The 57,671-nt window shown below is 44.4% G+C and carries 55 protein-coding genes (1 of these 55 running past the window's edge); 31 read left to right on the top strand and 24 right to left on the bottom strand.

The features are described 5' to 3' along the window. Both ABIO93_RS15825 and ABIO93_RS15820 read left to right on the top strand, forming a co-directional pair. Window positions 1-212, top strand: partial view of a hypothetical protein gene (locus ABIO93_RS15825; RefSeq protein WP_348069326.1) — the final stretch only. The gene continues 400 nt to the left of window position 1, outside the view; only the last 212 of its 612 coding nucleotides appear in the window; its start codon lies beyond the left edge, outside the window; it ends in the stop codon at window positions 210-212. Between the two features lie 324 nt (window positions 213-536). Continuing rightward, complete coding sequence (locus ABIO93_RS15820) at window positions 537-1,490, top strand: hypothetical protein (protein ID WP_348069324.1); 954 nt, start codon at window positions 537-539, stop codon at window positions 1,488-1,490. 71 nt (window positions 1,491-1,561) lie between these two features. Here the strand turns inward: ABIO93_RS15820 and ABIO93_RS15815 are convergent, their stop codons facing one another. The 4 genes from ABIO93_RS15815 to ABIO93_RS15800 form a co-directional block, all read right to left on the bottom strand. After that, window positions 1,562-2,452, bottom strand: coding sequence for a polyphosphate kinase 2 family protein (locus ABIO93_RS15815; protein WP_348069323.1), 891 nt, complete (start codon window positions 2,450-2,452; stop codon window positions 1,562-1,564). A 37-nt stretch (window positions 2,453-2,489) separates the two neighbouring features. Beyond that, window positions 2,490-3,077: an RdgB/HAM1 family non-canonical purine NTP pyrophosphatase gene (rdgB, locus tag ABIO93_RS15810; protein ID WP_348069321.1), complete on the bottom strand. Its 588-nt coding sequence runs from the start codon at window positions 3,075-3,077 to the stop codon at window positions 2,490-2,492. 86 nt (window positions 3,078-3,163) lie between these two features. Next, window positions 3,164-4,069 carry an FKBP-type peptidyl-prolyl cis-trans isomerase gene (locus tag ABIO93_RS15805; RefSeq protein ID WP_348069320.1) on the bottom strand — a complete coding sequence of 302 codons (906 nt, stop codon included), beginning with the start codon at window positions 4,067-4,069 and terminating at the stop codon, window positions 3,164-3,166. A 54-nt stretch (window positions 4,070-4,123) separates the two neighbouring features. Beyond that, a complete protein-coding gene (locus tag ABIO93_RS15800; protein ID WP_348069318.1) occupies window positions 4,124-5,158 on the bottom strand; it encodes a DHH family phosphoesterase in 1,035 nt (344 codons plus the stop codon). Window positions 5,159-5,360: 202 nt separating this feature from the next. Here ABIO93_RS15800 and ABIO93_RS15795 point away from each other — a divergent pair, with 202 nt between their 5' ends. Continuing rightward, complete coding sequence (locus tag ABIO93_RS15795) at window positions 5,361-5,780, top strand: nucleoside-diphosphate kinase (protein WP_348069316.1); 420 nt, start codon at window positions 5,361-5,363, stop codon at window positions 5,778-5,780. Window positions 5,781-5,850: 70 nt separating this feature from the next. Here ABIO93_RS15795 and ABIO93_RS15790 read toward each other — a convergent pair whose 3' ends face one another. After that, window positions 5,851-6,354: a fasciclin domain-containing protein gene (locus ABIO93_RS15790; protein ID WP_348069315.1), complete on the bottom strand. Its 504-nt coding sequence runs from the start codon at window positions 6,352-6,354 to the stop codon at window positions 5,851-5,853. Between the two features lie 95 nt (window positions 6,355-6,449). On the opposite strand from ABIO93_RS15790, the gene ABIO93_RS15785 reads away from it, so the two are divergent. The 10 genes from ABIO93_RS15785 (at window position 6,450) to ABIO93_RS15740 (ending at window position 19,228) form a co-directional block, all read left to right on the top strand. Then, the gene (locus tag ABIO93_RS15785; RefSeq protein ID WP_348069338.1) at window positions 6,450-7,085 is read left to right on the top strand and encodes a DUF1080 domain-containing protein; all 636 of its coding nucleotides are present in this window, start codon (window positions 6,450-6,452) and stop codon (window positions 7,083-7,085) included. A gap of 130 nt (window positions 7,086-7,215) precedes the next feature. Then, complete coding sequence (locus ABIO93_RS15780; protein WP_348069313.1) at window positions 7,216-9,375, top strand: TonB-dependent receptor; 2,160 nt, start codon at window positions 7,216-7,218, stop codon at window positions 9,373-9,375. 36 nt (window positions 9,376-9,411) lie between these two features. Further along, a complete protein-coding gene (locus ABIO93_RS15775; RefSeq protein ID WP_348069312.1) occupies window positions 9,412-10,068 on the top strand; it encodes a hypothetical protein in 657 nt (218 codons plus the stop codon). Window positions 10,069-10,090: 22 nt separating this feature from the next. Further along, window positions 10,091-11,539, top strand: a complete 1,449-nt coding sequence (locus ABIO93_RS15770; RefSeq protein ID WP_348069310.1) for a histidine kinase — start codon at window positions 10,091-10,093, stop codon at window positions 11,537-11,539. Continuing rightward, window positions 11,523-12,302 carry a response regulator gene (locus ABIO93_RS15765; protein WP_348069308.1) on the top strand — a complete coding sequence of 260 codons (780 nt, stop codon included), beginning with the start codon at window positions 11,523-11,525 and terminating at the stop codon, window positions 12,300-12,302. Before ABIO93_RS15770 ends, ABIO93_RS15765 begins: the two co-directional genes overlap by 17 nt. A gap of 318 nt (window positions 12,303-12,620) precedes the next feature. Beyond that, a complete protein-coding gene (locus tag ABIO93_RS15760; RefSeq protein ID WP_348069306.1) occupies window positions 12,621-13,373 on the top strand; it encodes an isoprenyl transferase in 753 nt (250 codons plus the stop codon). A gap of 6 nt (window positions 13,374-13,379) precedes the next feature. After that, a complete protein-coding gene (gene bamA / locus ABIO93_RS15755; protein ID WP_348069304.1) occupies window positions 13,380-15,977 on the top strand; it encodes an outer membrane protein assembly factor BamA in 2,598 nt (865 codons plus the stop codon). Window positions 15,978-16,029: 52 nt separating this feature from the next. Then, a complete protein-coding gene (locus tag ABIO93_RS15750; RefSeq protein ID WP_348069302.1) occupies window positions 16,030-16,653 on the top strand; it encodes an OmpH family outer membrane protein in 624 nt (207 codons plus the stop codon). An 11-nt stretch (window positions 16,654-16,664) separates the two neighbouring features. After that, a complete protein-coding gene (locus ABIO93_RS15745; RefSeq protein WP_348069300.1) occupies window positions 16,665-17,342 on the top strand; it encodes an OmpH family outer membrane protein in 678 nt (225 codons plus the stop codon). A gap of 287 nt (window positions 17,343-17,629) precedes the next feature. Further along, a complete protein-coding gene (locus tag ABIO93_RS15740; protein ID WP_348069298.1) occupies window positions 17,630-19,228 on the top strand; it encodes a hypothetical protein in 1,599 nt (532 codons plus the stop codon). 37 nt (window positions 19,229-19,265) lie between these two features. Here the strand turns inward: ABIO93_RS15740 and ABIO93_RS15735 are convergent, their stop codons facing one another. Then, window positions 19,266-20,009, bottom strand: coding sequence for a lipoprotein signal peptidase (locus tag ABIO93_RS15735; protein ID WP_348069296.1), 744 nt, complete (start codon window positions 20,007-20,009; stop codon window positions 19,266-19,268). A gap of 51 nt (window positions 20,010-20,060) precedes the next feature. Next, window positions 20,061-21,263 carry a proline dehydrogenase family protein gene (locus ABIO93_RS15730; protein ID WP_348069294.1) on the bottom strand — a complete coding sequence of 401 codons (1,203 nt, stop codon included), beginning with the start codon at window positions 21,261-21,263 and terminating at the stop codon, window positions 20,061-20,063. Window positions 21,264-21,450: 187 nt separating this feature from the next. Here ABIO93_RS15730 and ABIO93_RS15725 point away from each other — a divergent pair, with 187 nt between their 5' ends. Next, complete coding sequence (locus tag ABIO93_RS15725; RefSeq protein WP_348069292.1) at window positions 21,451-22,545, top strand: chorismate mutase; 1,095 nt, start codon at window positions 21,451-21,453, stop codon at window positions 22,543-22,545. 52 nt (window positions 22,546-22,597) lie between these two features. Here ABIO93_RS15725 and ABIO93_RS15720 read toward each other — a convergent pair whose 3' ends face one another. Continuing rightward, window positions 22,598-23,239 carry a GDSL-type esterase/lipase family protein gene (locus tag ABIO93_RS15720; RefSeq protein WP_348069290.1) on the bottom strand — a complete coding sequence of 214 codons (642 nt, stop codon included), beginning with the start codon at window positions 23,237-23,239 and terminating at the stop codon, window positions 22,598-22,600. A 12-nt stretch (window positions 23,240-23,251) separates the two neighbouring features. Next, window positions 23,252-23,839 carry a thymidine kinase gene (locus tag ABIO93_RS15715; RefSeq protein WP_348069289.1) on the bottom strand — a complete coding sequence of 196 codons (588 nt, stop codon included), beginning with the start codon at window positions 23,837-23,839 and terminating at the stop codon, window positions 23,252-23,254. A 102-nt stretch (window positions 23,840-23,941) separates the two neighbouring features. Between ABIO93_RS15715 and ABIO93_RS15710 the strand changes: the two genes are divergently transcribed. After that, window positions 23,942-25,048, top strand: coding sequence for a hypothetical protein (locus tag ABIO93_RS15710; protein ID WP_348069287.1), 1,107 nt, complete (start codon window positions 23,942-23,944; stop codon window positions 25,046-25,048). 228 nt (window positions 25,049-25,276) lie between these two features. Here ABIO93_RS15710 and ABIO93_RS15705 read toward each other — a convergent pair whose 3' ends face one another. Together ABIO93_RS15705 and ABIO93_RS15700 are read right to left on the bottom strand one after the other, a co-directional pair. Further along, window positions 25,277-26,122 (bottom strand): hydroxymethylglutaryl-CoA lyase, encoded by an 846-nt coding sequence (locus tag ABIO93_RS15705; RefSeq protein WP_348069285.1) that lies wholly within the window; start codon window positions 26,120-26,122, stop codon window positions 25,277-25,279. Between the two features lie 136 nt (window positions 26,123-26,258). After that, entirely contained in the window at window positions 26,259-27,320 is a 1,062-nt protein-coding gene (locus ABIO93_RS15700) for an NAD-dependent epimerase/dehydratase family protein (RefSeq protein ID WP_348069283.1), read from the bottom strand. A 176-nt stretch (window positions 27,321-27,496) separates the two neighbouring features. Here ABIO93_RS15700 and ABIO93_RS15695 point away from each other — a divergent pair, with 176 nt between their 5' ends. From ABIO93_RS15695 to ABIO93_RS15670, 6 genes are all read left to right on the top strand, one after another. Further along, a complete protein-coding gene (locus ABIO93_RS15695) occupies window positions 27,497-28,225 on the top strand; it encodes a hypothetical protein (RefSeq protein WP_348069281.1) in 729 nt (242 codons plus the stop codon). After that, window positions 28,222-30,993: a TonB-dependent receptor gene (locus ABIO93_RS15690; RefSeq protein ID WP_348069279.1), complete on the top strand. Its 2,772-nt coding sequence runs from the start codon at window positions 28,222-28,224 to the stop codon at window positions 30,991-30,993. Before ABIO93_RS15695 ends, ABIO93_RS15690 begins: the two co-directional genes overlap by 4 nt. A 7-nt stretch (window positions 30,994-31,000) precedes the next feature. Continuing rightward, window positions 31,001-32,134, top strand: coding sequence for a DUF4249 domain-containing protein (locus tag ABIO93_RS15685; protein ID WP_348069277.1), 1,134 nt, complete (start codon window positions 31,001-31,003; stop codon window positions 32,132-32,134). A gap of 72 nt (window positions 32,135-32,206) precedes the next feature. Next, window positions 32,207-33,283 carry a DUF4249 domain-containing protein gene (locus ABIO93_RS15680; protein ID WP_348069275.1) on the top strand — a complete coding sequence of 359 codons (1,077 nt, stop codon included), beginning with the start codon at window positions 32,207-32,209 and terminating at the stop codon, window positions 33,281-33,283. Between the two features lie 18 nt (window positions 33,284-33,301). Beyond that, complete coding sequence (locus ABIO93_RS15675) at window positions 33,302-34,423, top strand: DUF4249 domain-containing protein (protein WP_348069273.1); 1,122 nt, start codon at window positions 33,302-33,304, stop codon at window positions 34,421-34,423. A gap of 25 nt (window positions 34,424-34,448) precedes the next feature. Further along, entirely contained in the window at window positions 34,449-36,851 is a 2,403-nt protein-coding gene (locus ABIO93_RS15670; RefSeq protein WP_348069271.1) for a hypothetical protein, read from the top strand. Here the strand turns inward: ABIO93_RS15670 and ABIO93_RS15665 are convergent. Beyond that, on the bottom strand, window positions 36,848-37,309 hold the full coding sequence (locus ABIO93_RS15665) for an Lrp/AsnC family transcriptional regulator (protein ID WP_348069269.1): 462 nt from the start codon (window positions 37,307-37,309) through the stop codon (window positions 36,848-36,850). The genes ABIO93_RS15670 and ABIO93_RS15665 overlap by 4 nt on opposite strands. A gap of 171 nt (window positions 37,310-37,480) precedes the next feature. Here ABIO93_RS15665 and ABIO93_RS15660 point away from each other — a divergent pair, with 171 nt between their 5' ends. Both ABIO93_RS15660 and kbl read left to right on the top strand, forming a co-directional pair. Further along, the gene (locus tag ABIO93_RS15660; protein WP_348069268.1) at window positions 37,481-38,440 is read left to right on the top strand and encodes an NAD-dependent epimerase/dehydratase family protein; all 960 of its coding nucleotides are present in this window, start codon (window positions 37,481-37,483) and stop codon (window positions 38,438-38,440) included. 101 nt (window positions 38,441-38,541) lie between these two features. Continuing rightward, a complete protein-coding gene (gene kbl, locus ABIO93_RS15655) occupies window positions 38,542-39,729 on the top strand; it encodes a glycine C-acetyltransferase (protein ID WP_348069266.1) in 1,188 nt (395 codons plus the stop codon). Window positions 39,730-39,899: 170 nt separating this feature from the next. On the opposite strand, the gene ABIO93_RS15650 is transcribed toward kbl, so the two are convergent. Beyond that, window positions 39,900-40,700 (bottom strand): transglutaminase family protein, encoded by an 801-nt coding sequence (locus tag ABIO93_RS15650; RefSeq protein ID WP_348069264.1) that lies wholly within the window; start codon window positions 40,698-40,700, stop codon window positions 39,900-39,902. Window positions 40,701-40,881: 181 nt separating this feature from the next. Between ABIO93_RS15650 and ABIO93_RS15645 the strand changes: the two genes are divergently transcribed. The 4 genes from ABIO93_RS15645 to ABIO93_RS15630 all read left to right on the top strand — a co-directional run bounded on the left by ABIO93_RS15645 (window position 40,882) and on the right by ABIO93_RS15630 (window position 44,595). Then, the gene (locus tag ABIO93_RS15645; RefSeq protein WP_348069262.1) at window positions 40,882-41,415 is read left to right on the top strand and encodes a YceI family protein; all 534 of its coding nucleotides are present in this window, start codon (window positions 40,882-40,884) and stop codon (window positions 41,413-41,415) included. Between the two features lie 142 nt (window positions 41,416-41,557). After that, a complete protein-coding gene (locus ABIO93_RS15640; protein WP_348069260.1) occupies window positions 41,558-42,910 on the top strand; it encodes a neutral/alkaline non-lysosomal ceramidase N-terminal domain-containing protein in 1,353 nt (450 codons plus the stop codon). A gap of 12 nt (window positions 42,911-42,922) precedes the next feature. Next, window positions 42,923-44,005: a Gfo/Idh/MocA family oxidoreductase gene (locus ABIO93_RS15635; protein WP_348069258.1), complete on the top strand. Its 1,083-nt coding sequence runs from the start codon at window positions 42,923-42,925 to the stop codon at window positions 44,003-44,005. 23 nt (window positions 44,006-44,028) lie between these two features. Then, window positions 44,029-44,595, top strand: coding sequence for an acyl-CoA thioesterase (locus tag ABIO93_RS15630; RefSeq protein ID WP_348069256.1), 567 nt, complete (start codon window positions 44,029-44,031; stop codon window positions 44,593-44,595). Here ABIO93_RS15630 and ABIO93_RS15625 read toward each other — a convergent pair. Beyond that, window positions 44,592-46,145, bottom strand: coding sequence for a helicase HerA-like domain-containing protein (locus ABIO93_RS15625; RefSeq protein WP_348069254.1), 1,554 nt, complete (start codon window positions 46,143-46,145; stop codon window positions 44,592-44,594). The two genes, ABIO93_RS15630 and ABIO93_RS15625, sit on opposite strands and share 4 nt — an antisense overlap. A gap of 219 nt (window positions 46,146-46,364) precedes the next feature. Between ABIO93_RS15625 and ABIO93_RS15620 the strand changes: the two genes are divergently transcribed. The 4 genes from ABIO93_RS15620 (at window position 46,365) to ABIO93_RS15605 (ending at window position 50,516) form a co-directional block, all read left to right on the top strand. Next, window positions 46,365-47,381: an alpha-E domain-containing protein gene (locus ABIO93_RS15620; RefSeq protein WP_348069252.1), complete on the top strand. Its 1,017-nt coding sequence runs from the start codon at window positions 46,365-46,367 to the stop codon at window positions 47,379-47,381. A gap of 103 nt (window positions 47,382-47,484) precedes the next feature. Continuing rightward, window positions 47,485-47,739, top strand: coding sequence for a hypothetical protein (locus tag ABIO93_RS15615; protein ID WP_348069250.1), 255 nt, complete (start codon window positions 47,485-47,487; stop codon window positions 47,737-47,739). A 180-nt stretch (window positions 47,740-47,919) separates the two neighbouring features. Then, entirely contained in the window at window positions 47,920-49,323 is a 1,404-nt protein-coding gene (gene glmM, locus ABIO93_RS15610) for a phosphoglucosamine mutase (protein ID WP_348069249.1), read from the top strand. Window positions 49,324-49,367: 44 nt separating this feature from the next. Further along, a complete protein-coding gene (locus ABIO93_RS15605; protein ID WP_348069247.1) occupies window positions 49,368-50,516 on the top strand; it encodes a cysteine desulfurase family protein in 1,149 nt (382 codons plus the stop codon). 22 nt (window positions 50,517-50,538) lie between these two features. Here ABIO93_RS15605 and hemH read toward each other — a convergent pair whose 3' ends face one another. The 10 genes from hemH to ABIO93_RS15555 all read right to left on the bottom strand — a co-directional run. Further along, complete coding sequence (gene hemH, locus ABIO93_RS15600; protein WP_348069245.1) at window positions 50,539-51,612, bottom strand: ferrochelatase; 1,074 nt, start codon at window positions 51,610-51,612, stop codon at window positions 50,539-50,541. Between the two features lie 67 nt (window positions 51,613-51,679). Further along, window positions 51,680-52,633: an N-acetylornithine carbamoyltransferase gene (locus ABIO93_RS15595; RefSeq protein WP_348069243.1), complete on the bottom strand. Its 954-nt coding sequence runs from the start codon at window positions 52,631-52,633 to the stop codon at window positions 51,680-51,682. A gap of 76 nt (window positions 52,634-52,709) precedes the next feature. Then, window positions 52,710-53,846: an aminotransferase class III-fold pyridoxal phosphate-dependent enzyme gene (locus ABIO93_RS15590; protein WP_348069241.1), complete on the bottom strand. Its 1,137-nt coding sequence runs from the start codon at window positions 53,844-53,846 to the stop codon at window positions 52,710-52,712. Window positions 53,847-53,862: 16 nt separating this feature from the next. Further along, complete coding sequence (locus ABIO93_RS15585; RefSeq protein ID WP_348069239.1) at window positions 53,863-54,249, bottom strand: type II toxin-antitoxin system VapC family toxin; 387 nt, start codon at window positions 54,247-54,249, stop codon at window positions 53,863-53,865. Continuing rightward, entirely contained in the window at window positions 54,228-54,455 is a 228-nt protein-coding gene (locus ABIO93_RS15580; RefSeq protein ID WP_348069237.1) for a hypothetical protein, read from the bottom strand. The genes ABIO93_RS15585 and ABIO93_RS15580 overlap by 22 nt, the downstream gene beginning before the upstream one ends. Window positions 54,456-54,505: 50 nt before the next feature. Continuing rightward, on the bottom strand, window positions 54,506-55,489 hold the full coding sequence (gene argC / locus ABIO93_RS15575) for an N-acetyl-gamma-glutamyl-phosphate reductase (RefSeq protein WP_348069235.1): 984 nt from the start codon (window positions 55,487-55,489) through the stop codon (window positions 54,506-54,508). A gap of 100 nt (window positions 55,490-55,589) precedes the next feature. Then, entirely contained in the window at window positions 55,590-55,805 is a 216-nt protein-coding gene (locus ABIO93_RS15570; protein ID WP_348069233.1) for a DUF2281 domain-containing protein, read from the bottom strand. A 28-nt stretch (window positions 55,806-55,833) separates the two neighbouring features. Continuing rightward, a complete protein-coding gene (locus ABIO93_RS15565) occupies window positions 55,834-57,039 on the bottom strand; it encodes an argininosuccinate synthase domain-containing protein (protein WP_348069231.1) in 1,206 nt (401 codons plus the stop codon). A 53-nt stretch (window positions 57,040-57,092) separates the two neighbouring features. Next, entirely contained in the window at window positions 57,093-57,497 is a 405-nt protein-coding gene (locus tag ABIO93_RS15560; RefSeq protein ID WP_348069230.1) for a helix-turn-helix domain-containing protein, read from the bottom strand. Between the two features lie 7 nt (window positions 57,498-57,504). After that, a partial coding sequence (locus ABIO93_RS15555) for a type II toxin-antitoxin system HigB family toxin (protein WP_348069337.1) occupies window positions 57,505-57,671 on the bottom strand: 167 nt, incomplete at its 5' end.

Here is a 57,671-nt window from a genome sequence, read left to right as displayed (position 1 = left end):
TCGTTACGGATACCAATCTTCACCAACCAATCTATGTCAAAGCCCGGTTTCAATCGGTTAACAAGATATATAAATCTGAAAAGACCATTGAACTAGCCTGTTCAAAGAAAAATAATCTGCTGGAATTGACTTCCTATGCAGTAAACGGATATCAGAAGCTGATCTTTATGGATCGCAAAGCTTTCGATATTAAAGCAAATATTGGATTTTAGAGGGTTTTTGATTGAGTTTGGGTTGTACTCTTACACCATATTTTGGGTAAACATTACCCAAATTTTCAAAACATGATTCTGCTTTTTCAGGTAATACCCGAAAATTCACACCTTCCCAGTTTCGACTAAAAAAGAGGCAAAATGACCACATTTTGCCTCTTTTTTGCGGTTTAAGGCTATTCTATCGATCGGGGAGAAAGTCATTATAATGATGTCAAATGCTAATTCGGCACAGAATTGGTTGTACTGAACGCAATACCATGTAGACCCGGACAATTTAACCTGTCAACATGTAAACTAAATCACAAAACAAATCTAATTTCAATGCAACCAGAACAGAAAAATAAGCAAAGCATAGCGTGGGCGATGGTAGTTGTCCTTGGGCTAGCAACAGCCATGTTTGGCTACCTGTTTACAACTCAGAAGCAAGAGTTGACTACTCAGGAATCGATGGTAGTTGAGAAAGCGAGAGAATTAGCTGTTACGAAAACTAAACTGGATTCGATATCGACAGTACTTGACGCTAAAATTGCAGAAGTTGAAAGATTAGGTGGAGACATCACAGAATTGACAAAAGTAAAGGAGAAACTGGAAGCTGATAAACTGGCATTTAGCCGCAGCAAAAAAGTTGAAACCAACAAGTATCTTGGAAAGATCAAGGAATACGAAAAATTCCTGACAGAGAAAGACGAAATGATCGCTCAGTTGAAAGCTGAAAACGAACATTTGGTAGCATCTAACGACTCGTTGAGCACACACGTAGGATCACTTACAAGCGAGCGTGAGAGGCTGGTACAACGCCAGGCAGAATTATCTGACTCAGTAGTGACCTTTACGGCTGCTAATAAAGAGTTGAGCGACAAAGTAACAAAGGCTGCTTCGCTAAAAGCTCAGAACCTGAAAATCCTGACTGTTAACTCAAGAGGAAAAGTAAAAGATAAAGAAGAGTACAAAGCAAGCCGTGTTGACAAACTGAAATTGGTTTTCAACCTGCCTGAAAATGAGCTAACTGCTCAGGAATCGAAAGATATTTATGTACGGGTATTGGATCCGGAAGGAGCAGTTTTAGCTGACAATGCTACTGGCTCAGGAGAATTTGAAGTTGATGGAGCGCCGTCTAAATTTACGACACGTGAATCAATAGCATATCAAAACAACAATCAGAAAGTTGAAATGTTGTACGATAACACTTCTCAGTTCCGTCCGGGAAAATACAATGTGGAGCTGTATGCAGAAGGTTATAAAATTGGAGGTGGAAATTTCACCATCAAGAAATAAGGCTTAACTTCACACCATGCATAGCTATAATGCGGCTGATTAATCAGCCGCATTTTTTGCGTTTAAGGCGGTTAGACTTTGTTTTGATTATTAATGACCTCAATAAAACTTTTCAATTCTTCCGTTCTCTCAGGGCCCGAATCTGGATAAGACATCTTCATATTTTTTAACTCCTCGGTAATGATCCGGCTTACCGTCAGCCGGAGATTTTTTTTGTCATCTGCTGGAACAACGTACCAGGGAGCTTTTTTGGATGCGGTTTCATTAATGCACGTTTCATAAGCAGCCATATACTCGTTCCACTTATCGCGCACCTTCACATCCTGCTCTTCAAATTTCCAATTTTTAGAAGGATCTTCAATGCGTTCGATGAGGCGGGCGGCTTGTTCTTCTTTTGATACATTCAAGAAAAATTTAATGACCCGGATCCCATTGCGATACAGGTACTTTTCGAGGCTGCGAATATCTGAGTACCGGTGCTTCCACACCTTATCAAGATCCTCGGTGAGTTCGAGGGGCAGGCGTTGGGATTTGGTCAGGATATCCGGTTCTACTTTCACCACCAGTACCTCCTCGTAATAGCTCCTGTTAAAGATCGTGATGGTGCCGCGCTGCGGTAATACCTGATTGGTCCGCCAAAGGAAATCATGCTCTAGTTCAGTCTCAGTGGGGCGTTTGAATGAATGGATTTTAACCCCCACCGGATTTACACCTGAAAGAACATGTTTGATCGTCCCATCCTTTCCCGCAGCATCCATTGCCTGGAAAATGACGAGTAAGCCGTATCGGTTATGTGCATACATCATACTTTGCAGTTCATCCAGCTCCTTCGCCGATTCACTTTGCATCGTTTCGTACTCCTCTTTAGTATCGTAAATGTCCTTGAATTTGGTCTTGGCTTTTTTGATGTCAAATTTCGACGTGCCGTCAATACGGTAATCTTCTATTTTAAAGTCCGACATAGTGTTGATTTTTAAGAATGACAGAAAGAAACGTTGTTTATTGTAAGTCCTGCGATGTTTTGAGGAAATCTACCAGTTTGGCAAATGCACGTGCACGGTGACTGAGCGAGGACTTTTCTGCCAAAGTCATTTCCGCAAATGTCCGGTCGTGGCCTTCCGGAAGGAACACGGGATCGTACCCAAAACCATTGCTACCCCGTTTTTCGAAGATAATTGTACCTTCCACGCTTCCGTCAAACTGATGGTAATAGCCATTTACTACCAAAGTGATCACAGTAATAAACCTGGCTGCAGGATCAGGTAGTCCAGCCAGATTTTTAAGTAATAATGCAATGTTATCGCCGGCGTCGCGCTGCGGGCCGGCATACCGAGCCGATTTGACTCCCGGTTCACCATTCAGTGCGTCTACAACCAGGCCGGTATCATCAGCAAAACAACTGATACCAAAGTTGTCCCAAACGTATTCCGCCTTTCCTTTTGAGTTTTCAGCAATGGTATTATAAGGTTCAGGAATGTCGACATCACATCCAATATCTTTTAATGTAACCAATTCAAAATGGGTGCCTAGTAATGCTTGTATTTCCTCTAATTTGTGCAGATTATTAGTTGCGAAGCAAAGTTTCATAGAAAGAATGTATGGTAATCGAACTGCATTTTACATAAAAAAACGGCTACTCTTGTGAAGCAGCCGTTTTAAAAATTCTGTTAAGATTATTTTGTCGGAGGAGCCACCGGAGGGCCAGCAGGTGCAGGCTGTCCTTTTGAGAAATCAATCAGTTCCATTTCAAATTGAAGTACTGAGTTTCCAGGGATCGGGCCGTATGCTTCCGGGCCATAAGCAAGTCCTGATGGAATAAGCAACAATCCTTTTTCTCCTTTTTTCATCAACATAATACCTTCTTCCCATCCTGGGATCACCATTCCGGCGCCTACTTGCAGATCAAGAGGCTTGCCCTGGTTTTTAGAGCTGTCAAATTCTTTTCCGTCAAGGAATTTCCCAGTGTAATGCACTTTTACATTATCTCCGGCTGCAGGACTAGCTCCTGCACCTTCAACCTGAGGTACATAATATAGGCCAGAAGCAGTTTTACGTGCTTTCGCTTTCAGATTATTTTTAGCAAGGAATGCTTCGATCGTTTTTGCGTCAACTGCTTTTTGCTTCACAGCAGACTCCGACTGTTTCTTCTGGAATTCCTCCGAAGTAAGCACACTCACAACCTTCACGGTAAATGTTAGCTCCGATCCTTTTTTGATCATCGGAGGCATCGGCTGACCGATTTTAGCAAACATGGTATCCGCATTGATCATAAATTTGGCACTGTCGCCGGTAGCCAGCAATGTCAAACCTTCTTCAAAGCTTCCTTTATACTGAGGAGCTTGCAATACCATTTTATAAGGATTACCCTCTTTGTAAGTATCGCGAAGCGTGGAGTCGGCGCCGTTTTTCAAAACCATGTGGAAAGACATAATATCTCCTAATTTGGCTTTTCTTGCATCATCATCATGATCAAAAATCTGATATTTTAAGCCTGATTCCGTAACCTGCGTCTTGTATTTGTTGCAAGCGGCTGCGAGAATAGTTATGCCCATCGCATAACCGATTGTTTTAAGATTCATTGGATTGTGTTAATTAAAAAAATATTTGGTAAATTTTAAGATAAGAATTTAAGTTTAGTCAACGTTTAAAAGTTCCTGTTGGTATGCCGGAAGAACACTTAAAAAATAGGCAACCGTTTCATTTACTGATTGTTCTGAACGTCCGCCCGATGCATTTTTGTGTCCGCCACCGCTAAAATGGGTACTGGCCAGGTCTCTCACTGAAAATGTTCCTACCGACCGGAAAGAAATTTTTACTTCTCCTTTTCTTTCAATGAACATGGCCGACATCACCACATTTTCAACCTGCAATCCATAATTCACAATACCTTCTGTTTCACCGGTACTCGAATGAAATTTGAGTAACTCAGCTTCCGTCAGTACCATATAAGCAGTCCGATATTCGGGTAATACTACCAGTTTTTGCGAAAGCACGTAACCCAGGAATTGCAACCTCGATAATGGTGCATTGTCGTAGATCATTCTGTGAACACGGCTAGAATCAAAACCCGTCAGCATCAGATCCGCTACTGCCAAATGTACTTCCGGAGTAACATTCCCATGCCTGAATGAACCTGTATCCGTCATGATACCTGCGTACAGGTTTTCGGCGGTAGGAACATCAAAAAGCTGATCAGCGGGTAAGCCTCCTTCCAATTCCTTGACCAGGGAATAAACCAGCTGAGCGGTAGCGGCTGCGTGTGTATCCCAGATCATCCATTTTGCAAAATGCTCAGGTTCAAGGTGATGGTCGATCATTAACTTCGGGGCAGCAGCATCCTGAACTACTTTTCCAAGGTCTTTCAAACGTGAAAGTGCCGAAAAATCCAAACAGCAAATCAATGTAGCCTGCTCTATTTTCCTCTTGCATTTACCCTGATCTGCCGACTTTTCATACACCAGCACATCCGCTATACCCGACATCCATTTAAGGTTCGCCGTGTACTCCGTCGGACTGATTACTGTAACATCATGGCCTTTTTTGATCAGATAACTGGCCCATCCAAGTGATGATCCCAAAGCGTCAGCATCAGGGTCACGGTGCATCGTAATGATGATTTTTTGGGGATGGGATAAGAAAGAGCTTAGCTCTTCAATGGTTTGATTCACAGTTATTTAATTCAAAAGGGGAGACTTCAGTATTGCTTTGAGCCCACAAAATTAATAAAACTGTTGGGATTTGCTCAATCCTCGGCACTAAAGGCTGGCTATCAGGCGATGTTTTATCAATCAGACGTGGTAACCCGGCTGGTAAGGGAAATTTAAAGTGAAAAAGAGTAGTTTTGCACCAAAATAAAATTTAGCCAATAGTATGCCAACGAATAAAACATTCACAATGATCAAGCCGGATGCCGTACAGGACGGTAATACGGGTTCTATTATTAAGATGATCGAAGCAGCGGGTTTTCGTGTAGTAGCTTTGAAAAAGACGCAGCTTACGCCGGAACGTGCCGGACAATTCTATGCAGTTCACAGTGAGCGCCCTTTCTATAATGATCTTTGCCAATATATGTCTTCCGGTCCTATTGTTCCGATGATTTTGGAAAAAGAGAACGCGGTAGCTGATTTCCGTACATTGATCGGTGCGACTAATCCTGCCAATGCAGACGAAGGCACTATCCGTAAACTGTTTGCCAAATCCATTGAAGCAAATGCAATCCACGGATCTGATTCAGATGAAAATGCAGATATAGAAGGCAATTTCTTCTTCGCACATCTTGAACAGTTTTAATAGCTGAAAAACAAATTAAAAGGCCCGGATGATCAGATCATCCGGGCCTTTTAATTTGGTATAATGTCAATTACTTTACTACCAGGCTATCTATCACCTGAATGATCCCATTGTCTGCATGGACGTCCCTAATCACAATGTCAGATTTATTAATTGCTACTATGCTATCGATTTTTGTAATGCTGAGGTCCTTTTTGTTCTTCGATTTTTCAACACTGGCTTTAAAATCAACATACTTGATAACTTTCTTTACAATGATATGATTTTCAATGAAAGCCTGGGCAGTATCTTTATTAGTGTACTTGCTCGAACTGAAAATGTTGGCTTTGCCAAATGCGTTGTTATCGGGAGCAAATAGCGTGAGTTCCTCAGTTCTCAAAGCATCGTTCATTTTAGCGTACGAGACAATTTCTCTTAGTATACTGAACTGTTCGTTTTCAATGATAACATCAGTGATGGTTTTAGGCTTCAATAAATCATCAGCGCTTTCTTTACATGAAAAAACTGCAGTTGAAAACACTACTACACCTAAAAAAAATCTCACACAACGCCCTGCAAAACGGTTTTTTTTCATAGCTTTCCCATTGGTTAATTTCTGTAAAACTAATGGAAAATGTATTTTCACAGAATTCCTGACCGATTTTTTTTAATCCTAACCCAAAAACCATGATGCTAAAACCTAGACAATTGCTTGTCGTCTGTGCCACCATTTTGCTTGTTAACTCCGCTTTCTTAGTCACCAAACTACCTTCGCTGGCGCCGGAAAAGAAACCCGTCAAACTATTTAACGGAAAAGACCTTACTGGCTGGAAAATCAATGGTACCGAAAAATGGTATGTTGAAAATGGCGAGCTGATCTGCGAAAGCGGCCCCGATAAAAAGTACGGCTACCTCACTACCGACAAGTTTTACAAGAATTTCGATCTGTCTCTTCAGTTCAAACAAGAGTCAAATGGTAACAGCGGGGTATTCTTCCGCTCTACTGTGGATGGTACCAAAGTTTCAGGCTGGCAGGTAGAAGTAGCACCGCCAAACCACGATACCGGTGGAATTTATGAATCTTATGGCCGTAACTGGCTGGTTCAAATACCTGACGAAAAAGAGGGTTTCTTGAAAATGGGAGAATGGAATACGCTACGTATCCGCGCAGTAGGTGACAAAACGCAGACCTGGCTGAATGGCAATGCTATGGTGGATTTCGATGATGCCAAAATCGGTGCGGCAAATGGTTCTATTGCATTACAGATTCACGACGGCGGCGGCATTAAAGTACGCTGGAAAAATATCTTGTTAGAGGAGCTTTAAGTTACCCGGTTCTTCATTCCGGTGCCGGGTAAATTCATACCATTGAAAACGGTAGTTCGTCGGAATTAACTAACGCTCAGGCTTCATGGCCGATAGCTTTGTGTCAACAATAACACAAATGCTATTAGCCATGAAGCTTTTTTATTATTTACTGTTATTCATTTCACCCATTGCCTACTCCCAAAAAGTAGTTCAAGGGAAGGTTACCGATAAAAAAGGCAATCCATTACCCGGCGCAAATGTGTTTCTGAAAGGTACTTACGACGGTACAACCACAGATGCGAACGGAACTTTCAATTTCAAGACTTCCGAAAAAGATACCGCCACACTTGCCGCCAGCTACGTTGGTTATGAAATTTATGAAAGCAAAATTGGTTTAAAGGACGATGCTGCTGGCCTATCGATCAAGCTGGAAGAACTGGCCAACGAACTGAATACCGTGGTGATCACCGCCGGTGCATTTGAGGCTTCCGATGAAAAACGAATGGCCATGCTGAAACCATTGGACATTGTTACTACGGCTGGTGCAGCCGCGGACATTACCGGTGCCATGCAGTTTTTGCCTGGCGCGCAGCGGGTAGGAGAGCAGGAAGGCCTTTTTGTACGGGGAGGCTCGGGGCAGGAAACGAAGGTGGTGATCGACGGGATGATCGTCCAGAATCCCTTTTTCAGCTCACTACCGGATGTGCAGCAGCGGGGAAGGTTCAATCCTTTTATGTTTAAAGGAACATCATTCAGCACGGGCGGCTATTCGGCACAATATGGACAGGCACTTTCGTCGGTATTACTGCTCAACACTACCGACAAAGCGAGTAATAATGGCCTTGGTATTAGTCTCAATATGGCCAATGCGGGCCTCAATTATGATTATGCGACTAAAAACCAATCCATATCTGCGGTTGCTTACTACGGGAACCTCAAACCACTTTTTAAACTGGTCAAACAAAATGTAGAATGGCTCCACGAGCCTGAATTCAAAGGCTCCTCGCTGACTTACCGTCTCAGACCCACCAAAAACGGCGTGCTTAAAGTGTACGGAATGTATTCCGACAGCGATTTAAGCATGAATTCCAAAGACCCTTCCAGCGACACAGGCAAAATGAAGCTGAACCTCCGCAATCAGAATGCATTTACCACCAGTACTTATACCGATTCATGGAAAGATGGACAGTGGTCATTGAACTCGGGATTTTCGTACAGTAAGAACAAGGATAAGATGACATTTGATGGTGTCAATTTTGACCGGTACGATGAAAGAACGCAGGCCAGAGTAGTGCTAAGCAGGCTGCTTACTGGAAACAATACTATTCTGTTCGGTGGCGAGGCGCACGCCATTAACCTGACCAATGGCTACGATGAGAAGCTTTATAAACTGCATGACCGCTACGGCGCTGCATTCGTTGAATCAGAAATTTACATTACCCGCGAGCTGGCCGGACGAATCGGTATCCGCAGCGAATATTCCTCTCTCATTGGCCGGGCGAACATTGCCCCAAGGTTATCATTCGCATACAAAACCGGAAGGTACAGCCAGGTATCACTCGCAGCAGGACAATTTTACCAAAATCCGGACTACCGTTATTTGTATACCAACAAAAAACTCAACTACGAACGTGCCGATCACCTGATCATCAATTACCAGATCATTAAAAATCAAAGGACTTTCAGATTTGAGACATTCTACAAAAACTACGACCAGCTTGTACGGGAATTCACCGGCCAGAGCTATGACGCCAATCCGTACCGTTTTCCAATGGGGCAAACCAATAATGGCGGAGACGGCTATGCACGCGGTTTTGACTTTTTCTGGCGGGATCAGAAGACCATTAAGAATTTCGACTACTGGATCACATACAGCTTCGTGGATTCAAAAAGGCTTTTCCAACAATTTGAGGAATCTGCGACGCCTACCTTCATTTCCAATCACAATGTCAGCCTGATCACCAAAAAGTGGTTTGAGAAAATCCAGACCAATCTAAGCATGACTTATGCATTCACCAGCGGAAGACCTTATTACAATCCTAATAATGATGATTTCCTGGCGGACAGGACCCCGGCGGTTCACAATGTAAGCATTCAGGCCAGTAAGCTGCAAAGCATTAAGGGTAACCTGGTGATATTTTATGCCTCGATTGAAAATATATTAAACACCAAAAATGTATTCACGTACCGCTACACGCCGGATGGAAAAACCCGGTATGCGGTAGGGCCACAAAGTTACCGGAGCTTCTTTGTCGGTATGCAGATCATGCTTTCCAAAAAGGCCAAAGTTTCCAAAGACGATCTTTAAATTTTAATCACAATCAAACTTAAATCAGAATACCAAATGAAAAATCTATTGACCACTGCTTTTGCCATTATCTTTTCCGCCTGCATGGTGTGGGCACAGAATGAAAAGTATACCCAGGCCATGACCGACGGGATCCAAGCATTGAATGGTATCGACCGCGCCAAACCTGACGCCAAAGTTTTGCAGGACATAGCCAATCGTTTCGAAAGAATAGCGGCGGCTGAGCCAAAAGAATGGCTGCCGAAGTATTACGCGGCATACAGCAATGTGATCCTGGGTTTTGTAGGGACCAGTATTAGTGAAAAAGATCAGTATCTGGACAAAGCCAATGTCTTATTGAAAGAGGCAGAGGCGTTAGTGGGAAAACCCAATGACGAATTACAGGTATTGAATGCCTATCGTTCGCAAATCCACCTGGCAGCGGACCCGATGAATCGCTGGGAAGCTGACGGGGCCAAGTTTACCGAGTACCTGGAATCAGCGAAGTCGATCAATGCGGAAAATCCGCGGATCTACTATCTGGAGGGATCAAGTTTATTTTTTACACCGGAAGAGTACGGCGGAGGCAAAAAAGCGGCCAAGCCATTGTTAGAAAAAGCGACACAGAAATTCACAGCATTCAAGCCTGAAAGTTCGATCCATCCGGCCTGGGGCAAGATGGAAACGGAATGGATGCTGTCTCAAAGCAATTGATTAACTCGCCATATAGAAGCAAATGGAGGATAAAGAAAAGAAGCCATTGCGTATGACGGCTTCGTCGCTGGACGGGAGGGATTTTAGTAATATGGATCTGGAAAACGCAGATTTCAGCTTTTCGAGTTTGAAAGACATCAATTTCGATGGCGCCAATCTCCGGAATGCCAAGCTGCGTTTTTCAGCACTCGACCGCACCACATTCAGGAATTCAGATCTCAGGAATGCAGATCTGAGTTTCAGCAGCCTGTCCAATGTTGATTTGTCCGGGGCGAAGGTGGAGGGGGCGAATTTCAGTTTTACATCTCAGGAAAAGCCGTTCAACTGGCAGGATTTCAGTTTGATCGGCCTCATTAAAAATCAGGGCTGGCTCGGTACTACGGTTGCGATTATTTTGGGCGCGGTGATATTGTACGGGATCAATGCGATTTCGTACTTCACTGCCGAGATTGTTTATACCGACGAACCTGTCAGGATCAAGTTGTATCAGTACTTGGTTTTCCAGAACATCATTGCCGGTGTCTTTACCATTCTGCTCACGCAGGGGCTCACGGTCCTGCTGGATATGATTGTGAAGAGGACGACGATTAAACATTTGATTTTGACGATAGTCATTTTTGTCGCCAATACTTTACTTAGCATTGCCATTTATTATGTTCTTGGAATAGAGACCGTATTGAAATACAAGCAAATGTATCCCACCGAAACGGCTCAGTCAGCTCCCTGGTACTGGTACATGTGGGGGCCTATTATTGTTGCCAATGTTTTTTACTATCTCAGCAGGGAGGGAAAGCAGATTTCAAGAAAAATATCAGATCAGGAATACCAACTGCTTAATCTTGAAAAACTGAAAACCCGCGCCGAGCTGGATGCATTGCAGGCCCGTATCAACCCACATTTTCTTTACAATTCCTTAAATAGCATTGCCAGCCTTGTGCACGAAGATCCGGACAAAGCGGAGGAAATGACCCTGCTGCTTTCTAAGCTTTTCAGATACACAACAGGTCGCAAAACCGATGACTATTTTGACACCATTGAAAATGAACTGGAAATGGTAGCAACTTACTTGCAGGTAGAAAAAGTGAGATTTGGGGACCGTTTGAGGTTTACTGTGGAGGTAAAGGACGAAGCATTAAGGGATTTACAGGTTCCTAAATTTATCCTCCAGCCCATTGTGGAGAACGCGATCAAGCACGGCATTTCTAAAATGGCAGAACAGGGTAACATTGTGGTCAGTATTTATGAAGAAGACAAATGGCTCCATCTGTGTGTGCATGACAGCGGCCCTGCATTTCCCGATTCCATGGGTGCGGGCTACGGAATTCGCAGCATTCAGGATAAGCTGAAACTACTTTACGGAGAAAACGCGAGGCTGGAACTTCATAATAAACCGACAAAATCTGTCAACATTGCCATTCAAAAATCAGCTATCGAACAACATCAGCAAGCGAATCATGCAGTTTCCTCTTAAAACAATACTGATAGACGACGAACCATTGGCTTTAAGCCGTTTGAGAAGGCTATTGGACAAGCACCAGGACGTTTTTTCAATTGTTTCCGAAGCCCGGAACGGAGCGGAAGGATTGGTTGAGATCGATAAGCATCACCCGGATATTATTTTTCTCGACATTGAAATGCCACTGTTGAATGGTTTCGAGATGCTCTCCAAATTGACAAAAATGCCCCTGGTTGTTTTTTCAACTGCTTATGATCAATATGCGATCCGGGCTTTTGAAGAGAATTCAGTGGATTATCTTTTAAAACCAGTCGAGAACGATCGTCTGATCAAAACCATCGATAAAATCCGGAACATGACCAGCGCGGGTTCCAATGTTTCCGGAAGTAATCCCTATTCCGACAACCTGCTGAGGCTGCTCGAAGAAATGAAGCCTAAAAAGGAGATATTTTCATTGTCGGTCAAATCCGGAGACCGTATTTTGCTCATTCCGCTGACAGAAATAACGCATTTTGAAGCAGAGGAAAAGTATGTTTTCCTGAATACGCTGGATGGACAAAAATATCTGCTGAACTACACATTAACCTCTCTGGAAGAAAAGCTTCCCCGACATTACCTCCGCATTAGCCGGGCAGGAATTGTTAACTCCCACCACATCAAAGAAATCCAGAAACATTTCAATGGAAAGTATGTCGTATTGATGCGCGACCGCAAGGCTTCACAAGTTACAAGCGGGAGCACATACACGGATGTGATCCGCCATCTTCTTGATAATTAATTGGGTTACCTTCTCATCCGCACGGGAATATTGATTTTGAACAGGGCATACTTATTCCTAAATTGCGCCCCTATTTAAAATCCCAATACAATTTTGAAGGGCTAATCTGCTGTTCATCAGAATGTTCGCGGTTATTCAGGAAAATTTAATAATCGAAATTTTCAAACTTTCGACACACAATAACCTGATAAAGCGTATCTGTTGATGAGCAAAGTGATTCCTAAAAACCAAGGAGGCTAAAAAATTCAGCGCGAATTGATAAGATCCTTATTTATTGTTCATTTGTTTAGTTAAAAAAGGTTAAAGGGATCAGGAATAATGAAGGAGCTCATTGATACGGGCAATCTGCCAAAGCACATAGCCGTTATCATGGACGGTAACGGAAGATGGGCCCAAAACCAGGGAGCAGCACGTGTATTCGGCCATCGTAATGCGATTAAAGCCGTGAGGGAAGTAACTGAGGGGTGTGCGGATTTAGGAGTTTCATACTTAACGCTCTATGCATTTTCTACTGAAAACTGGGCTCGTCCCGAGTTCGAAGTGAGGGCACTGATGGAGTTGCTCGTACAGTCAATCCGGAATGAATTGCCAACAATGCTCAAAAACAATGTGCGGCTGGACACGATCGGCAATACGGAAAGTTTGCCGAAGAGCTGTCGGAACCAACTTGCAGAGGCGATAGATGCGACAAGGGATAATACAGGCCTGAACCTCATTCTGGCGTTGGGATACAGCGGGAAATGGGACATTACGCAGGCTGCAAAAAAGATAGCGGAAGATGTAAGGCAAGGAGTTTTAATGCCCGAGGATATTAGTGAAGACCTGCTTTCCAGCCATCTTTCAACAAAGGATCGTCCCGAAGTTGACCTGATGTTGAGGACGGGCGGAGATCATAGGATCAGCAATTTTCTTTTATGGCAACTGGCTTATGCCGAATTGTATTTTTATGAAGATCTTTTCTGGCCTGATTTCCGTCGGGAGCATCTTCACGAGGCGATTTTGTCTTTTCAAAACAGAGAGAGGCGTTTCGGTAAAACGGGTGAACAAATAAAAGCGAATAGTGCTAAGTAGAATAATATGAACCTTGTGAAAAATTTGAATAAATCATTAGCACATCTGAAAGGTATTCTGGCATTCATGCTAATATGCTGTTGCTTATCAGCAACAGCGCAACGCATTGGGCTGGGTGCCACCAGCAAACCGGCCGCTCCTGCTGCCAATATGGGTATTGATCCAGCCAATCCAAAAGAATATACCATTTCCGAAGTAACTGTTTCAGGAACGCAGTTTCTGGATCCGAACTCGATGATTTCCATTTCAGGTTTAAAGCCAGGAGACAAGATCAGGATACCGGGCCCGGCCGTCACATCATCTATTAAGCGCATGATGGACTTCGGTACGCTGGATGATGTGGAGATTTTGGCAACCAAAATTCAGGACGACAAGGTTTGGTTAAACATTCATATCAAGGAAAGACCAAGACTTTACAAAGTGTCATTCTCAGGGATCCGTAAAGGAGAACGGGAGACGTTGAACGATAAAGTGAAGCTGATCAAGGGACGCGTAATCACACCGACGATCATTAAAAACACTCAGCTGATCATCAAGAAATATTATATGGACAAAGGTTTTTACAACACCAAAGTGAAGGTGTTGCAAATCCCCGATTCCACGCGCGGCCAGGCTACTTTGAACTTCACCATTACCAAAAATAAGAAGGTCAAGATTGAGCAGATCAACATTGAAGGAAATACGGCCGTCAGTGACAAAACACTGAAACGCAAGATGAAAGGTACCAAGCAAAAAAGGATTGGCAGACTTTTTAACCCTTCGAAATACATTCCTAAAAAATACGACGAGGATAAAGAAAAGCTCATCACTTACTACCGCAAAAACGGTTACCGTGACGCTACGATCACGTTTGATACCATCAAAAATGGTAACGAAACGATCAGTATCGACATGAAGATCGATGAAGGAACGAAGTACTATTATCGTAATATCTCCTGGTCGGGGAACTACCTGTACAATTCGCAGTTCCTGAGCGATCGTTTGGGTGTAAAGAAAGGCGATGTGTACAATCCTGAAGAGCTGGATAAAAAAATCAATGGTATCCCGGGCGCCGATGTTAGCTCCATTTACATGGACGACGGTTACCTGTACTTCCGTATTGAACCTACTGAAAAAGCAGTGGACGGAGATTCTATTGACGTTGAATTGAGAATGTTCGAAGGCAAGCAGGCTACGATTAACCGTATCCTTCTGAATGGAAATACCAAAACAAGTGACCGTGTAGTTCTTCGCGAACTATTTACGTTGCCAGGGCAAAAATTCAGCAAAACCGAGATCATCAATACCCAGCGTCAGTTATCGCAAATGGGATACTTTGACCCTGAAAAAATCCAGATCACTCCGATACCTAACCAGTCGGACGGAACGGTGGATATCGAATATAACGTGGAAGAAAAACCTTCCGATCAGATTGAATTGTCAGGTGGTTGGGGTGGATACATTGGTTTTGTAGGAACATTAGGTTTGGTATTCAATAACTTCTCATTGAAAAACATTCCTAACCGTGAAACGTGGCGTCCATTGCCTTCGGGAGACGGACAGAAATTGTCGCTTCGTTTCCAGGCAAACGGAAAGCAGTACCAGACTTACTCCCTGTCTTTCAGTGAGCCATGGCTTGGAGGGAAGAAACCGATCAACTTCGGTGTTTCTCTTCAAAGAACCGTTTATAGAATGACAGATTACAGCTCAATCTACGGCTTGGGTGCAGGTGGTTCTCGGAATATCAGTTATCGGGGTGGGTACTATAACAATGGTATTACATTCTCACTCGGCCGTCGTTTGAAGGAGCCGGATCGTAACTTGGTGATGACGCACTCATTGTCATATCAGAGATATCGTCTGGACAGTCTTGACATTTTCCGTATCGGCTATAGCACAGGTAGTTCCAACAACATTTCTTTTAATACAACCATTTCAAGAAATACATTAAGTGATTTCCAATTCCCTAGAAGCGGTAGCAATATCTCTTTGAGCGGCACATTCACTCCTCCGTATTCTTTATTCAGAAAGAAAGCATTCACGGATAAAACCGATACATACCGCTGGGTTGAATACCACAAATGGATGTTCGATGCGAGTTATTATGCAACCATCACAGGTAAGCTTGTATTAAGTGCACGTACGCACATGGGTTACCTGGGAGCATACGGGGATAAAGTAGGATACAGCCCGTTTGGTCGTTTCATCGTGGGTGGATCAGGTCTGGCCGGTCAGGGATCATTCTCGCTGGCTGATCAGGACATCATCGGTTTGCGTGGTTACCAGGACCAGAAAGTAGGGCCATTGGCACAGAATGGTTATCCGGCATCAGGTGGCGGAATTGTTTACAATAAGTATGTAATGGAGCTTCGTTATCCGGTTTCATTGAATCCACAGGCTACGATCTTCATCCTGGGATTTGCTGAGGGCGGTAATAACTGGGGTACTTACAAAGAGTTTAATCCTTTTGATTTGAAAAGATCAGCGGGGGTAGGAGCCAGGATATTTATGCCAGCGTTCGGACTTTTGGGTATCGACTGGGGGTATGGATTTGATAAAATCCAGGGCGAACCTAAGCGAAGCGGCCCTCAGTTCCATTTTACGATCGGGCAGCAAATAAGATAATATTCTCAACAGGTGTTTCGTTAAGAAGTTTGCAAATTATTAGCGCCTTGGCATGAAGAAGATTTTTATTTTACTAGTTTTGTCAATTCTATGTAGATCAGCGGTATGGGCCCAGAAGATTGGGTACACCGATATGGAATTTATTACGAGTAAAATGCCCGAATACCAACTGGCGCAAACAGAGATGAAGAAGTTCTCTGAAAAGTGGGCCAAAGAGATTTCGGATAAATTCTCCGAGATTGATCGCATGCAGCGCGCATACATGGCTGAAGAGATCTTGCTGACCGACGATTTGAAAAGAAAACGGCAGACCGAGATTAAGGAGAAAGAGCTGGAAGCCGGGGAGTACAATAGTAAGATATTCGGCATGGAAGGGCTTCTTTTTCAGAAGAAGAAAGAGCTGATGAAGCCCGTAATGGAAAAAGTACAAAGGGCCGTTACAAAAGTATGCAGTCAGCGTCGGCTCGATTTTATGTTTGATAAATCAAGTGACATCGGGATGCTTTATACCAATCCTAAGCATGACTATTCAGATTATGTCATGGAAGAACTGGGAATTGATACAAAAGCGCTCAAGGCTGCTCCAAACGATAAATCCGGTAAAGTAGAGCAACCTGCTCAGGTACCGGCACAGAACTCACCAAAACAAAAAAGTACAACTAGTAAACTTAAATAAGTAACAAAGCAATGAAACAAAAATTGATGGCTTTTTTGGTCCTGATGACCATTATCACCACCCCTCTGTTAGCTCAAACAACCCCTGCAAGCGGACTTACCAAGATAGGTTATACCAACGTCGATTATGTAATCGGCAAATTACCTGAGAGCAAAGTAATGCAGAATCAGCTTGAAGTAACGAAGGCCCAGTTGGATAAAGCGTTGGGAGAAACTTACAAAGAAGCACAGGAAAAGTATGAAGCTTATCAGAAAAACGGAGCTAACATGACTGATGTGATCCGTGCAGATAAAGAAAAAGAATTGCAAAACCTGCAGACGCGTATTGAAGAAATGCGTAACAATGCACAGACTTCTTTGCAAACCAAGCAGCAACAACTGCTGGAACCAATCCTGACCAAAGTGAACAATGCAATTCAGGAAGTGGGTAAAGAAGCAGGTTTCCTTTTCATTCTGAACATGGATGCGGGTGCTGGAACAACTCCAATTATCTTGTTTGCAGCTTCTGAGGAAAACAATGCAACCAATCTGATCCTTAGAAAACTAGGAGTAGATCCTGACAAAATAGAAGCAGCACCAGCGGCTGGGACGGCAACGAAGCCAGCAGCTACTACCCCTGCGGCTGGAACACCTAAGCCAGCAGCCACTTCCCCTGCAACCGCTCCGGCGACAACGCCTAAGAAAAAATAATAAGTAGTTATTGAACTTAAAAAACCGGAGAGCAGTCTTTTAAATGGCTGTTCTCCGGTTTTTGCTTTTGGCTGGCCGGGCTATCACATCCGGCCTACTTGCTTTTATTATAATCTGTTGAAGAAGGGCAATATTTAAAAAATGCAAACGCTGCTTCATGCGATCGAAGGCAATCTGTGAAATCCATTTTTATAACTATTCACGGGGCATTCTATACAGGATTTGTTAGTTTTGCGTTAAAATCTAAGTGCCCTTTCAACAATAGAATTAATTATATTTTCGATATTATGATTAAAAGACATATTCATAAAATACTGATACTTCTGACAACCGTTTTTTTCTTTTCCGCGGCTCAGGGACAGGATAATATGAAAAGTACCTCGTCCGGCCCCTTACAAATCGTATTTCCGGTTGAGCCTGAATGGAATATTTTACAGGAAGGAAAGGAGATCAACTTTCATGTTCAGGTCAAAGGCGGAAAAAGTGATTCGATACGATATAGCATTTCCAGCGGATGGATCAAAGAGATGAAATTTGACTCTTCTGGCCACTTCATATGGACTCCGGGCTACGATGTCGCCGATAGGATCAACACTACCAAATCATTTCCAGTGATATTCGAAGCCCAGACCGCTTCCGGAGAAAGTGCCTCACGTGAAATTGTTTTTAAGGTTAATCACGTCAACCGCCCGCCGCAGGTTGATGAGCTTCAACCATTTTATGTGCAGTATAAAACACAGAACGTCTATAAAATTGACATGGGCTCAGTTCGTGATCAGGATGGAGACCCGATCGTGTTTGTGCCAATATTAGATGAAATGCCGGAAGGCATGAAACTGACTGCTGCTGGTGAGATTACATGGGAACCTTCGATAAACCAGTTTACCATTCTTAAAAAAGGAACCCGGTATATGGAGTTTTATGTAGAAGACCAGCCTGCCAAGTCTAGAACAAAAGGACGTCTTAAATTAGATGTGACCCAAATGGATCTCGCGCCGGACTTTACTATTATTCCACAGAACTCAGTGGTGAGGAGCCCGGAAAACAACCGCATTAACCTAAGATTTACATTGTCGGACCCCAATGGCGAGGACGATATCTCGACATTTAATTTTATCTCTGAAAACAAGAGGGTACCCGCCGAAGCTTTGATTAAAAATACACCTACCAGCTATGAATTTATCTGGGAGCCAGGGTTTGAGTTTGTAAAGGATCCTTTTGATACGCTGGCTTTCAACATCACATTTTATGTGCTGGACAAAGCCCAAAATAAGAAAGAGAAGACGGTTAAGTTTGTCATCAAAAATACGGTGGATGAAAGTCTTCGTGACAACTACGTTTTTAATCTTTACCGCGGTGCGTTGGTTAATGCCTGGGGTCTTTTGGAGCAAATGACAGAGCGGGAAGGGCAATTGAAAAGGGCATACTCGCGTGCTAAAAAGGGCAAACGGAGCAGGTCTTTGCTTAACGCGTCGCTAGGTGCCACAACGGGACTCGCGCCGGTGATTGCGACAAAAGATCAGCAGACCCGTGGCTACATTACTACCATAGGTGGAACAACCGTAGCGACTGTGGGAACATTGGAAGCGACTGAGGTCATTGGAAAATCCGTTAATGGCTTGCTGGACCGGTTCAACTACGTGATGCAGAAAAAGAATGAGTTGCAGAACAAAGGAGATGTTTTCGCAAGAGAATACGGTCAGAAATCTGCCAGAAGACAACCTGAATTTATCAGAAAATTAGATGAGTTTAAGTCGCTTATGAACCTGAGTGGTCTGGTAGCATTGGAATTGGACGCGAACTGGGAGAGTAAAAAGGAGGCAACCGACAATGCCCTGAAAAAAGCATTCAAAGATTTCGTGCCTCTAACAAAAGACGAAAACTAGAAATTAAGATCATAGAGATTGGGGAAGAGAGCTAATTTTAGCTCTCTTTTTTATTTTCATCGTCTTCCAATTCTTCTGCAGCTGGAAGTGTCGATATTTCGGTATCGCGATGTGGTTCAGCGCTGAATTCGTTCAGTGGCAGTTCCGCGTGAGTTAGCGAAGACTCGGTAGTATCTGTTGTTTCGACTTCCGGATGCGTAGCCGAATGAAAGCTTCCCTGAAACACCAGAATGCTGCATACGCCTATGAAAATACAAGAATCAGCAATGTTGAAAATAGGTGTAGAGTAATACTGACCACCCCATACCGGAACCCATTCCGGAATAAAACCTTCCCAGAAATCAACAAAGATCATATCAATAACCTGACCGTGAAACCAAGGCGTAGGCGATCCGTAAGGTGCATTGTGCAATAACACGCCGTAGAATGTACTGTCTATCACATTACCTACCGCACCGGCAAGTATCATGGCCAATGCCCATAGCAAACCTTTGGAAGCTCCTGCACGTGCGAGATGTATCATGTAGCCGCCGATGGCTACCATAGCAACCAACCGGAACAATGTCAGGAATAGCTTGCCATACTCGTGCCCAAGCTGCATACCAAAAGCCATACCGGGATTAAGTACATAATGGAGCTTGAACCAATTTCCAATGAGCCCTATCTGGCCTGAAAAACCAGGTTCCATGTATTTATAGACCAAAAGTTTGGAGACCTGATCAATACCTATGAGCAGTAAACTGAAAAGTAAATAAGGTGTTGGATTTTTGGATTGGTTCATTCCTTTTTAAAAACAATTGACAATTTTGAGAATGCGAAAGTAATAACTTACTTATAAAGAACCGATTCCTCTTCTCTTCAATTCACTTTTGACTAACAAAAACTCCCGGCTACTTTGACCGGCAATAGAGGTGTTTTCTTCCGCTCTGCGGATGAGGTAAGGCAGAACAGCATTAATAGGGCCGTAGGGTACGTATTTGGCAACATTGTAACCGGCTTTCGCCAAGTTGAATGAAATGTTATCGCTCATACCGAGAAGCTGAGCGAACCAGATCCGGTCATCATTCTGACCGATACACAACTTTTTCATCTTGGCCGCACAGTACTGAGAGCTGTACTCGTTGTGCGTACCAAGGCAAATCGAAATGTATTCGACATGTTCAAGACAGAAATCCACTGCCAGGTTGTAGTCCGTATCAGTGGCGTCTTTTGAAACATGAATTGGATTGAAGTATTCATTTTCACGCGCCCGCAGCCGCTCCTTTTCCATGTAGGCGCCCCGTACCAGTTTTCCACCCAGGAAATAACCCTTTTGGCGGGCAGTCAGGTAGGCTGTTTTGAGTGCTTCCAGCGTCTCGTGGCGGTACAACTGATAAGTATTGTAAACGATCGCCTTCTCCTTATTGAATTTTTGCATCATATCGTATGTGAGCTCATCAATAATTCCCTGTATCCAGCTTTCCTCGGCATCCACGAAAATCCTTACGCTTTTGTCGTGGGCATGACTGCATAGGCGTTCGACACGTTCCTTTACACGGTCATAAGAGGCCTTATCGTCTTCGGAAAGCGGGTCTTTTCGCTGGATTTTTTCCAAAAGATCGGCAGAAGCGACACCCGTAACTTTAAATACAGAAAAAGGAATAGTCTTAGAGCTTGCTGCTTTGTCGATTGTTTTCAGGATTTCGGCTGCTGTTGCTTCAAAGCTGCTTTCTTTGTCTTCGCCTTCTACGGAGTAATCGAGTATGGTGCCAATGCCCGATTGACCGAGCAGTGTAATAGTTGCATTGCAGTCGTTAATTGTCTCACCTCCACAGAATTGTTCAAAAATGGTGAGGCGAATGAGATTTTTTATAGGTAAGTTCAATTTTAGTGCAAGCTTTATAAAAAAAGTGCCTAAATTTACCACTCGAGCCTGATTCATGAGGCTGAATAACCAGTAGGTCTTGCGCAGTTTAGCATCAGATTTAGAAGCAAAAGCAACGGAAGTATCTTCAAAAAATACAGGTATTTGGTCTTTTGGTGAGGGATATGCCATTTTTATTGCACGTTTTTCCTGAGTGAGTTTTTGACATTTTTATTGAATATCACAAGAGGAAGCTAGTACGCATTAAGAAGTTGATTGACTTTTATGGCATCAAATGTACGTCAATCCCAGAAATACGCATAATACCGGATCAAAATATTACAGTTATCTATTTTTTATTAAGGACAAGTTTTTGAATATGAATGCTTCTTTAGATATCCTTCCTTTAAGCAGTTGGATCAATACCGAAGGAAAGCCTTTGGTAATCGCCGGGCCTTGCAGCGCAGAGACCGAGGAACAAATGTTAGAAACCGCAACCCAGATCAAAGAAGAAGGATTTGCGCACGTTATCCGTGCGGGAATTTGGAAACCGAGGACTCGTCCAGGAAGTTTTGAAGGTATGGGAGAAGCTGCTTTACCCTGGTTACAGGAAGTAAAGAAACAAACCGGAATGCCTGTTGCTGTTGAGGTAGCTAATCCTCAGCACATTGAATTAGCATTGAAATATGGAGTTGATATACTTTGGATAGGAGCACGTACAACCGTTAATCCATTCAACGTACAGGAACTTGCGGACGCTTTGAAAGGAATTGACGTACCGGTTTTGGTTAAAAACCCGGTTAACCCTGACCTGCAGCTTTGGATTGGCGCTCTTGAGCGTCTGAACCAGGCTGGCGTTAAGAAATTGGGTGCTATTCACCGAGGTTTCTCTAATGCTCAGGAAACAAAATTCCGTAATTCTCCAATGTGGGACATTGCTATCGAATTAAAAACATTGTTCCCTCAGCTTCCTGTAATCGGTGACCCAAGCCACATGGCTGGAAAACGTGCTTACCTGTATGAGCTGGCGCAACGTGCATTGGATTTGAACTACGACGGTTTGATCATCGAATCGCACCGTGACCCGGATAAAGCATGGTCAGATGCTTCTCAGCAATTGACACCTGCGGCATTAGGTCAAATGTTGCACGACCTGCATGTTCGCAAAGAATCATACGGCAGTGACTACCAATCCCAACTGGAAGTGATCCGTGGCAAAATCGATCATTTGGATCGCGAATTGCTGGAAACATTGGCAGCTCGTATGTCATTGGTTGAAAAACTGGCCGAATACAAACGCGATAACAACGTGGCAGCATACCAGGTTGATCGTTTCCGTGAAGTATTGGAAACACGCGCAGGCTGGGGCAAGAGCATGAACCTGTACGCAAATCTGGTTGATGAGCTTTTCAAACTCGTTCACATGGAATCTATCCGTAAGCAAACTGAGGTGATGAACCAGGTTAGCGCTTAACACGGAATAATTTATATCAAAGAGGCTGCTTCTCGCGAGGCAGCCTCTTATTTTATATCCCTTTCTGTTTTAGTACGGCTGCAATCTCCCTCGCCCAGATTCTGTAAGCCATTTCATTTAAATGTGTTTTGTCAACCGCATATTCAGCTTTTAAACCGGTTGAATCAGAAACAAAAGCATTGAGATCAATGTAAGTAATGTGGTGCTCTTTGCAGAACTGAACCAGGAAATGATTTAACTCGTCAACTTCTTTTTTACTAACAGGGTCATTTTGCTCATATAATGTAAGGGTAACAACCGGAACAATGTGGTTTTGGAGCAACTTTTCGAGAATCGCCCGGTAATTAGCTTGCAGTTTTTCCTGCGACACGCCTACTGTAATATCATTGGTTCCCCCTTTCACAAAACAGATTTTGGGATGAAGATCAATGACGTGTGTCTGGACTAATTGAAGAAAATGATAAGTTGACATGCCAGGAAGCGCATTATTCACCACGTCGGTCCGTCCCAGCAACTCCACCCATTTACCTTGCGCAGTGATGGAGTTGCCGTACATGACAATGGTTGGGTTACCTTTCAGTGAAACGAATCTTTGCAAAATTTTATCACGGTAAACGTATGAGAAAATAATCCCTGCACCGATCAAAAGAATGTTTAGGGCAAGGGAGAAAGTCAGTAGCCTCTTGATTTTCATAGGTGTTGACGACTAAGCCTTATCCCCGAGGTTGAAGCAGCGGCGGCAACGGGCTTCGTACAGATCCGTTTCTCCGAGTAGTACCCGTTCATTGGAAGGCGAAAGGCGATACGAATGAGACGCAACCTCCCCGCAAACCATACATATCGCATGAACCTTGGTCACAAACTCGGCAATCGCCATCAGCTGAGGCATACTACCAAACGGTTTGCCCATATAATCCATATCCAGGCCGGCAACAATAACCCGCTTTCCGGAATTGGCAAGATCATCACAAACAGACACAATGCTTTCATCGAAAAACTGCGCCTCGTCCAGACCTACCACTTCGCTATTTTCGGCCAGAGCGGTGATTTCAGTGGACAATAGTACCGGGATGGAGCGGATCGAATTATCATTATGAGAAACAATGTTCTCATCATGATATCGTTTATCCAAAGCAGGTTTAAAAATTTGTATACGTTGACGGGCGATTTTGGCGCGGTTGAGCCTGCGGATCAATTCTTCGGTTTTTCCGGAAAACATGGAGCCGCAGATAACTTCGATCCAGCCGGTCCTCGGGTTCTGATTTTCTTTTCTATGTGATGGTTCTACAAACATGTTTGATGTCAGAGTGACCGAATGAACGGTCAAATTTTTTTATATTTACAAATCAAACATATTTTTCTCAAACACGATCGTTATCAAAAGCTCATATTCGTTATGCCGGATAATTTGAATTCAAATGCACTCCAACAATACGCAGCCCGATTCACTACAACAGTTCTAAATGATGTGTACAGGGCGCAGGATGTAATTACCGGAGCGGGATTACTTAAACTGACACCCGTAAGACAAGTAAATTTAGGAATCTTAAACCGCTTGTTTGAAGAATGGAAAAACAATGCGGCTGCATTCAGAAGCCCTTATTTTGATTTTTCCAATGAAGAAGTAAAAAATGCATTGGAAGACTTCATGAATACTGCGTCCCAGCACATTGCCGTCAAACGCGCTGATCTGGAACCACTGCTTTCGGGTTCAGTGAAAGAGGCACTCAAACTTTTGCTCGCCCCGGCCAGTTATTTTGAGGAAAGGATAAGAGCTACGCCAGATTCGGAATTTACACACGAAAAGGCGGAGCAGCTTGTCAAATATACCCACATTCACCGCGGTCTGGCAGAAGCCATGCTAGGTAGACTAACTGATAGCGGTTCCGACGCTGTGTATCAGACCCAGGCAGTGAGCTGGTTGTACGAATTGAAGGACAATCCGGACCTTATTGATGATACTGATCAGTTTCTGGTGCAATTCTCAGATATTTTCCCTGTCAATCTGAATGAACTGAAAATCGTGGAAAGCAAGGTTACTCAAACCAGCAGCAAACACGAATCGAAATCCTTCTTTGACTCTGCATTTACCGAACTGGAACCGGTAGCCCCAAAATCCAACGTACCACGAGTTGAGCCAGCGTCCGCATTAATCAGTGAAATTGTGGCCAAAACCCACGCCTCTGAAAGAGATTCGCTCAATAACCGTTACAAAGTGGAACTGCCAACACCTACTGAGGACAAATCATATGGAAGTGTTCCTGTAAAAATGGAAAGTATTGCTGCATCTATTCCGCTTGGACAAAGGTTTATGTTTGTTAACCAGCTTTTCAGTAAAAACAGCGATCATTTTGAGAAGGCTATTTATGAGCTCGATACTGTAAAAAGTTATCAGGAAGCTGAAAACCTGATCTGGCATCGCTACGCCTCCAAATATGCCTGGGACGTGAATGGGGAAGCGGTGACCGCATTGCTCGCGATCGTGAAGAGAAAATTTAGCTGAAAATAACGCCGTGGTGCCGCCACATTTTAGCCCAGGGCCTCAGCCCTGGGTATACAATGGACGAGAGACCGGCTTTAGCCACGAGGATATATCGGTAGATGCTACACGATCTTTGGCTAAAGCCTCGCATCCTCCTTCATCTGTCGTCCCAAGGCTGAAGCCTTGGGCTAGGGTGGTTATATCATGTGTTGCGCGCATCTGTCGTGCCAAGGCTTCAGCCTTGGGTTATCAATGAACCAGCTGCCGGAACATCGCCTGCGCAGTTTGCAGTTCGTTTAGTTTAAGATTGAAATCTTCGCCATTCCCCAATGCAAATTCAACAAGTCGCTCGGTAGGCATATTGCCGACCAAATCGTCTTGTGCCATCGGGCATCCGCCATAACCGAGTAAAGCTCCATCAAATCTTCGGCAGCCAGCGCCGTATGCCGCAGCTACTTTGATGTTCCAGTTTTCAGGAACAGTATGAAAGTGTGCACCGAATTCTAGATCAGGATGCATTGGAATGATTTCGGAGAAAATGGAGCTGATATCTTCCTCCTTCGCCAGCCCGACGGTATCTGCCAGTGAGAATGTGCGGATGCCGTATTGTGAGAGCATCTCTACGCGACTTAAAACAATGTCCGCATTCCAGACGTCGCCATAAGGGTTTCCAAAACCCATCGAAATGTAAATAACCAATTCCTTCTTGTGTTGCTCACAAAGCTCAGCGATGCGCTTCACCCTGTCCATCGATTCATCAATGGTAGCATTGGTATTACGAAGCTGGAAAGTTTCAGAAATGGAAAATGGGTAGCCCAGATCGTTGATCTGCTTGAATGCACAGGCTTGTTCCGCTCCACGTTCATTGGCGACAATGGCCAGAAGCTTGGTTTTGGCATTGGACAAATCCAGCTGATCTAGTAGCAAAGCAGTGTCACTCACTTGCGGCATGGCTTTTGGCGATACAAAGCTGCCAAAATCAATGGTATTAAAACCTACTTTCAGCAGTTGCGTCAGGTAGGCGGCTTTTTGTTCAGTTGGAATAAATGGGTAAAATCCTTGCCAGGCATCCCGTGGACATTCTATGATTTTCATGATTCAATTTTGAATTATTGAATGAGTGAATGAGTGAATTATTGAATGAGTGGATGGGATTTTTTGCAACAAAAAAAGCTGCTGCCTTGAACTTTGTCTCTGGCGGCAGCTTTTTATTTTGTTTTTTTCTTTCTGATTACATTAAAATCGGAGCAAGGTCCTTTTCGTTTTCTGCAAGCCAGGCAGTGATCTCTTCCACGATCTGACGAATTCCAATTTCAGGTTTCCAGCCAGTCAATGCAGTTACTTTGGTATTGTCGGTCACGTAAAGGCGAATGTCGGCGGTACGGTTTTCGGGCACCACTTTGATAGGAATGGTTTTGCCGGTTACCTCCTGGCATATCTTGGTCAGTTCCTGCAAAGAAGCGCTGCTTTGCAAACCACCTCCTGCATTCAGAATTTCACCATTTACCTTATCCAGGTTATGAAGTTGCCAGTCGATCAGGCGGTAAAGGTCGGCTACATGCAGCATGTCACGGATTTGCTTGCCGGTTCCGCCGTAGCCAAAATAGCCCAGCTGTTGCTCAAAGTAATGCTTAGCGATCCAGAGCACCATCACACCCTGATCCACCTTGCCCATTTGCCACGGGCCAGTGATCACGCCGCAACGGTTAATGACTGTTTTTAGATTGTAAAACTCATTGTATTCCTGAATGATCAGCTCGGAAGCCAGCTTGGTGGTTCCATAAAGAGAGCGCGCGCCATTCAATGGGAAATCTTCGGCTATACCTTTGGCGGATACACCGGGAACCGGCTGATCGTCTGACAATGCGAAGCGCGTTTCTTCTTCCACAAAATTAAGCGTCTCAATCGTCTTGATCGGGTACACCCGGCTTGTGGAAAGAAATATGAAGGCGGCTTTGTGTTTCAATGCATAATTAAGGCAGTTGACAGTCCCTACCAGGTTGGTATTGATCAGATAGTCGGGGGTACCGTCCAGTCCGGCGAGAACCGATGGCTCGGCCGAAGCTTCAATGACTGTGTCGACTGCCGGAAAGGCATCGAAATCCTCTTTGTTTCTGATGTCCCCATGCACGAATTCGACACCGTGTTTTTTTAGCCTGCTCAGATTCAGCTCGGAGCCACGGCGTTTCAGGTTATCCAGCGCATAAACCTGGTAGTCGGGATAATTAATTTTTAATGATATGGCCAATGCAGAACCCACGAAACCGGCTCCCCCTGTAATTAAAATTTTCATAAAAGAAATTTGTGGTAATAGAAATGTGTGGACGGATGGAAATTCAAAGTTAATCCTAAATAAAATAAATATATTTGAAATGAAGTATGTAACTTATGTCCACATCTTTAAATACTAATCCATTTTGCAACAAATAAGTAAGTTTTTGTCGTATTGAATCAAAAAACTTAGCCTGAATGCACATTTTTACTTCTTTTCTTTTTTGTATTACCTGTCTTACCGTCAATTCCTTTGCCCAAACTGCGGAAATCAACGCCTCGGCAAAAGAAACGGCTGCATACCCCGTGTCGCTGTATAAAGCAGCGACAGCTCAGTCCCAGAATCTTTACAATGGCCGGCAATACTACGTGTACGACGCCAGGGGGGAAGAACATCAGTTTTTGAACCAGAGGAAATGGCACAATGGAGTTGTACTGTACGATAATCAGCAGTTCGACAGCATTCCCATGGTTTACGACCTGTTTCATGATGAGCTGGTGATCAAACATTTCAATGGTGATCACATTCTACTACAGTCCGAAAAGGTGAATTTCTTCATGCTTGACAATCATAATTTCGAACGTTTGGAAGCTGGCAAGGACATTAATGATCAAATGAAGACCGGTTTCTACGATATTTTATACAATGGCGCCTCACGCACTATTGTTCGGAGGGTGAAGCAGCGGCAGGAAAAGATCGTGGATAAGATGGTGATCGCGCTGTATCCTCAGAAGAACTTTTTCTATATCCGGAAAAATGGCCGCTATAACTCAGTGCACTCCAAAAAATCAGTTTTCAATTTATTTGCTGACCATAAAAAGGAACTGCGGAAAGTTTTAAGAGACCAGAAGATCAAATTCAGAAATAACCGTGAAGTGGCCATTGCGCAGATGGTCAGGAAATATGATGAACTAGCCAAACAATGAAGATACTTTTACCTTTAATTATTTTCACCTGCTCCATTTTCCTTTCGGGGGCGTCTTACGCCCAAAATACGCCTGAAAAGAAAATCACGATCCGCCTGGATTCTGCAAGGTTTGATGACTTTGTAAAACAGGTCGAATCCCAGACGGGCTACTATTTTTACTACGAAAAAAGCCGTTTCGACAGCCTGACACTTGATCTTGATGCAAAAGATCTTTCCATTCGGGAGGTGCTCGATCAGGTTTTTAAAGGGTCGGAGTTCGAGTATGCGATTGATGCTCAAAAAAGAATTTACATTACTCACGGACAAAGGATCATCACCCAGCTGACACCCGGGCTTTTTGACCCCGACCGCGGAGGAGAGAACGACACCATTGCCTATGCTGGTCCCGAAAGTGACTTGAAGGAAAAATTACTGTCAACGGCGGAAAGCAAGATCCATGACATTGGTGTAAAAAAACACCGGATAACGCCCGGTAATTCGACGATTACCGGATACGTCCGCAATGCAGTGACCGGTGAGCCCGTAATAGGCGCAGCGGTATTCATTAATTCACCTTCTATCGGGGTTACTACCGATGCACTGGGATTATTTGCACTCACCATTCCACGCGGAAAGCAGCTGATCAGGATCAAAAGTACGGGTATGCGCGAGACGCAGCGGCAGGTTGTGCTTTACTCGGACGGCAAGCTTGACATTGAAATGCGTGAGAGTGTAATCGCATTGAAAGAAGTGTCAGTAAAAGCAGGAATGGATAAGAACGTGGTAGGTACTCAGATGGGAACAGTCAAACTGACCATTAAAAACCTGAAACAAGTCCCGACCGTTTTTGGGGAAACGGATTTGCTGCGTACCGTGCTTACATTGCCGGGTATCAAGTCAGTTGGTGAAAACAGTACCGGTTTGAATGTCCGCGGAGGTTCCACGGACCAGAACCTGATCCAATATAATGATGCTGTTATTTACAATCCATCCCACCTTTTCGGGTTTTTCTCAGCATTCAATCCCGATGTGTTGAAAGATGTGGAATTGTATAAAAGTACCATTCCGGCCAAATTCGGCGGTAGGCTATCGTCTGTTCTGGACATTAACAGCCGGGACGGTAACAAGAAGAAATTCGTTGCGTCGGGCGGTATAGGATTGGTTACAGGGCGACTCACATTGGAAGGGCCTTTGATTAAAGATAAAACTTCGTTTTTGCTAGGCGGCCGCTCTACTTATTCCAACTGGGTGATCAAGGCATTGGATAATGAAAATTATAACAAAAGCTCAGCTTCATTTTACGATATCAACCTGCATGTCAGCCACGAAATCAACGAAAAGAACAGTCTTTTCCTGACGGGCTATACGAGCGACGACCGTTTCCAACTGTATGGTGACACATTATACACCTATCAGAACCAGCTAGCCTCGTTGAAATGGAAACACACTTTTAATTCAAGATTATACGGAGTGGTCACGGCGTCACATAGCAAGTACCAGTATGCGATGGGCGCGGCAGGCCTGCCTCTGAACTCTTTTGACTTGAAATTCAATATTAATCAGTCGAATTTCAAAGCTGACCTCAGCTATGCATTGAATCCAAAGCATACATTGGAATTCGGGTTGAGTACGATTTACTACAAGCTGCATCCGGGTTCTTTCCAGCCCAAAGGTGCTGAGTCTCTGATTATCCCGGACGAGCTGGAAGCGGAGCAGGCTACGGAAAGTGCATTGTACCTGGAAGATAAATGGGAGGTAAGCCCCCGGTTATCGATCTCAGCGGGTATCCGTTATTCGTTTTTCCAATATCTGGGTCCCAAAAACGTGAACAAGTATCTTCCCGGCTTCCCGATCGAATACATTTATCAGGAAGGCGTTCAAAAATACGAGGCTGGCAAGAAAATCAAAAATTACGGCGGACCGGAGTACCGCGCGTCCATTCGTTACAGCGTGTTTGATAATCTTTCGCTGAAAGTAAGTTATAACACATTGCGTCAGTACATTCACTTGCTGACCAACACCATGACGGTTTCGCCGACGGACATCTGGAAGCTGAGCGATCCTTACATTAAGCCACAAATCGGAGATCAAATATCACTGGGCTTATACCGCAACTTCCGTGGAAATAAAGTAGAGGTTTCGCTGGAAGGTTACTATAAGAACATTCAGAACTTCCTTGATTACAAAGGAGGAGATTCCCTGATCATGAACCATAACATTGAAGCGGCTGTGCTCAACACCAAAGCCAAAGCCTACGGTATCGAATTCATGATCAAGAAAATGACCGGTAAGCTGAATGGCTGGATCGGCTATACTTACGCCCGCACATTGCTGAGGGCGGTTGACAGGGATTCGCCTGATGCGCCAAACAATGGCAATTTTTACCCGAGCAATTATGACAAGCCGCACGACTTTACCATGATCTCGAACTACCGGTTCTCGCACCGGTTCAGTTTATCATTGAATCTGACATACAGCACAGGCCGACCGTACACACCGCCCATCGGGAAGTACATCATCGATGGCGCTCAGCGGGTATATTATGCCGACAGGAACCAATTCAGGATCCCGGATTATTACCGGATGGACCTTGCCATGAACATTGAAGGTAATCACCGGATCAAAAAACTGGCACACAGTTCCTGGACATTGGCTGTATATAATGTATTAGGCAGGAAAAACCCTACTTCGGTGTATTTCCAGACGGTTGCTGGCAAGGTGAATGGCTATCAGCTTTCGATTTTCGGTCAACCAATTCCTACGATTACCTATAATTTCAGGTTCTAAGTTTGTTATGAAATATTCCGTTATAAGTTTTCTTTTTTTCGCCCTGCTGTTTTTTGGGTACAGTTGCATTGAACCATTTTCCCCGCCGGAAGTGAATTCGGTTGAAAAACACCTGGTGGTCGATGGATTTTTCAATGTAGGAAGTGATACCAGCAGGATTGACCTGAGAAGAACGCAGAATGTAAATGATAAAACCCAGCCGATCATCGAATCTGGGGCGACAGTCTCTGTGGAAGCCGAGTCCGGGGAAATGGTTTTGTTCAACGAGTCCCGCCCCGGAATTTACCTTGCACCGCCCAAGCAACATAATACCGCAGACAAATACCGGCTGAGAGTGAAAACGAAGGATGGAAAAGAGTATTTGTCCGAGTATGTTGCCGTAAGCGTGACCCCGGCGATTGACAGCGTTACCAATAAATATGATAAAGGACAGGATGCGATGATTTTTTATGTCAATGCGCATGATTCACAGAGTAAGACGCAGTTCTATCGCTGGAAATTTGAAGAAACCTGGGAGTACCGGACCGCCTATTTTTCTTATCTGGAAGTGGTTAATAAGCAGATTCAGATACGGACTAAGGATATCAATCAATGCTGGGGAAGTATGCAGTCGGGCAGCATTTTGCTGGGCAGTACAGTGAAGTTATCCGCTGATGTCATCAAAGACCTTCCATTGTTCCGCGTTCCGGTGTCGACTAATAAGCTTTTCATTAAATACAGCGTGCTGGTGAGGCAGTACGGATTGTCCCGTCAGGCATTTGAGTACTGGACCACCCTGGCCAAAACCACGCAGGGAACCGGAAGCCTCTTCGACCCGCAGCCGTCGCAGGTGACAGGTAATATCCAGAATACAAAGAACGCTAAGGATCTGGTATTCGGTTATTTCAGTGCATCAACAGAAGAAACAAAACGACTGACTATTAAACCGGGGTTGGGGAACTACGCGAGATGTGCGGAGCCCGATACTTTTGATATTGTTTGTAATCCGCTGAGCATGAGACAATGTGCATTGGAAACATCAGCATTACTCATTTCGTACGGGGGAATGCGATCGGAATATATATTGGGAGCACCGTCGAGTTGCACAGATTGCAGGACACAAGGGGGCACTCTTGTAAGACCCATATATTGGGATAAATAACCACTATCAAATGCCAAAGTGAGGACCAAAAGCTTTATTGTATGCACATTGCTGGCCATTTTATTTGCTGTAATGTACAGTTGCATAGAGCCTTTTTCGCCTCCTGAGGTCAATTCGGACGAAAATTATCTGGTCATTGACGGCTTTTTAAATGTCGGGAATGATACCAGTAAAATTGAGCTGAGGCGAACCCAAAATATCAATCAGAATGTAGCTCCGATCATTGAAATAGGAGCGAAGCTGACTGTTGAGCAGGAAACAGGCGAGAAGGACGAGTTCATGGAGTCAGGTAAGGGTTTGTATTTTTTACCGCCAAAACAATACAACAGGGCAGGAAAGTACAGGCTCCGGATTAAAACGCAAGATGGTGAAGAGTACCTGTCGGAATATGTCACGGTGAATGTTTCACCGGTGATCGACAGTCTGACTTATAAGGTGGATCCGGTGCAGAATACAATGGTTTTTTACGTCAATACGCATGATTCGCAGAGCAAGACGCAGTTTTACCGTTGGAAATTTGAAGAAACCTGGGAGTACCGGTCTGCCTATGCTACTAATCTGGAAGTGATTAATGATGAGGTGGTAACCAGGACGCAGGACATTAACCGTTGCTGGGGGAATAAAAAATCAGGCAGCATTTTGCTGGGCAGTACCGTTAAACTGACCAGTGATGTCATTAAAAACCTGCCGCTTAACATAGTACCTATTTCGACGAACAAGCTTTACATTAAATACAGCATTCTCGTGAAGCAATATGGTTTGTCGAGACAGGCATTTGAATACTGGACGAGTTTGTCCAAAACAACGCAGGGAACCGGGAGTCTTTTTGATCCCCAGCCTTCGCAAGTGACAGGAAATATATTTAATACTGCGGATTCGAAAAAATTAGCATTTGGCTATTTCAGTGCATCCACTCAGGAAACAAAAAGGATTATCATCGAGCCGAACCTGGGGACCTATCCCAGGTGCATTGCGCCGGACACTTTGCCCATCGCATGCTCGGAAAGAGGCGTGGACTGTGCTACTACAACTAGCCAGCTGCTTTTAAATTATTACGGAATGAGATCCGATTCGGTACTGGTTTCCCCGTCGTCCTGTGCAGATTGCCGGACCGGAGGAGGTACAACGAACAGACCGTCGTTTTGGTAGCAAATAAAGATCAGAATAGTGAAAGGTAGAGGTAGGTTATATTTCTTATTGATTGTTTCAATTTTGGTGATTAATGGGTGTATTGAGCCCTTTTCTCCGCCGGAGGTAAACAATGTGGAGACCTATCTGGTAGTCGATGGTTTCCTCAATGTAGGTGGTGATTCTAGCAGTATTATGCTCCGCCATACTCAGAACACCAATGATGGTAAACAGCCGGTTGTCGAAACAGGGGCTACTATCTGGGCAGAAGCGGAAAAGGGAGAGAAATACCAGTTCACGGAAACTGCAATGGGCGTTTATAAATTGCCGAAGCTATCATTCAACACAGAGGTAAAATACAGACTGAACATTAAAAGAAAAGGGGGAGGCGAATATCAGTCAGATTATGTGGTCGTGAGCAAAACACCGCCTATTGATAGCCTGACATACAAAGTGGACACGCGCCGTAATGCTATGCTCATTTACGTCAATGCACATGACCAGACGAATTCAACCCGCTTTTACCGCTGGAAATTTGAAGAAACGTACGAGTACCGGGCAGCTTACTATTCGGGACTAGACAGAGATCGGGAAAACAAGATAGTGATCGCGAGGAAGGAAGATGTGAATTTGTGCTGGCGGACATTGGAATCGAAGGATATTAAACTAGGATCGACCATCAAGCTGAATGCGGATATTATCCAGGATCTTCCCGTGAATATCGTCGACATTGCCTCCAACAAACTGTATTTCGGATACAGCATTCTGGTGAAGCAATATGCATTGTCGCGTGAAGCATTCGAGTATTGGACTGATCTGGCCAAAACCACGCAGGGAACAGGTAGTTTGTTTGATCCGCAGCCTTCACAGGTGACGGGTAATATAAAGAATAAGGCAAACAACAAGGAGTTGGTTTTTGGGTATTTCAGTGCGGCTGTTGAACAAAAGCAGCGGATTTTTATCAGGGAACAGCTAGGGGCGTCTCCAAGATGCATAGCACCGGATACGATAGAACCGGCAGACGCCTATAAGTCGGAAGCCATTTTGCTTAATACATTCAGGGACGCAAAGGGCAGGGAGCTGGTTTTGGGGTCGTCCGAAATTTGTGCAGACTGCCGTGTGCAGGGCGGGACTACCACCCGGCCATCATTTTGGGAATAAGATATTTTATTGTTGACAAGATATTATGAAACTAAGGACTTTTATCTATTTATCGATCGTAATGGCGCTGCCGCTTTCTGTGGTCGCGCAGGAAGATCCAATGGTGACTTCCATTCAGCAAAGGTTCAATCTATACACGTCGAACGCCATTCAGGAAAAGATATATGTCCATCTCGACCGACCATTTTACCTGGTAGGAGAAACGATATGGTTTAAAGCCTATAATTTGAACGGCTCGACGCACAAATTTCTGGACCTGAGCAAGATCGCTTACCTGGAAGTACTGGATCTTGAAAACAATGCAGTGATCCAAACCAAATTTTCGCTCGTGGACGGCAAAGGAAATGGGTCACTACTGATTCCTTCGACCATTCTCAGTGGAAAATACAAAGTGCGCTGCTATACCAACTGGATGAAGAATTTCAGCGCCGACCAATATTTTGAAACGACGATTTCGGTTATTAATCCATTTATCAGATTCGATCCCGACCGCACAGCAAAGGAAGAAGTGAAATATGATGTGCAGTTTTTCCCGGAAGGCGGCCACCTGGTTAAAGGATTGGAGAGCAAGGTTGGGTTCAGGGCTATCGCCAGTAATGGTAAAGGTATTGACTTCAAAGGAGCGATTTTAAACCAGCAAAACGACACGATCCAGAAATTTACGCCCGAAATGAATGGTATCGGTCAATTCTCCTTTACGCCTCAGGAGGGAGTAACCTATAAAGCTGCGATCACTGACAAGAATGGAAAACGCTACGAGTATCCTGTTCCAAATGTGGAGGAACAAGGTTTTATAATGCAGGTCAAAGACTCTACGGCGAACCTTGTGAAGGTAACGGTTACCGCCAGGATCACGACCGAAGAGCCGATCATGGTTTACCTGTTGACTCACACCAGACAGGCCAATTCAAAGATAGAGAAGAAGTTTTTGAGCAAAAACAGAGCCGTATTTCTATTGGATAGGAGCAGCTTAGGAGAAGGGATTTCCCACATCACTGTATTTAATCAAAAGCAAAAACCGGTTTGTGAAAGATTGTATTTCAAGCGTCCGCAGCAGCGGCTTGACGTCGAGACGAAACTGGCCAAAACATTCATTACCAGGGAAAAAGTGACATTAGACCTAAGCGCGGAAGTAGCGTCCGCAGCTTCGGACTTGGCAAACCTGTCGGTGGCCATCTACCTAAATGACTCGATCAAATCGCAGCCGCAGCAGGATATCAACAGCTATTTATGGCTATCAGCTGACCTGAAAGGGGATATTGAAACGCCGGAGTACTATTTCAGCAATGTAACCAAAGAAGCAGACCAGCGACTGGACAACCTGATGCTGACCCACGGATGGAGACGCCTGAAATGGGACGTAGTGCTGGGTGGCCAGGTTCCAGCATATGAATATCTACCGGAGTATGACGGACATTTTATCACCGGTAAGATCCTGAACAAAAACGACGGCTCCCCGGCCAAAGGAATGGAGGCTTTCCTCGCTGCGCTGGACGTGCCTGCACGCTTGTATGTGACCCAAAGTGATCAGTATGGAAAGATCCGGTTTGAGGTTCGCAACTTTGTAGGGCCCAAGGAGCTTACATTGCAAACGGACCTGAGCCGTGATTCGATTTATCGTTTTGAAGTAGCTAACCCATTTTCCAAGCAATTCTCAACCACCGGTCTGGCGCCTTTCTATTTTGACAAAACATTGGAAAACCAGCTGCTGACACGGACGATCAATATGCAAACGGGAAATGTATTTTTACCAAGATTATTCACTGAGAAAAAGGCAGTACTAACCGACTCCCTGGCATTCTTTGGCATACCGGACGAAAAATATTTTCTGGATGATTTTACGCGTTTTCCGACCATGGAGGAAGTATTGCGTGAATATGTCAAAGGAGTACTCGTGAGAAAAAGACAGAAGGAGTTCCATTTCAGAATGGTTGACAAGCTACTTCCCAACACATTTTATAGCACAGATCCATTGATCATGATGGATGGTATCCCGATTTTTGACGCGGACAAGATCATGGAATTTGATCCCCTTAAAATCAAGAAAATAGAGCTCATGAACGCACGCTATTTCCTCGGGCCGGTCACTTTTACCGGTATCGTCAGTTTCTCGACCTACCGCAGCGATCTGGCTGGATTTGAATTGGATCCGAAAGTAATGATCATGCCTTACGAGGGCGTGCAGGCGCAAAGGGAATTTTATGCCCCCAAATATGACAACGGCAATGCCAACAGCCGCATTCCGGATTTCCGTAACCTGCTGCATTGGTCGCCCAATGTGGTGACAGACAAGAACGGAAAAGCGCAGGTAGAATTCTACACTTCCGACCAGACTGGCGAGTACCAGGTGGTCATTCAGGGAATCACCCCGGCTGGTGTTTCGGGAAGTAAAACCCTGAATTTTGAAGTTGGTAAAAGGAATTTTTAAATGTAGAATTCAGATGTATGTTTGATTTCCTTCAACACAAACGTGCTGTTGAGGACGCCAATGTTATCGATTTTGGAAAGCTTGTACTTCACAAAATCGTGGTAGTCGTCGAGACTTGCTACATTTATTTTTAACAAAAAATCCACCTGCCCTGCCATGTGATAGCATTCCTGCACCTCATGCAGGTTTTGTATCTCCTGTTCGAACTTCTCGATAAAAGCCTCATTATGATAGCGCATCGACACCTGGCAAATGGTGGTTACGTGGCGGTTAATGAGTTTTTTGTCCAATATCGCCACGTACTGTTTAATGTACCCCAGGCTTTCCAGCCTCCTGATCCGTTCGTAAACAGGCGAGACTGTCAGATTAAGCATAGTAGCAATTTCCTTGGTGGTCTTTTTCGCATCTTTTTGCAGGATGCGGAGGATCTTGGTATCAATTTTGTCCAACTGTTCCATGGGGCAATAATATTTACTGTACGGGGGAATAATTTACAGGTCAAGAAGTAATATTTACTTTAAAAATAAGATAGTCCGGGAACATTTCCTGTGAAATATGCCAATCCTTGAAAATAATTATCAAATATGGGAAATTGCAAGTGATTTATGCTTTTAACAAATCAGATTGCTATGAGAACGGAATGTATATTAGTGATAGGGGCAAATGGACAGATCGGCTCGGTTTTGGTGGAGTACCTACGAGAAATCTACGGAGTGGATCAGGTTATCGCCTCGGACATCCGACAGCCCGAATTGACAACCGGACGCTTTGAAAAACTGGATGCTACTGACGCCAATGCATTAACGGCGATCGTCACAAAATACAAGGTTACCCAGATCTACCACCTGGCAGCCATTCTCTCCGCAAAAGGCGAGCAAGAGCCGCTGAAAACGTGGCATATCAACATGCAAACTTATTTTAATGTGCTGGAAGCAGCACGCGAAAATGGGGTTTCAAAAATATTCTATCCCAGCTCCATCGCTGTTTTTGGCGACCAGGTGGATGACAAAGCGGAACAATGGTCCTATCTCGATCCAGCCACAGTTTACGGCATCAGCAAAACCGCCGGTGAAAACTGGTCCAACTACTACTTCAAACGCTACGGAATGGATATCCGGTCACTGCGATACCCGGGTATCATTGGGTACCAGTCAATGCCCGGCGGCGGTACCACAGATTATGCCGTGGATATTTATCACAAAGCAGTAAAAGGAGAGGTTTTCGAATGCTTTTTGAGCGAAAATACCAAGCTGCCGATGATCTACATCAGCGATGCCATGGACGCCACGGTACGTTTAATGGAAGCGCCGAAGGAAAAAGTAACGGTTCGAACGGGTTATAATCTGGCAGGTATGAGCTTTTCTCCAAAGGAAATTGCAGCCAGCATTCAGAAGATCATCCCGGAATTCAAGATTATTTACAAACCAGATTTCAGGCAGGAAATCGCAGATTCATGGCCCAAGGAAATAGACGATTCCACAGCCAGAAAAGACTGGGGCTGGCGACCAGCTTATTCACTGGATAAAATGACAGAAGAGATGATCACTGAGCTCAGAAAAAAATATCAGTCCGTCAAAAACGAACATTAAATTTTATCGTACTGACAACCCGGTCATTCTGACATTCAGTCATTCGCTCATTCATTCATTCATTCAATCATCGCACCGGCGACCCATTCAACATTGAACCCATGAACGCAACAATCCAAGAAGAATTACACCAAGAACTGGAAGCCATTAAAGCGGCCGGATTATACAAAAAGGAACGTGTGATTACCACGCCGCAGTCGGCAAACATCGCCACAGACGGCAAGAATGTGCTGAACTTTTGCGCCAATAACTACCTGGGGCTTTCATCACACCCAGAAGTGATCTCAGCTGGCATTGACGCGATTAACACCCACGGTTTCGGAATGTCGTCAGTTCGCTTTATTTGCGGAACCCAGGACATACATAAAGAACTGGAAAAGAAAACAGCTGAATTTCTCGGAACCGAAGACTGCATTTTATACGCTGCTGCATTCGATGCGAATGGAGGTGTTTTTGAACCTTTGCTGAATGATCAGGACGCCATCATTTCCGACGAACTCAATCATGCGTCGCTGATCGACGGGATCAGGCTGTGCAAAGCGAAGCGTTTTCGGTACAAGCATAATAACATGGCCGATCTTGAACAACAACTCAAAGACGCGCAGGGAAGCCGGCGAATACTCATTGTGACCGATGGTGTGTTTTCAATGGACGGTACCATTGCGCAGCTTGATAAAATCTGCGATTTGGCCGACCAATATGATGCCATGGTGATGATTGATGAATGTCACGCGACAGGTTTTATGGGGAAAACCGGCCGCGGATCGCACGAATTCCGCAATGTAATGGGCAGGATCGACATCATTACCGGTACCTATGGGAAAGCGTTGGGCGGTGCGTCGGGTGGATTTACCGCTGCCAAGAAGGAGATTGTGGAAATTTTGCGCCAGCGTTCACGACCTTATCTTTTTTCAAACACATTAGCGCCCAGCATTGTCGGTGCCTCCATTAAAGTGCTAGATCTGCTTTCGTCTTCTACGGCATTGCGCGATAAGCTAGAAAGAAACACGGCTTATTTCAGAAAGGAAATGACAGAAGCAGGTTTTGACATTTTGCCAGGTGAGCATCCCATTGTACCTATTATGCTTTACGATGCCAAGCTGGCGCAGGAATTCGCAGCTAGGTTGTTGGATGAAGGCATTTACGTCATCGGATTTTTCTATCCGGTGGTACCGCAAGGAAAGTCCAGGATCAGGGTTCAAATCTCCGCTGGACACGAGCAAGAGCATCTTGAAAAAGCCGTTGCTGCATTTACGAAGGTTGGTAAAGACCTTGGTGTGATATCTTAATTGAAGTTGGGCGTAGTCTCAGACTACGCCCGAGCGAAAGCCGGTATCAGACCGGCACAAGCACAACGTACTGCAACCGAAGAAGCCGGGATTTGGCTATAAAAAAGCCGGTCGGAGACCGGCAAACACTCAGACGTAGTCGGAGACTACGCCCAACTTTCTAGTATATTCTATTGCTCCGGCTCCAACAACTCCACTTCCACATGCAAGGATTGCAGCGTAGCATTGCCATATTGGGTAACCATTGCCACATCAGCCGCATCGCGTCCGTGGGCGATTTCGATCCGGTAACCACTGGTTTTCTCCTGCACGGCATCGAATGTATACCATTCTCCGCCAATATATACGTCGAACCAGGCGTGTAAATCCATGACTTTCAATCTATCAAGATAGCCTACGGTCATACGTGCGGGTATACACAAGTTGCGGCATAGCGCAATAGCTAGGTGTGTGAAGTCACGGCATACCCCTATACGATTGCGCGCAAGGTCCAAAGCGGTCGTGCTCGCATCGGTCATACCGTATTGGTAGGTCACATTCTGGTGGATCCACGTTCTGATCGCTTCCACCTGTTGATAACCCGGGGTAAGGTTTCCGGCTATCTCCATCGCCAGCATATTAATTTCGTGCAGATCTGACTCGCAATAGCGGCTTGGCAGGATATAATGCATGACATCATCCGGCAAATCACCCACCAGCATATAGGTAGGCAGCGGATTAGGGATCGGTTTCGTTACATTCACCTGCGCCTGCACTTCCGTTGTTATGGTCACTTTCCCAACTGGCAGAATGGTCCGCTGGCAAGGGTTTCCGTAAATGTCGATATACTCTGAAAATGGTACGGAGGGTTCAATGTTGAAACCTTCCTGAATGATTGACTGGCCTTCCTGGCGGCGGGGGCGTAACATGGTTGTTACGGTAGTGGGGGCATACACGTCGTACGTGAATATGCTTCTTCCCTTCATTTTCATCTATGAGTCGATTTAATATATTTAGTAAATGTAATGACAACGAGTTGCTTAAAAATTACGTGCCATTTATTTTATTGTTAACGTTCAGGCGTTCTGAATTAAAACATTTTAATCCACGTTTGTCAATCAGGAATATTAATTTTAGGATTAATAGCATTTGTGGAATTTAAATATCTTACCTATGGCAGTTACAAAATGGATCGTAGACCCTGTGCATTCCGAAGTTCAGTTTAAAATCAAACACTTGGTCATTTCCTCGATTACTGGCTCCTTTAATAACTTTGAAGGCGGGGCTACATCGGATATGAATAACTTTGAGAATGCAGAAATTCACTTTTCGCTGGATGTGAACAGTATTGATACCAATGTGGATATGCGTGATGCGCACCTTAAATCGGCGGACTTTTTTGATGCTGAACAATTCCCTCACATTACATTCCAGTCCAACTACTTTCATAAAGTAAAAGGAGATAACTATAAGCTGTCGGGCTTGCTGACGCTGAAAGGAATTACCAAACCCATCGAGCTGGATGCCGAATATGGTGGTGTTGAAAAAGACGGGGATGGCAATCTCAGAATAGGATTTGAAGTAGAAGGAAGGCTCAGCCGCCAGGAATATGGCCTGAACTACATGCAGCTGACCGACTCGGGCGGACTGGTCATCGGCGAGGATGTGAAACTGATCGCTAACATTCAGCTCGTGAAGCAAGGTTGAAATGATTCATTAACAGGTATTTACCTGAAATATACCCGACAGCACCTCAGACGTATTGTCGGGTTTTTTGCTAAAATGAGGATATTTCCCAATCCTCCTGCTTTCTAATTTTATAACCTAACCTCCCCAAAGTACAGCCTCTATGAAGTTCTTTCGAATATTTTTTCGGATCATCGGCTCAATAGTGCTGCTTCTTGTATTACTCATTGCGACTATGGTGACCACCATGGACCACACTCCCTACAAGGAAATGCCCTATTACAGCCAGTGGAAGAAAATCATTAATGACGTAAAACCAGACACATCAGGTTCGACCGGTGCCCTCAGGGTAGGATGGGCGAAGGTAAACATTACACCCACATCTCCCACACCGACAGCAGGTTACGGTAACAGGAGAGGGCGGCCTTACACCGCCGTTCACGATTCAGTGTATATAAGAGCGATGGTGATCGACAATGGCATTACAAAAGCAGCCATTATCGCCGCCGACCTGCTCATTGTACCGCCTACGGTAGTAAAACTGCTACAATCACGGTTGACGGAAAAAGAAATTCCCTTTGAGAATGTCTACTTTGGCGCTACGCATAGCCATAATAGTGTAGGTGGCTGGGGCACAGGCATATCAGGCCTGTTTTTCTCTGGAAAATATAATGAAGAGACTGTTGAGACCCTTGCTGACGCTATTTTTCAGGCTATCGTTCAGGCTAAGGCTAAGCTGGAACCAGCCAGGCTTACTTACATGGAATCCATTGATACCATTGATATTCGTAACAGGCTAGTAGGTGAGGAGGGAGGGATCGATCCTGAAATCAGGTCTGCAGCATTTGTAACGGCAAGTGGGCAGAAAGCCATTCTGAGCTCTTTTGCGGCACATTCAACGGTATTGAACTCTAAAAACATTGTGCTGTCGCGTGACTATCCTGGTATGTTGGTAGATTCGCTGGAAAAAGGCCGGTACAATTTTGCGATGTACGTGGCCGGAGCAGTAGGCAGCATGGGTCCGATTGAAAAAGGTACCGATGATTTTGACGAGGTTAAGAATCAGGCGTTTGGCGTACAAAAAGCCTTACTTTCTGATTCTACAAAAAAAGAAGACGTAAAAGGTGCGATCGTAGAAGCCATTACATTACCACTGCCACTCCGCGCTCCTTCACCACGGCTTACCATGAGCCTGGTACTGCGCCCGTGGGCATTCAACAAGGCTTTTGGAGAATATCCGGTGTTTATAAAAGCATTAAGGATCGGCAATATCCTGATGGTAGGCATGCCCTGCGATTTTTCGGGTGAACTGGTCGGCACGCTGGATGCCTATGCGAAAACCAAGGGCCTCAATCTGATGGTAACTAGCTTTAATGGCGGTTATATCGGCTATATCACCCATGATAAATACTTTGACCGTGACTTATATGAAACCAAAACAATGAGCTGGTACGGGCCTTATAACGGGGCTTATTTGCAGGAAGTGATTAAAGATATTATTGATAAACTATCCTAAACTAACCGATTTATGAAAACGATCTTATTGTTGATTTTCGGATTGCTGAGTGTCCAGTCAATGGCGCAGTCGCCTGTGCGTGTAGCGGTCGCGGGCCTTAGCCACGGGCACGTGGGCTGGGTTTTTAACCGCGCTGATAAAAAAGATATTCAGCTGGTAGGGATTTACGAAACCAATCCTGACCTGGTCAATTTATTTGCTGAAAAGTACAAGCTGGACAAAAAGCTGTTCTTCTCAGATCTGAACAAAATGCTGGATGAAACGAAACCCGAGGCAGTTTCAGCTTTCGGAGCAATCAGTGACCACGTGATCGTCGTTCGTGCGTGTGCGCCGAGGAAAATTCATGTGATGGTGGAAAAACCATTGGCTACCACCTTCGCCGATGCCAAGGAAATTCAGAAACTGGCCAGCCAAAACTCCATTCAGGTACTGACGAATTATGAAACTTCATGGTATGCCAGTAATCAGTATGTGAATGATCTGGTGAAGCAGGGAAAGTTAGGCGATATCCGGAAAGTTATGGTCAATGATGGTCATCAGGGGCCAAAGGAAATCGGAGTAAGCAAGGAATTTTTCGCCATTCTGACTGATCCTGCTAAAAACGGAGCGGGCGCATTAGTCGATTTTGGATGTTATGGGGCTAATTTGATGACCTGGCTTTTGAAGGGCGAAAGGCCCATTTCAGTAACCGCAGTAACACATCAGGACAAGCCGGAGATTTACAAGAATGTAGACGACGAAGCGACGATCATATTGCAATATCCAAAAGCACAATGTATCATTCAGGGCTCCTGGAACTGGTCTTTTGCGAGAAAAGATATGGAAGTGTATGGCAACAAGGGTTACGCAATAGCCGTAAATCCGACGGTTGTCAGACAAAGATTACAAGACAAAACGCCTGAGGAAACCATTAAACTCGATCCTCGTCCTGCTCCATTTACTGATCCTTTTTCAGTTTTGGCGGACGTTGTGCAAGGCCGGTTGAAGCTCGATACCAATGATCTGTACGGGTTACCGGTCAATGTTACCGTCGTAGAAATACTGGAATCTGCCAAGCAATCTGCGAAGTCAGGCAAGACCGTTTTTTTGAAATAAAATAGCATTAGCAAGCCAAAATCATGGATCAGGAACCCCGCTCTGTCCGTTTCAGCCAAACTACCCTGACTGAACTGATGATTCCCTCGTATGCGAATTTTGGAGGAAAAATTCATGGAGGAATTTTGTTGTCACTGATTGATAAAGTGGCATACGCATGTGCTGCGCGCCATGCGGGTACTTATTGTGTGACTGTTTCGGTGGACGGTGTGGATTTTCTCGAACCCGTTGAGGTAGGGGATCTGGTTTCCCTGCATGCCTCTGTGAATTATGTGGGGAGAACCTCGCTGGTGATCGGGATCAGGGTTATTGCTGAAAATGTGCGGAACGGGATCCAGCGGCACACTAACACTTCCTATGTGACGATGGTAGCGAAAGGTGACGACGACAAGCCAACGGTCGTGCCGGAATTATTGCTTGAAAATGAAGAAGATGCCCGCCGTTTTCTGGAAGCGATCAAGCGTAGGGAGTTGAAGGAAAATTACCGGGATGCATTCGATAATGCGAAGACCCGCATTGATGTACAGGCTAATCTTGAAAAATTATCCCAGCAACGATGCGTGATCGGCTGGGATAAAAATGATATTTAAAATCCGAACAATCCCCCGCCGGTTTTTTTCGTGCGGGTGGATTTTCCAAAAAGCATTCCGAAAACGCCCCGCACCACCTCTCTGCCGATCTGTTTGGCCAAAGGAGAATTCAATGCATCGGAAATAACACTTGTTTCTTCCTTTTGTTTTTTTGCCTGCACCACTTCTTCCTGGGCTTCCGCCTGTACTTTTGCATGCGCTTCCATTCTCTTGGTTAGCATTTCGTAGGCACTTTCCGGGTCGAGCGGGTCTTTGTATTTCATGTAGAGATCCGACTGCTGCACATGCTGATCATAGTCGGCCTGCACCATTGGCCCCATAATGGACGTGGGCGGAAGTAAATGTGTCGCCGCTACTTCGGTAGGGATACCTTTATCATTAAGTACAGTAATCAACGCCTGCCCGATACCTAATGTGGTCAAAATCTGGTCGATTGCGTAGTAGTCGGAACGCGGGTAGGTTTTTACCGTTTGTTTCAATGCATCTGCGTCCTGCGGCGTAAATGCTCTCAAAACGTGCTGTACCCGGTTTCCCAATTGAGAAAGTACCGACACGGGAACATCCTGCGCCATTTGAGTACAAAAGAAGATCCCCACGCCCTTGGAGCGAATCAGCCTTACTACCTGCTCGATCTGGTCTAGGAATGCCTTTGGAGCGTCTTTAAACAGCAAATGCGCCTCGTCGAGAAAGAACACCAGTTTGGGTTTGTCCAAATCGCCAGCTTCTGGCAGCTTGTGATAAAGCTCAGCCAAGAGGCTCAGCATGAAAGTTGAAAACAATGCAGGCTTATCCTGAACATCAGAAATATTGAGCAGGCTGATCACACCTTGCCCGTCGACGCGATTGATGAGGTCAGTAATGTCAAAAGATTTTTCTCCGAAAATCGTACCCACACCCTGCTGCTCCAATGCAACGATTTTGCGCAGGATAGTACCGGCTGTTGACGTGGAAATGGTACCATAATCTGCTTTGATCTCGACTGCGCCAGGACCCTCGGCGAGGTAGTTAAGGACTTTTTTCAGGTCATTCAAATCCACCATCGGCAGATCCTTATCGTCGGCGTACTTGAACAGAATGGCGAGTACGCCTGACTGGGTTTCATTTAATTCAAATATTTTGGAAAGCAAAATCGGCCCGAATTCCAGAATCGTCGCGCGCATCTGAGAGCCCTTCTGCCCGCTCAGCGAATATAATTCGACCGGATATCCTTTTGGCTCGAAAACGGTTCCCAAGATCTGTGAACGTTCTTCCAGCGCGGCATTGGTTTTGCCGGGTTGTGCTATTCCGGATAAGTCACCTTTAATGTCCGACATGAAAACTGGAACGCCAGCCGCGGAAAGCTGCTCTGCCAGTACTTGTAATGTGCGCGTTTTTCCTGATCCTGTGGCCCCTGCTACCAGTCCGTGGCGGTTCATCATACGTAGCGGGAGGCTTACTCTGGCTTCTCCAATGATTTCTCCGTCCAAAATAGCCGAGCCTAAACGAATTACCGGTTTGTCAGTTTGATATGATTTCTGAATTGCTGCAATAAATTGCTCTTTTTTCGACACAGGAATACAGGTTATAGTTTATGACTTGTTAATTTACAAAAATTAAATGTTTCCGGTAGATTCCAAACCAATCTCAGGAAAATTCCTGAAATGATAATCTTTCCAGATATTATATTACTTTTCGCACATCCTTGTATTTGCAAAATTTTATTAGGTATTTTGGTATGATCGCTTAACAATTATTCTGATTAATCCATTTAGATATAATACTTGCCTTTTATGCTTAGCAGAGTTGCCAATTCAATTTACTGGATGAACCGTTACATCGAACGGGTTGAAAACTACGCCCGTTTCGTAGGAGTTAATTTTAATCTGGCACTGGATCTCCCTCCTGATGTGGATGAACAATGGGAGCCTCTTCTGATTGCAACCGCTGATCATTTTCTGTTTTACAAATATTATGATAAGCCGACGAAGGAAGATGTTATCCATTTCATGACTTTCGACAAACGTAATCCCAATTCGATCATCAGCTGTCTGTACGAGGCCCGGGAAAATGCCCGTACGATCCGCGAGACGATTTCGAAAGAAATGTGGGAAAGTATCAATACGTTTTACCTGTCGATCAGAAGTACGTCGCCGGATAACTTCCGGAATATGGACCATATGCAGTCCTACTTCACGGACATTCGCAAAAGCTGCCAGCTTTTTCATGGTGTAGTGGATGCTTCCATTACCCGCAATGAGGCATGGCATTTCGGTCGTCTGGGGCGGCATATCGAGCGTGCCGACAAATGTTCCCGTTTTCTTGATGTGAAATATTTCACCCTTTTGCAGGACTCCGGTACCTCAGGTTCGACATTGGATCTGATGCTATGGACGGCAGTTTTGAAATCGGTGAGTGCATATAATATGTACCGGCAGACACATCGGGCATTGACCCCGATGAACATTGTGGCCTTTTTGATCCTGGACAAATTGTTTCCGAGATCCATTGCTTACTGCGTACGCCAGGCTGAACTGTCACTGTATGCGATCGCAGGATCAATTCCCGAGCGGGGCCATACCAATCCTGCCGAGCGAGCATTGAGCAAAATCCGGAGCGAACTTGAATTTACAGACGTAGAAGACGTATTCAAAATGGGCCTTCACGAGTATCTGGACAAGTTTCAGACCAAGAATAACGATGTGGACGCTGCCATTTTTGATATGTACTTCGGCTTGGAAACCGGGCAGTCTCAAAGTCAGTCACAGAGCCAGACGACGGGACAATTTAAGACCCAGTGGATGAACTGAACCAACTTTTAATAACTTAGCGACCTATAACATTTGTAGCGCCGAAACGACATATGGACTGGGGAACCGATTTCTCTACCATAGCCTCGAATTTGATTCTTCGATGCAAGACGCATTAAAAATAGGTTTTCTTTCATTCGATTCGACCCGCGCAAGTTCCAATGATGTGGATCATCCGATTGAGGTGGTCATGTATCAAAAGGACTCGTTTCAGGTTACTGAACATCGATTTGAAAAGCATGACCTGGACTATGTAGGCAAGCAATGGAGTGCTTCATTGAGCAATTCAGTCCAGAAATTGCCTGTCGAATGGATGGATACTGTCTTTAATAAAATGGAGGTAACATCATCAAACTGAATTCCTTCACAGTATATCTTTAAGCAATACTTTCATTGCAGATCAACAAAATTACGCTGAACGTTAAGTGAGTGTTGGGAATCCATAAACTCAAATGTTGTTTTTGTTTGAAGAAAATTCGGCTAGTAGAGAGGGAAATTTAGTATTTTTGCAACCAAACAAAAAGAGGAATTCTAGATCGTGACGTTAATTAAATCTATCTCAGGAATCAGAGGTATTGTGGGTGGAAAATCGGGTGAGGCGCTGACTCCGATTGATGTTGTGAAGTTTGCAGCTGCTTACGGAACATGGCTGAGGCGTACAAATCCACAGAATTTAAAGGTTGTTATCGGCAGAGATGCCAGGCTTTCCGGTGAAATGGTGAGCCGTCTGGTCGCAGGTACATTACAGGGAGTAGGACTTCATGTGCTGGATCTGGGGCTTTCAACAACACCTACCGTTGAGATAGCAGTTACGGCTGAAAACGCCGCAGGTGGCATTATTCTCACTGCCAGCCACAATCCCATCCAATGGAATGCCCTCAAACTTTTGAACCACGACGGAGAATTCATTTCAGAAGCCGACGGTGAAGAAGTGCTGAGAATTGCGGATGAAGAGGACTTTGTTTTTGTTGACGTAAAGAAATTAGGAAGTTACAGCACCGATGACTCCTATCTTCAAAAGCACATTGACCATGTTCTGTCATTGTCACTGGTAGATGTGGAAGCGATTAGAAATGCGAATTTCAGGATTGTAGTAGATGCCGTCAATTCTACGGGAGGGATCGTCGTTCCTATGCTCCTGGAAGCACTGGGAGTATCTCCAAAAAATATCAAAAAGCTCAATTGCGAGCCTACGGGTAACTTTGCCCATAATCCCGAGCCGCTTCCGGAACACCTCCGGGAAATCAGCAAAGAGCTGAACAACGGCGCATTCAATCTTGGTATTGTTGTAGATCCTGACGTGGATCGCCTGGCACTGATGTGCGAGGATGGTACTCCTTTCGGCGAAGAATATACACTGGTTGCCGTTGCCGACTACGTTCTTAAAAATACCCCTGGTAATACAGTTTCCAATCTTTCGTCCACCGCTGCGTTGAAGGATGTGACCGTGAAGGCTGGTGGCAAATATTTCGCTTCTGCGGTAGGAGAGGTGAATGTTGTGAATATGATGAAGGCTAATAATGCGGTCATCGGCGGTGAGGGAAACGGTGGGGTGATCTATCCTGAGAGCCATTATGGAAGAGATGCATTGGTTGGGATAGGATTGTTTCTGACACATTTGGCCAAGTTTGGCAAAACAGCTTCGGTTTTGCGCAGGGCATACCCTAGCTACTATATTTCCAAAAATAAAATTGAACTCACACCAGATATTAGTGTTGATAACATATTGAGCCGCATTCAGACGAGATATTCCAAGCAGCCATTGAACATTATCGATGGCGTAAGGATAGAATTCGACCGGGAATGGGTTCATTTACGTAAATCAAACACGGAACCGATCATCAGGATTTATTCTGAATCGGAGACACAAACCACGGCAATCAACCTCGCTAATAAGATTATTTCTGACATTAAGGAGATCATCTCTGAGCCTAAGAAGTAAAAGCTGGGTCGACGACGACAGGTTGATTGAAATTAATCAAAGAAATGAAAGCCTATTTGGATAATGCGGCCACCACACGACTGGACCCTGAGGTACTGGAAGTGATGTTGCCGCTGATGACCGAGCAATTCGGAAACCCCTCTTCCATCCATTCCTATGGCCGGGCAGTGCGCTCGGCGATTGAAAGAGCCAGAAAAAACATTGCGGCTATATTGAATGCAGCCCCGGCTGAGATATTTTTTACATCGGGAGGTACCGAAGCTGACAATACCGCCATTCGTTCCAGCATTGAAACGCTGGGCCTGAAACATGCCATTACTTCCCGTATTGAGCATCACGCCGTACTGCATACCCTCGAATATTTGCAAAAAACGGGTCATATTCAGCTCAGTTTCGTCAACCTGAATGATAAAGGAGAGGTAGACCTGGCACATCTGGAAACATTGCTGGCTTCGAATTCGCGCTCATTGGTATCATTGATGCATGGCAATAATGAAATAGGGAATTTGCTGGATTTGGAAGCAGCAGGAGACATTTGCGAGAAGTACAATGCAGTGTTTCATAGTGATACCGTTCAAACAATGGGTCATTACCGGCATGATCTGCAACAATTGAAAGCCAATTTCATTGTGGGCGCGGCCCACAAATTCAATGGTCCGAAGGGTATAGGGTTCTTATATGTTAGGCCAGGCATTAAAATAGCACCTTTCGTACACGGAGGCGCGCAGGAACGTAACATGCGCGGCGGTACTGAAAATATTTACGGAATAGTAGGGCTGGCCAAAGCGCTTGAAATCGCCTACCGCGATATGGATGCACATCGCAACCACATTGAAGGCCTCAAAACACGCATGATCGAGAAGCTGAAAAGCAGCATTGAAGGGATCACCTTCAATGGAAATTCAGACCAGCTGGATAAAAGCCTGTACACCGTTTTAAGTGTAAGCCTGCCGCCGTCGGACATCAGCGATATGCTGTTGTTTAATATGGATATTGCCGGTATAGCCGTTTCTGGCGGTAGCGCCTGTTCTAGCGGCACGGAAATCGGTTCTCACGTCCTCACAGAGCTCAAAATTGACGAAAACCGGGCGAATGTACGTTTCTCTTTTGGAAAGTATAATACCGAAGAGGAAATTGACTACGCTGTTCATACACTTTCCGATCTTTATAAAAAGGAAGGTGTAATTCTATAAAAGCCAAAAATCCGGCACCTGATCAGGCTGCCGGATTTTTGATGATATCTTCCAAAGCTTCTATCCAGACATCACTGTCGTTCAGACTTTCCACAAGCTGCCAGTGTTCTCCTCCCTCTTTTTCAAATAGCTCTTTATATTCTTCTCCGACTTCAATGGTCGTTTCAAGGCAATCTGCTACGAAAGCCGGAGAAAAAGCCAGCGCACTTTTGACGCCTTTTTTGGTAAGTTCCGGTATTACCTCGTCAGTGTAAGGCTTGATCCATGGATTCTTGCCCAATCTCGATTGAAAGCAAGTCGTATACTTTCCTTCCGGGATACCCATTCCTTTAACTAGTAAACGGGTTGTTTCGAAACATTGGGCACGATAGCAATGCTGATTTCTGTGGTCTAGCGTGTCGCAGCAAGAGCCGAACTGGCAAAAACTTTTGGTTACATCCCCTTTTGTAATCTGCCTCTCAGGTAGCCCGTGGTAGCTAAACACGAAATGATCGAATTCACGCTGGGCCATATATTTTTTACCAAGATCAACAAAGCCCTTAATGAACTTGGGGTGCTCCAAAAACCGATTTACAAACCGGATCTCAGGCAAAACTTCCCAATCCTGCACAACCCGCATTACTTCCTTATACACGGACCCCGTTGATGCAGAAGCATATTGTGGAAAAAAAGGCACCACAATGATTTCTGTCAAACATTCTTTTCTCAGAGCCTTTAATCCATTTTCAATGCTCGGGCTTTGATAGCGCATCGCCAGCTCCACAACGTAATGATCGCCGAGTGCCCTTTGCAGTTTGTCTTTTACCGAAAAACCGTAAATTTTTAGAGGTGAGCCGTCCGGTCTCCACAATTGTTTGTAAACTTTTGCTGATTTGGGTGCGCGGAATGGAGCAATGATGAGGTTGATGAGCAACCAGCGATTCAGGTAAGGAATGTCGATCACTCTTTCATCCATCAAAAATTCACGTAGGTATTTGCGGACATCAGGCACGGATGGGCTATCCGGCGTACCCAGGTTTACAATTAAGACGCCTGTTTTACGGATTGAATTGATAGTTGTTGTATCGAGAGGTTGCGTCAATGTAGCGGTACTCATTGTAAGTAGTATTTTATTATTAGAAACAGCTGAATGACAACTGTTCAGGTAATTATATTCTGACATTCTAATGCTGCAAACCCAGCAAAACTTCACGTAAAGCTGCCTGGGCAGACCATTCACGGTTGGCAGCCTGCTCAATCACGAGCGATCTAGGGCCATCCAGCACTTCGTCGGCTACCTTCATATTCCGGCGTACGGGAAGACAGTGCATGAATTTACCATTATCCGTCAATGCCATTTTCGCCTCCGTGATCATCCAGGACGGATCGCTGGTTAATACCTGACCATAATTCGAGTAAGACGACCAGTTTTTACCATATACAAAATCCGCGCCTTCCAATGCTTTGTCTTGATCGTAAATAACCTGACCTTTTCCAACGAACTGGGGAGCCAGATCATAGCCTTCGGGATGCGTAATTACAAGTTCGACGTCCATCGGGTTCATCCATTCGCAGAATGAATTGGCAACCGCCTGCGGTAACGCTTTGAAATGGGGTAACCAGGTTAAAACGACCTTCGGGCGCTGTTTGAGCTTAAATTCTTCGATCGTAATGCAATCGGCCAGCGACTGTAGTGGATGCCTGGTTGCAGATTCGAGGTTGATAATGGGTACTTGCGCATATTTTTTAAACTGCTGAAAAATGATCTCTGCGTAATCTTTTTCCCGCTCCTGCAGACCCGCGAAAGAACGAATACCAATGATATCGCAGTAGCTCCCGATCACAGCCGCAGCTTCCTTCACATGTTCGGCCTTGTCACCGTTCATGATCACACCTTCTTCCATTTCCAGCCCCCAGCCATCCTGACCGACATTCATTGTAATCACATTCAGTCCCAGATTTTGTGCAGCTTTCTGCGTACTGATCCGGGTTCTTAAACTTGAATTAAAGAAAAGAAGTCCGATGGTTTTGTTTTTGCCCAACTCACTTTCGCCAAATGGATTTCGCTTGGCGGCAATTCCGCTTGAAATGAGGTGATTGAGGTCTGTAACGTCGTCTATGGAAAGGAAGTGTTTCATTCAGTTATGAATTCAGACATGTTTCAGGCAATTGTACTGAAACCGGTTATAGCAATATTTAGGTGTTAAGATTAAATCAAACGGTGGCGACTGATAACTCTTTTTTCAATGCTTCAAGGAAAAGATCAGCCTCTTCTTTACCCAAAGTAAGTGAAGGCAACAAACGAATGGTGTTGGCTCCTGCTACTCCGGTAAACATTTTATGTTCAAACAAAAGTTTATTACGAAGGTCTTTCACCGGGAAGTCAAATTCAATTCCAATCATTAATCCGCGTCCTCTTAGTTCCTTATATCCACCAATTTCCTCGATTCCTTTCAGAAGATAGTCTCCGATTTTCGCAGCGTTTTCGATCAGGTTTTCATTTTTCATGATATCCAATACCGCAACCCCCGCAGCACAAGCCAAATGGTTTCCTCCGAAAGTGGTTCCCAATAACCCGTAGCTTGCTTTGAATTTGGGTGAGATCAATATTCCACCGATCGGAAATCCGTTACCCATTCCCTTCGCCATCGACATAATATCGGGCTGTATGCCGCTGAACTGGTGTGAGAAGAATTTCCCGGTACGTCCGTAGCCGCATTGCACACTGTCCAGGATCAGGATAGCGCCGGTTTCGTCACATTTACGTCTTAATGTTTGCAGGAATTCGTCAGTACTAACATTGATTCCGCCAACGCCCTGTATTCCTTCCACAATAACTGCGCAAACTTCGTCAGTTATGCCGTTTTCAGCAGATTCAATGTCATTAAATGGAAGAAACGTGACGTGTTTGTTATAATTGATAGGGGCAACAATGGACGCATTGTCTGTCGCTGCTACTGCGCCGGCAGTACGGCCGTGGAATGATTTTGAAAACGATATTACCTTAGTTCTTCCATTATGAAAAGAAGCCAGTTTCAATGCATTTTCATTGGCCTCAGCACCTGAATTGCAAAGAAACAGTTTGTAATCCGGGTAGCCCGAAAGTTCTCCCAATTTTTCAGCCAGTTCTTCCTGCAATGATATTTTAACGGAATTGGAATAAAAACTGATCGCATTCAGCTGTTTGGTCAGCATATCTACATAGTACGGATTGCAATGTCCTACGGAAATCACAGCATGCCCGCCGTAAAGATCGAGGTACTTGGTACCATTCTGATCCCACAAATAACTCCCCTGAGCCTTCACCGGCTCTATATCGTAAATTGGATAAACATCAAATAAATGTGACATCTTGGTATTTGTTATATCAGACCAGATCGAGGGATTCAATCCTTTGAAAATGATCTCGATTAAGTGTTTTGATTGGTAATTGAAAAGTAATAGCGGTGGCGCCAATGAAAATATCGCGGAATTCAATCAGCAGATTTCGCCTTCGAAGGTTGTGATAAATCTCGGCAGCTTTAAACGATACTTCTTCGCTAAAAGGAAGAACCGGAATTCCTTCTAATAGAATTTCGACATCTCTCTTTTTTTGAATGTCTGTTGCGCCCATCATTAGTTCATAAACCGTCACTGCTGAAACAAATAACGAAGCGTCGTTTGGTAGCGATGCCAGAATGGTTCTTGACTTATCCTGTTTACGTAAGTATTCGATAAATATACCAGTGTCAACTACCATTCCGGAATTTTCCAATTATTCAGTCCTTTTGAATTTTGTTCCATTGCTAATATGTCTTTCTCACTCCAAGTCGAAACGGTCTTTATCTTTTCTTTCCATACGCTCAGGTTCCCTTCCGATTTTCGCGCTTTCTGATGAAGCAAAAGTGAATCAGCGTATGCCAGCAATTGCCTCCGTTGGGTCTCGCTTAATTGGCTATAAATTTGAAGTAAATCATCCATGGAAATAGTATTAATGATTACTAATTAGCATACAAAAATAACGAATTACATCAAAAAGCCGGTGCTTTTATACGCAGCCCCGCATCCTCAGGTAGCCCGAAAAGCAAGTTCAGGTTCTGTACCGCGTGTCCCGAAGCACCTTTGGTAAGGTTGTCGATAATGCTGGAAATCAGCAACTGTCCGTCGTGAACTTCTAAATGGATCAGGCATTTGTTGGTGTTAACAACTTGTTTCAGGTCAATGGGTGTGTCGCTGACATGCGTGAATGGATGCGATTCGTAAAAGCTTTTGTAAATGCTTTTTGCTTCCTCCAATGTTCCTTCAAAAGCAGTATAGACATTCGCCATAATCCCACGGGTATAATCGCCACGATAAGGAACGAAATTAACTGCTTTGTCGAAACCAGCCTGCAACTTTCCAAGGCTCATCTTGATCTCAGTCAAATGCTGATGCGTAAAAGCCTTATATATTGAGACATTGTTATTACGCCACGTAAAATGCGTAGTAGCACTCAACGACTGACCTGCACCTGTACTGCCGGTAACCGCACTCACATGAATGTCGTCCTTGATCAGGCCAGTATTCGCGAGCGGCAAAATCGCTAGTTCAATGCTTGTTGCAAAACATCCTGGATTAGCAATTTTGGTCGCCGTCTTGATTTTCTCCTTTTGTAATTCAGGAAGTCCGTAAACAAAACCATTCGATTCATCCCGAAAATCAGTACTCAGGTCAATAATCCTAATGTTGTCTGGAACATTATATTCAGCCAGAAACTTTTTAGACTCTCCGTGTCCAGAGCATAGAAAAATGGCATTCAAGGTTTCGTCATTCAGAAGCGTTTGAATGTCTTCACCTGAAAAGATCAGATCTGTGTCGCCCAGCAAGTCAGTATGCGTCGCATAAACCGGTTTCCCAGCCTGGCTTTTACTATGTGCAAACGCGATTTCTACATTTGGGTGATTGATCAAAATTCGGATCAGTTCCCCGCCTGTGTAGCCCGCTGCACCGATAATGCCTATATTAATTTTTGTCATTCTAATACCCAATTTTCAATTTTCAGATTGTCAACCCTTTCGAACTCCTTCACGTTATTGGTTACTAAAGTTAATCCCTGGCTGAATGCATGAGCAGCAATCAATAGAGAGGTGGTTGGCTACGCTGCAACATATAATCGTGCGAAAAACCGGAAATGTTGTGCCACCAATTGTCCACGTCCTGGCTTTTTGAATACGGCTTTTTTTTTCGCTTTTCTAAAATAAATTCCATATAGTCAAACACTTCCTGAAGCAAATCGGGAGGTAATTCCTGTGCCTTTCGCTGAATTTGACTTTGTAGTTCTATCTTAGTCATGCTACAAAAAATTAAAGACGAATTTTGATTATTTTGATTCGACGGACTCACTCACTTTCTGATAAATCATTACCTGGTTCGACGCAACTTTGGAGAATCCTCTCACGTCATCACCCGTCCAGGCATTGTTCATTTCGCCGTAGCTACCGAATTTAGAAGACATCAGGTCGAATGGTGATTCGATTCCTTCTACGTAGAAACGGTATGGTGCCAAATGAACATGCACTTTACCCGTCACGTGCGACTGTGTATCTGTAAGGAAAGTCTCAATGTTACGCATTACAGGTTCTACAAACTGCCCTTTGTGCAACAAGCTGCCGTACCAGTTAGAAAGTTGTTCTTTCCAGTAAAGCTGTTGTTCGCTCAAAACATGCTTTTCCAATGTGTGGTGAGCTTTAATGATGATCAAAGGAGCCGCGGCTTCAAAACCAACGCGGCCTTTGATACCAATGATCGTATCACCCACGTGTATGTCGCGGCCAATGCCGAAGGGTTGTGCAATTGCTGCCAGTTTCTGGATCGCCTGTACAGAATTTTCAAAACTTTCTCCCGCTGCGCCTTTTAATTCACCTTGTACAAATTCCAATGTAATGGTTTCAGGCTCTGTCTTAGAAACCTGGGTTGGCCAGGCTGATTCCGGCAGGTATTGGTTGGAAGTCAATGTTTCCTTACCACCTACCGATGTTCCCCAAAGGCCTTTATTAATACTATATGCGGCTTTTGCCCACTCGCGACCCACGCCTTTTTTCGTCAAATATTCAATTTCAGCTTCACGCGAAAGTTTCAAATCGCGTATCGGGGTAATGATCTCTGCTTCCGGGATAATGATGCGGAAAGCCATGTCAAAACGTACCTGGTCATTTCCGGCGCCGGTACTTCCGTGAGCGATCGCGCTGGCCCCGATTTCCTTGGCATATTCCGCAACTGCTACTGCCTGAAAAACGCGTTCTGCGCTTACAGAAAGAGGATATGTATTGTTTTTAAGTATATTTCCAAAAATCAAATACTTAATACAATCATTATAGTAATCTGCTGTTTTAGAAATGGTAGCATGTTTCTTCACGCCCAAAGCATATGCATTGGCTTCAATGGTTTTCAATTCTTCGTCTGAAAAACCGCCTGTATCTACCAAAACCGAATGGACTTCGTAACCTTTGTCTTCGGCTAAATATTTTACACAAAAAGAGGTATCTAATCCTCCGCTGAACGCTAATACTACTTTGGGCTGTGACATTATTCTTATGATATGGATACTTACTTTTATTTAGTTATTCAAAGATTGGATTTTCAACCGGCGGTCAAAAGAGTGTCAGCAGGTATACCGAGATTCTTGCTGAGTTCCCTGATCATTTTGATAGTCAGATTTCTTTTCTTGTTTAAAACCTCTGAAACCCTGTTTTCCCCTCCGAAATAAGGAGCAACATCCTTTCTTGTTAGATGGAGCTGTTCCATTCTTTCTTTAATCGCTTCTATTGGATCAGGCTTTGGAATAGTGTAGTGTCTCTTTTCATAGTCGATGGCCAAAACAGTTATCGCTTCCAGGATATCGAGAGCCTTTTTTCGGTTTTTTGGATTTTCAATTAAATCAGCGTCCAACAGTGCATCGATGATTTTGCCAGCTTCCCGGAAATCGGATTCATTCGTGATCGGTTTGATTACGATATCTTCCAAATTGATCGTTAATGCTTTCATAACGCGTTTAAATATTTTTAATGTCCTCTATCTGATCGTAATGGCGATGTGTGCCAATAAATCTTACGAACACCAGTTGCTTCTCATATTCAAATTTCGCAATCAGTCTGTATTTGTTGTGAGCAATGTTAAACACTACCCTTCCATTCCCCACAGGGTCTGCATTTCTGAAAA

This window comes from Dyadobacter sp. (assembly GCF_039919315.1).
In the GTDB taxonomy this organism is placed as follows: domain Bacteria; phylum Bacteroidota; class Bacteroidia; order Cytophagales; family Spirosomataceae; genus Dyadobacter.
This window is presented reverse-complemented; position numbering and strand designations above follow the sequence as displayed.

Excerpts from the sequence above, each read along its gene's own strand:
- ABIO93_RS15820 (WP_348069324.1), top strand. The coding sequence starts at position 537 with ATGCAACCAGAACAGAAAAATAAGCAAAGCATAGCGTGGGCGATGGTA.
- ABIO93_RS15815 (WP_348069323.1), bottom strand. The coding sequence starts at position 2,452 with ATGTCGGACTTTAAAATAGAAGATTACCGTATTGACGGCACGTCGAAA.
- rdgB (WP_348069321.1), bottom strand. The coding sequence starts at position 3,077 with ATGAAACTTTGCTTCGCAACTAATAATCTGCACAAATTAGAGGAAATA.
- ABIO93_RS15805 (WP_348069320.1), bottom strand. The coding sequence starts at position 4,069 with ATGAATCTTAAAACAATCGGTTATGCGATGGGCATAACTATTCTCGCA.
- ABIO93_RS15795 (WP_348069316.1), top strand. The coding sequence starts at position 5,361 with ATGCCAACGAATAAAACATTCACAATGATCAAGCCGGATGCCGTACAG.
- ABIO93_RS15790 (WP_348069315.1), bottom strand. The coding sequence starts at position 6,354 with ATGAAAAAAAACCGTTTTGCAGGGCGTTGTGTGAGATTTTTTTTAGGT.
- ABIO93_RS15785 (WP_348069338.1), top strand. The coding sequence starts at position 6,450 with ATGCTAAAACCTAGACAATTGCTTGTCGTCTGTGCCACCATTTTGCTT.
- ABIO93_RS15780 (WP_348069313.1), top strand. The coding sequence starts at position 7,216 with ATGAAGCTTTTTTATTATTTACTGTTATTCATTTCACCCATTGCCTAC.
- ABIO93_RS15775 (WP_348069312.1), top strand. The coding sequence starts at position 9,412 with ATGAAAAATCTATTGACCACTGCTTTTGCCATTATCTTTTCCGCCTGC.
- ABIO93_RS15770 (WP_348069310.1), top strand. The coding sequence starts at position 10,091 with ATGGAGGATAAAGAAAAGAAGCCATTGCGTATGACGGCTTCGTCGCTG.
- ABIO93_RS15765 (WP_348069308.1), top strand. The coding sequence starts at position 11,523 with ATGCAGTTTCCTCTTAAAACAATACTGATAGACGACGAACCATTGGCT.
- ABIO93_RS15760 (WP_348069306.1), top strand. The coding sequence starts at position 12,621 with ATGAAGGAGCTCATTGATACGGGCAATCTGCCAAAGCACATAGCCGTT.
- bamA (WP_348069304.1), top strand. The coding sequence starts at position 13,380 with ATGAACCTTGTGAAAAATTTGAATAAATCATTAGCACATCTGAAAGGT.
- ABIO93_RS15750 (WP_348069302.1), top strand. The coding sequence starts at position 16,030 with ATGAAGAAGATTTTTATTTTACTAGTTTTGTCAATTCTATGTAGATCA.
- ABIO93_RS15745 (WP_348069300.1), top strand. The coding sequence starts at position 16,665 with ATGAAACAAAAATTGATGGCTTTTTTGGTCCTGATGACCATTATCACC.
- ABIO93_RS15740 (WP_348069298.1), top strand. The coding sequence starts at position 17,630 with ATGATTAAAAGACATATTCATAAAATACTGATACTTCTGACAACCGTT.
- ABIO93_RS15735 (WP_348069296.1), bottom strand. The coding sequence starts at position 20,009 with ATGAACCAATCCAAAAATCCAACACCTTATTTACTTTTCAGTTTACTG.
- ABIO93_RS15730 (WP_348069294.1), bottom strand. The coding sequence starts at position 21,263 with ATGGCATATCCCTCACCAAAAGACCAAATACCTGTATTTTTTGAAGAT.
- ABIO93_RS15725 (WP_348069292.1), top strand. The coding sequence starts at position 21,451 with ATGAATGCTTCTTTAGATATCCTTCCTTTAAGCAGTTGGATCAATACC.
- ABIO93_RS15720 (WP_348069290.1), bottom strand. The coding sequence starts at position 23,239 with ATGAAAATCAAGAGGCTACTGACTTTCTCCCTTGCCCTAAACATTCTT.
- ABIO93_RS15715 (WP_348069289.1), bottom strand. The coding sequence starts at position 23,839 with ATGTTTGTAGAACCATCACATAGAAAAGAAAATCAGAACCCGAGGACC.
- ABIO93_RS15710 (WP_348069287.1), top strand. The coding sequence starts at position 23,942 with ATGCCGGATAATTTGAATTCAAATGCACTCCAACAATACGCAGCCCGA.
- ABIO93_RS15705 (WP_348069285.1), bottom strand. The coding sequence starts at position 26,122 with ATGAAAATCATAGAATGTCCACGGGATGCCTGGCAAGGATTTTACCCA.
- ABIO93_RS15700 (WP_348069283.1), bottom strand. The coding sequence starts at position 27,320 with ATGAAAATTTTAATTACAGGGGGAGCCGGTTTCGTGGGTTCTGCATTG.
- ABIO93_RS15695 (WP_348069281.1), top strand. The coding sequence starts at position 27,497 with ATGCACATTTTTACTTCTTTTCTTTTTTGTATTACCTGTCTTACCGTC.
- ABIO93_RS15690 (WP_348069279.1), top strand. The coding sequence starts at position 28,222 with ATGAAGATACTTTTACCTTTAATTATTTTCACCTGCTCCATTTTCCTT.
- ABIO93_RS15685 (WP_348069277.1), top strand. The coding sequence starts at position 31,001 with ATGAAATATTCCGTTATAAGTTTTCTTTTTTTCGCCCTGCTGTTTTTT.
- ABIO93_RS15680 (WP_348069275.1), top strand. The coding sequence starts at position 32,207 with ATGTACAGTTGCATAGAGCCTTTTTCGCCTCCTGAGGTCAATTCGGAC.
- ABIO93_RS15670 (WP_348069271.1), top strand. The coding sequence starts at position 34,449 with ATGAAACTAAGGACTTTTATCTATTTATCGATCGTAATGGCGCTGCCG.
- ABIO93_RS15665 (WP_348069269.1), bottom strand. The coding sequence starts at position 37,309 with ATGGAACAGTTGGACAAAATTGATACCAAGATCCTCCGCATCCTGCAA.
- ABIO93_RS15660 (WP_348069268.1), top strand. The coding sequence starts at position 37,481 with ATGAGAACGGAATGTATATTAGTGATAGGGGCAAATGGACAGATCGGC.
- kbl (WP_348069266.1), top strand. The coding sequence starts at position 38,542 with ATGAACGCAACAATCCAAGAAGAATTACACCAAGAACTGGAAGCCATT.
- ABIO93_RS15650 (WP_348069264.1), bottom strand. The coding sequence starts at position 40,700 with ATGAAAATGAAGGGAAGAAGCATATTCACGTACGACGTGTATGCCCCC.
- ABIO93_RS15645 (WP_348069262.1), top strand. The coding sequence starts at position 40,882 with ATGGCAGTTACAAAATGGATCGTAGACCCTGTGCATTCCGAAGTTCAG.
- ABIO93_RS15640 (WP_348069260.1), top strand. The coding sequence starts at position 41,558 with ATGAAGTTCTTTCGAATATTTTTTCGGATCATCGGCTCAATAGTGCTG.
- ABIO93_RS15635 (WP_348069258.1), top strand. The coding sequence starts at position 42,923 with ATGAAAACGATCTTATTGTTGATTTTCGGATTGCTGAGTGTCCAGTCA.
- ABIO93_RS15630 (WP_348069256.1), top strand. The coding sequence starts at position 44,029 with ATGGATCAGGAACCCCGCTCTGTCCGTTTCAGCCAAACTACCCTGACT.
- ABIO93_RS15620 (WP_348069252.1), top strand. The coding sequence starts at position 46,365 with ATGCTTAGCAGAGTTGCCAATTCAATTTACTGGATGAACCGTTACATC.
- ABIO93_RS15615 (WP_348069250.1), top strand. The coding sequence starts at position 47,485 with ATGCAAGACGCATTAAAAATAGGTTTTCTTTCATTCGATTCGACCCGC.
- ABIO93_RS15605 (WP_348069247.1), top strand. The coding sequence starts at position 49,368 with ATGAAAGCCTATTTGGATAATGCGGCCACCACACGACTGGACCCTGAG.
- hemH (WP_348069245.1), bottom strand. The coding sequence starts at position 51,612 with ATGAGTACCGCTACATTGACGCAACCTCTCGATACAACAACTATCAAT.
- ABIO93_RS15595 (WP_348069243.1), bottom strand. The coding sequence starts at position 52,633 with ATGAAACACTTCCTTTCCATAGACGACGTTACAGACCTCAATCACCTC.
- ABIO93_RS15590 (WP_348069241.1), bottom strand. The coding sequence starts at position 53,846 with ATGTCACATTTATTTGATGTTTATCCAATTTACGATATAGAGCCGGTG.
- ABIO93_RS15580 (WP_348069237.1), bottom strand. The coding sequence starts at position 54,455 with ATGGATGATTTACTTCAAATTTATAGCCAATTAAGCGAGACCCAACGG.
- argC (WP_348069235.1), bottom strand. The coding sequence starts at position 55,489 with ATGACAAAAATTAATATAGGCATTATCGGTGCAGCGGGCTACACAGGC.
- ABIO93_RS15570 (WP_348069233.1), bottom strand. The coding sequence starts at position 55,805 with ATGACTAAGATAGAACTACAAAGTCAAATTCAGCGAAAGGCACAGGAA.
- ABIO93_RS15565 (WP_348069231.1), bottom strand. The coding sequence starts at position 57,039 with ATGTCACAGCCCAAAGTAGTATTAGCGTTCAGCGGAGGATTAGATACC.
- ABIO93_RS15560 (WP_348069230.1), bottom strand. The coding sequence starts at position 57,497 with ATGAAAGCATTAACGATCAATTTGGAAGATATCGTAATCAAACCGATC.